Origin of the sequence: Actinacidiphila paucisporea (assembly GCF_900142575.1) — a bacterium.
GTDB lineage: Bacteria > Actinomycetota > Actinomycetes > Streptomycetales > Streptomycetaceae > Actinacidiphila > Actinacidiphila paucisporea.
In genome coordinates this window covers 1-50,513 of record NZ_FRBI01000040.1, presented here as the reverse complement: position 1 = coordinate 50,513, position 50,513 = coordinate 1, and the positions used below count along the sequence as shown (strand labels likewise).

Here is a 50,513-nt window from a genome sequence, read left to right as displayed (position 1 = left end):
AGGAGGCGCCGGCCTGGGTCAGGCACACCAGTGTGACCCGCTTGTCGGACGCGTCGCCCCGCCGTTCGACCAGGCCGGATTCTTCCAGCACCCGGACCAGGGTCGTCATCGCGGGCTGGGTGACGCCCTCGACCGCGGCCAGATCGGTGATGCGCCGCGGGCCGGTCCGGTCCAGGGTGGCCAGGGTCGCGGCGGACGTCAGGCTCATGTCCCGGGGCAGGCGTCTCGCGGTCCTGGTGGCCAGGCGGTAGAGGGCTGCCCCGATGGCGGCGGACGCGCCAGGAGCGGTGTCGTGACGACTCATGCTCAAAGCATAACAGTTTTATATTTAGAATCTATGGAAATTGCCGACTGGCCCGGCTCCACGGGCTGGTCCCTGCGAGAGCGGGGCCGTCGTCTCACAGGTCCAGGACGACGTCTCCGGCAGGTTTGGAGCAGCAGATGAGGATGTTGCCGTCGGCGGGGGGTTCGACGGGGTCGGGTGAGTAGTCGACGCTGCCCGATATCAGGGCGAGTTCGCAGGTGTGGCAGACGCCGGTGCGGCAGGACCACTGGACGGGTACGTCGCAGGCTTCGGCGAGTTCGAGCAGGGAATCCTGTGCGTCGTCGTTCCAGGGGACGTTGAGGCCGCTGCGGGCGAAGGAGATCTCGGGCCCGGTGCCGGGCGGGCCCGCGGGCTGGTGGGGGGCGGCCGTGGTCGTCGTGCTCTTGATTCCGGGGGTGATCGCGGCGCCCGCGCCGAAGGCCTCTGTGTGGACGCGGGAGGCGTCGAGACCGCATTCCACGAGAGTGGCGGTGAGGCTGTCCATGAAGGCGGCCGGCCCGCACAGGTAGGCGTCGGCGTCGGTCGGCAGGCCGAGCCGGCGGACGGGCTCTGACGACAGGCGGCCTGCTTCGGTGTAGTCGACGCCCAGGCGGTCCGCGTCGGTGGGTCGGCTGTAGTAGACGGTCGACTGTGCGTTGGGGAGGGCGTCGATCAGGTCGCGGCACTCCTGGGCGAAGGGGTGCTCGGTGCCGTCGCGTGCTCCGTGCAGCCACCGCACCTGGCGGTTGGAGTGGTGGCGGGCGAGGGTGTGCAGCATGGCCAGAACAGGGGTCACGCCGACGCCGACCGACATCAGCACCACCGGGTTGTCGCCGTCGGCCAGGCAGAAGGTACCGCGGGGTGCGGCGGCCTCCAGGCGGTCACCGACCCGGATGTGCGCGTGCAGCTCGTTACTGGCGGCGCCGTGCGGCTCGACCTTCACACTGATCCGGTACGTGCCGGTGCCCGGCTCGCCGGACAGTGAATAGCTGCGGATCAGAGGTGGCACATCGCCTTCGGGCTGGACCTTGACGGTGAGGAACTGTCCCGGCAGCGCATCCGGGAGGGCGGAGCCGTCCGCGGCGGCCAGGCTCAGGGAGAACACGCTGCGGCTCTCCTGTTGGACGCGCGTGACGGTCAGGGGGCGGAAGCCCGGCCAGCCGGGTGGCGGTGCGGTGGCCGCGGTGTTCAGCCCCGCGCTGCCCGACGAACCGCCGCCCTCGCCGTCGGGCTGGTCCAGAAGGGCCTTCATGGAGCCCTGCCAGCCGGGGCTGAGCGCCGGGATGCGAAGCGCCCGTTCGACCTGGTCCCGGGTGTGCCCGGGCAGGTAGAGCACTCGGTCGATCTCCTCGACGGTCATCGCCTCCGGGCCGGTGGAGACCTTGATGATCTCCTCCCCGGCCTCGACCTCGCCCTCCTCGATCACGCGGAGGTAGAAGCCGGGGCGGTGGTGGGCCACCAGCAGTGCCGCCATCCGCGGCTCGCCCATGCGCAGACCCACCCGGTAGCAGGTCACCCTGGGCTGGGTGACCTCGAACAAGGCACCGCCGACGCGGTAGCGGTCCCCGATGCAGACCTCGTCGTCGGGCAGCCCGTCCACGGTGAAGTTCTCGCCGAACTGTCCGGGCGCGAGGTCGTTGCGCCCCAGCTCGTTCGCCCAGAAGCGGTACGAGTCGAGCTGGTACGCCAGCACGGCCCGCTGCTCACCGCCGTGCCCGCTCAGGTCCCCCTGGCCATCGCCGTCGATGTTCAGCCGCCTGACGAGCCGAGGCCCGGCGACGGTCTGCTTGTAGACGCCGGTGTGCACGGTCTTCCCGTGCCAGGGAACGTCTACCGGCATCCCCACGTTCACTGCCGTCAACGTAGCCATCATGCCTCCTTGCCTGCGGCGCCTTCCCGATCCGCTCCGGCTGGGAAGGACGTCGCATCAGGTTCTGGCCCTGGCTGCCGTGACGGCTGAACCGTGGCGTGATCCGTATGCGCATCTCCGTCACGCGCACATCACATCCAGCGGAAGGTGCGGCACGCGCCGCCGCGCATTAGGTGAGGACGCGGCCGAGGAAACCGTGGATGTAGCCGCTTATGGCGTCCAGGTGGGTTTCCAGGGCGAAGTGCCCGGCGGGCAGCAGATGGACCTCGGCGTCCGGCAGGTCGCGGGAGAAGGCCCGTGCGCCGTCCGGCCCGAAGATCTCGTCCCGCTCGCCCCACACCGCGAGCAGCGGCACCTGGCTGGTGCGGAAGTATTCCTGCAGCTTCGGGTATCCGTCGATGTTCGTCGGATAGTCGCGGAAGAGCGCGAGCTGGACCTCGTCATTGCCGGGCCGCTCCAGCAGGAGCTGGTCGAGGGTCCAGGTGTCGGGGCTGACCAGGCTGGTGTCGCTCGCGCCGTTCTCGTACTGCCAGCGTGTCGTGCCGGGGCTGAACTTGGCCCGTGCGCCCGGCTCGGTGTCGCGGCTCGGGCCGGTGGCGTAGGCGAACAGGTCGTCCCAGTCGTCCGCCAGCGCGGGGACGAGGTGGCGGAACATATGCGAGCTGCTGGGGAATCCGTGCAGCAGCACCACGACGGGTGCGTCGCTGGGCCCGGCCTCGCGGTAGAAGACTTCCTGGCCGTTCACGGTCGCGGTCTTGTGTCGCGTGGGTAGCATATAGACCTCCGGGCGCCCTGGGCGCGGAACAGCGTGCAATCCGCCCGCATACAGCCCGGTTCGATGCGACCGGGCTTGAGGCGGGCGCCGCGGAGGCGGGGCCATTTTCCCCTGAGCCGCCTGATGGCCCGCGGCAGGTGGCGCCGCCAAATGCCACAGCCTCTACGCTAGACGCGGACCGCAGCGAGGGCAACGCAGGTGAACCGGTTCTTCATCGCCTCCGCCTCCACGACAGACGAGGCCGATGTCTCCCATCGCGGCGGCAACCCCGGATTCACCGGCACTCCCCCGCAGTACTCACGGTTCAACCCTCCAGCAGCCCCGGCACCACCAGGAGGTCCTCAGCGGTTCCGATGGTCACCTGACACGGTGTGCGATGCTGTCGATCGCGGCGTCGGCGATCCGGTTCCTGGTCTTCGCGTCGACCCCTGCCTTGCCGAGCGCTTCCAGCCCGCGATGCGTGGTGAGGATCAGTCCGCCGAGCGCCTCGGCGTCGGCGGCCGGATCAAGGTGCCCGGCGCGCTGCGCCTGCTCGACAAGCCGGCGGCAGCTGTCGAGCAGCGTTTCGTACGCCGCGAGTGACCTGGTCGCGATGGCGTCGTTCTCCGACGCCAGTTCGGCCGTGGCCTTGGCCAGCAGGCAGCCAGGCTGACCGGTGTGGTCGTCCGGCGCTGTGAGCCATTTGCGGAGGCGGTCGAGGGCCTGGTCCTCCGGGCCTTCGAGCATGGCGGCGACGCCCTCTTCGGAGTCTGCGCAGTAGTCCTCGAATATTCGCCGGAACAGGGCCTCCTTGTCGCCGAACGCGCCGTAGAGGCTTCCCTTGCTGAGTCCTGTCGCGCGGGAGAGATCGTCGACCGAGGTGCCGTGGTAGCCGGTTTCAGTGAACTGCCGGCGCGCGGTGGCCAGGACGTCTTGCTCGCTGAATTTCCGTGGTCGCCCCATGCCACCACTGTATGCCGTTCTGAACCATCGGTCCAAATCTTCTGGACGTTCGGTCCAGAACTCACTATAGTGGACCGTATGTTCAGAACCGGCACTTCGCCCGACGCCACCGAGTTCGCAGGAAAGCGCGCGATCGTCACGGGAGGCAGTCGGGGGATCGGCGCGGCCATCGTGCAGCGGCTGCTCGACGGCGGCGCGACCGTCGTCACCACGGCGCGTAACGCCACCGACGAGACGCCGAAGGCCGCCACCTTCATTCGCGGCGACATCCGCACGCTCGCGGGCGTGCAGGCATTCACCGCGGCAGCGCTCGACGAACTCGGCGGCGTCGACATCGTGGTCAACAACGCGGCGGCGGCACGCGCCCACATCGGGGGCATCTCGTCCATCCCCGACGAGGAATGGCTCGACGCACTCGACCTCAACTACCTGTCCGCCGTGAGGGTCAACAACGCGCTGCTGCCGGCGCTGCGCGAGGCCGGGCCGGGCGGCGTCATCGTCAACATCTCGTCGGGAGCGGCCCTCACGCCGGCGCCGCCACTGGCTCACTACGGTGCCGCCAAGGCCGCCCTCAACGCCTACAGCAAAGCGCTCGCCTCCGAGCTCGCGCCTGCCGGAATCCGCGTCACCACGATCATCCCCGGCAATGTGCTCACCCCGGGCGCCGACGCGATCCGCCAGGACTTCGCCGACGCGATGGACGTCCCGCTTGCCGCCACCACAGCAGGCGTCCCCCTGGGGCGTCCCGGAGACCCGCGCGACATCGCCGAGGCCGTCGCCTATCTCGCCTCGGACCGGGCTCAGTGGGTCACCGGAGTAAGCCTGACAGTCGACGGCGGTGAACTCCCCGTCGTCTAGCTCCCGGTTCGGTCAGCCTCTCGTACGGCCGCAACGCCCGGCTACTGTCTGCTGGGCGCGCTCGGCCAAGGCGGCTTCAGCACGTCTCCCTCAGTTGTCCGGCGTGCGCACGGTGAGGATGGCGATGTCGTCGTCGTTCCTCGTGCCGGCGGGGCGGGTGCGTTCCAGCAGCAGGTCGGTGAAGGCGGCCAGTGGGCGGTGGGCCAGGGATGCCGCGTGCTTGCGGAGTTGTTCCAGGCCGTCGTCGATGGGGCGATCCCGGCTTTCGACCAGGCCGTCGGTGTAGAGGACCAGGGTCGAGCGGGGCGGCAGCAGAAGGGTGGCGTCGGTGCGGGCGGCCGCCAGGCCGGTGCTCAGGAGCAGGCCGTGTCCGTCGGTGAGGTAGTGGGCCTGCCCGTCGTGGGTGACCAGCAGCGGCGGCGGGTGGCCGGCGTTCGTCCAGGTGAGTTGCCACGCGCTGTCAGCGGTCTGGGCCAGGCTGCCGAAGACCAGCGTGGCCATCGATACACCCGTGAGGTGGGCCATCGAGCCGTCCAGCCGGTGCACGATGGCGCTGGGCGGCTCGTGGTGCGTCCACGCGTAAGCGCGGAGCATGCTGCGCACCTGCGCCATCCCCGCGGCGGCGTCCAGGTCGTGGCCGACCACGTCTCCGATGACCAGCGCGGTCGTATCGTTGGCCACGGTGAACGCGTCGTACCAGTCGCCGCCGACCTGCGAGTCGTCCGGCGCGGGCAGGTACCGCGCGGCCATCTGCAGCCCCGGCACCGAGGGCAGCTGCGGCAGCAGGTGGCGCTGCATGGTCTCGGCGACCTTGCGCTGGCGCTGGTAGAGCCGGGCGTTGTCCAGGGCCAGCCCGGTGCGGCGGGTGATGTCCCCCAGCAACGACAGCTCCGCCCCGGTCAGCGGCTCACGGTCCGCCGACCGGCCCAGGGTCAACGCACCGAGCACATCCCGCAGTCCCCGTATCGGCGCGATCGCCGCCGACACCATGCCGGTCGCTTCGAACAGCCGTTTCTGCTCGATGGCTATACCGGAGTCCGGTGCCCCCTGATAGGTCTGCGGTGTCACCAGCGTGGAGGCCGCGCCGCGCAGCGCCCGCGACAGGGGCATCGGAGACTCCTCAGGCACCGGTGGCATCGGCCCCTGCAGATCCTCCCGGGCGACGAGCGCGCCCTCCTCGTAGTGCACGACGATGGCGCGCTCCACCTCGTCGGCCTCGGTGATCAGGTCGATCACCGCCCAGTCCGCGATCCGGGGAACCACCAGGCGAACCAGGCGGCGCAGAGCCTCGTCGCTGTCGAGCGTCGACGTCAGCTGCGTGGTGGTCTCGGCCAGCAGCGCCAACCGCTCCAGCTCCGGCAGAACCGAGCCGGGCGCACCCGGCAGATCGGCTCGGCCCGACCCGCGGTCCGGGTCGGTGAAGACGACCACCGTTCCGGCATGCCCGCCCGCGGAGGCGTACGGTGCCACGAGCCAGGAAAGCTTGACCAGCGACCCGTCACCCCGCTCGAACCAGCCACCGCCGATCTGCGTGCGCCGGGCCAGGAACGCCTCGAGCATCCCGCACTGGGCCCTGGCCAGCGGCTGGCCGTACCGGTCGCGGTGCAGCAGCTCGTGGGCGTCCTGGCCGAGGAGTTCGGTCGCGCCTCTGCCCAGGAGACGCTCCGCATGCGTGTTGACCTGGGTGAACGTCCCACGTTCGTCCACCAGGCATACCGCTGCGTCCAGCATGTCGGGAAGACCCGCCGGACGGGTCGAACCGGACGCAGGCGCGTTGTCAGCCTCGAAGTCGGACACGACCTTCCGCGCCTCCTCCAGCGCTCCAGAGATTTGCCGGGACGAGTCTCCCACGTTCCGCCACGAACAGCAGTACGACTCGAAGTCATGATCAGCCCAGACCCTCAGCCGCCTGGCACCCTCGCTAGCAGCGTACGAACCGGCCGGCCCTTCGCGCCACCGCGTCAGCGGACCCGCACTCCCCCGGTCACTCCTCCAGCACGACCTCCAGCTCGGTGTCGGTGCCGCGCCAGAACAGCTCGGCGTCCCGCAGGACGTCCTTCACGATCCGCCACTCGCGCGGCAGGGTCGCCGCGTATTCGCGCCACCCCCTGACGTACAGATGGCGGCGCCCGCCGGACTCCACCGGCCACCACGACAGGTCGGTGAGACAGTCGGCGAGGGCGTCCCAGTTGCGGCCGAACCACTCCGGCAGGCCCAGGTCGGCGGTGCACCGATCCATGAACGCCTGCCGGTCGCCGACGCCGGTCAGGTCGAGCACGAGCATGGGCCGATGCTGCCACAGCAGGTCACCGGCGGCGCGGCAGCGCGGCCGGGGCTCGCGGAGCGCTCTCAGGACCCGTCGGGGTCGGCGCGGTCCAGCGCGGGACGGCGGGCGGCCGCGGTGGAGCGCAGCAACTGCTCGGCGGCCGCGGTGTCGGTGACCAGGCTGGTAACCAGCCCGGAGCGCAGCACCGCGTCGATCGCGGCGGCCTTGCGCGTACCGCCGGCGATGGCCAGCACCTCGGGGATGCGGCGCAGCCGGTCCGCGTCGATGGTGATGCACCGCTCGCCCAGGTCGCGGCCGACCCTGCGGCCCTGCGAGTCGAACAGGTGCGAGGACATCTCGGCGGCCACCCCGAGCCCCGCGTAGTGCTCGCGCTCGGCGTCGGTGAGCGCGTCGTGGACGGTGGAGACGCCCGGCTCCCACGAGCCGACCGACACCACCGCGACGGTCACCTTGTCGTAGTAGCCCATCGCCGCCGCGATACCGCTCTGGGCGCGCAGCGCCGCCGCGGTCGCCGGGTCGGCGAGCACCATCGGGGCGTACAGCGGGTGGGCCTCACCGCCGGAGACGGCGGCCGCGGTGCGCACCGCCTCCACCGAGCCGCGCTCCGCGGTGCCGACGTCGTAGACGCCGGTGAGCTGGACGACCGTGCAGGGGGCGAGCCGGTCCAGGGCGTTGGCCATGGTGATGATGGAGCGGCCCCATGCAAGGCCCAGCACGTCGCCGTCGCTGACCAGCTCGCCGAGCAGGCCGGCGGCGACCCCGCCAAGATTCTCCGGGTCGGGGGCGTCGGCCTGGTCAGCCGGGGTCTGCACGACGACCGCGTGCCGCAGACCGTAGTGCGCGCGCAGGGCGTCGGAGCGCTCGGCGTCCAGCTCCGCGGGGACCCGGATCTCGATCCTGACCAGTTCGCGCTCCAGCGCCGTCTCCAGCACCCGGGCCACCTTGAAACGGCTGACCCCGAACTCCTCCGCGATCTGGATCTTGGACTTGCCCTCCAGGTAGAAGCGACGTGCCATCGCCGCTGCCTGGACCATCTCTCCGGGGCCCATGCGCACGTGCGTGCGACCTGTGCTCACGTCGGTTCTCCCCAGTTGCCCAGCTGTTCGGCTCCGCGGTCATCCTCGCAGACGCCGGGGGTTACGGGCGCGTAGCCTGACTGAGCGGTCAGTGCCGGTGGACCGCGGCGGCCTGCTCGCGCAGCGCCCGGACCGCCGCCGCCGGGTCCTCGGCGCCGTAGACCGCGGTGCCCGCGACGAAGTTGTCGGCGCCCGCCTCCGCGCAGCGCTCGATCGTCTCGCTGGAGACCCCGCCGTCCACCTGCAGCCACAGGTCCAGGCCGTGCTTGTCGATCAGCGCCCGGGTGCGGCGGATCTTGGGCAGCATGATGTCCAGGAACGCCTGGCCGCCGAAGCCCGGCTCGATCGTCATGATGAGCAGCATGTCCAGTTCCGGCAGCAGGTCCTCGTACGGCTCGATCGCCGTCGCCGGCCTGAGCGCCATCGAGGCGCGGGCGCCCTTGGCGCGGATCTCCCTGGCGACCCGCACCGGGGCGGCGGCCGCCTCGGCGTGGAAGGTCACCGACGACGCGCCCGCCTCGACGTAGGCCGGCGCCCAGCGGTCGGCGTTCTCGATCATCAGATGGCAGTCGAGCGGCGTGTCCGTCGCCTTGCGCAGCGACTCCACCACCGGCAGGCCCAGCGTCAGGTTGGGCACGAAGTGGTTGTCCATGACGTCGACATGGAGCCAGTCGGCGCCCTCGACGGCCCGCGCCTCCTCGGCGAGCCGGGCGAAGTCCGCGGACAGGATGCTGGGGCTGATCTGCACGCTCATGAGCCCAGCAAACCAGATCCGCCGCCCCCGGGGAAAACCCGCTCCCGGCCCCGCCGGCGTGCTGCCCGGCCGGCGTCAGGCGGTGCGGCGCAGGAGGGCCAGATACATGGCGTCCGTGCCGTGCAGATGGGGCCAGAGCTGGACGTCGGGGCCGGGCCCAAGGGCGGGGACACCGGGGAAGAAGGGGCGGGCGTCCAGCAGCTCGACGCCCAGGTGCTGGGCGAGGACGTCGTCGACGACCGCACGGGTCTCGGCCGGGTGCGGCGAGCAGGTGGCGTACCCGACGACGCCGCCCACGCGCACCGCGCGCACCGCCTCGGTGAGCAGCCCGCGCTGCAGGGGCCCAAAACCCTTGACGTCCTCCTCCCGGCGGCGCCACCGCGCCTCGGGCCGGCGGCGCAGGGCGCCGAGCCCGGTGCAGGGCACGTCCACGAGGACCCGGTCGAAGGACCCTGGCGTCCAGGCCGGGTGCGTACCGTCGGCCACGACGACCTGGTAGGGCCCGGGATTGCCGGCGAGCGAGCGGGCCACCAGACGCGCCCGGTGCGGCTGCTTCTCCGCGGCGACCAGCGTGGCGCCGCGCCCGGCCGCGAGGCCGGCCAGCAGCGCGGCCTTGCCGCCGGGCCCGGCGCACCCGTCGAGCCACCGCTCGTCGCGGCCCTCGACGGGCACGGCGGCCAGCGCGGCGGCGACCAGCTGGCTGCCCTCGTCCTGGACGCCCGCCCGGCCTTCCTTCACCGCCTCGACCGCGGCGGGGTCGCCGCCCTCGGCGAGGCGCACGGCGTACGGCGACCAGCGGCCCGGCTCGGTGGTGCCCTCCGGCAGCGACGCGGCGACCTCCGCGGCGGTGGCGCGGCCGGGCCTGGCCACCAGCGTGACCTCGGGCCGCTCGTTGTCGGCCGCCAGCAGGTCCTCGATGCCGGCCCGCCCGCCGCCGAGCGCGTCCCACAGCGCGGAGACGACCCACCGCGGGTGCGAGTGCACGACGGCGAGGTGCCGCTCGGCGTCCTCCTCGTACGGCGGCGCGACCTGCTCCAGCCAGCCGGCCAGGTCCTGCGCGGCGACCCGGCGCAGCACGGCGTTGACGAAGCGGGCCCGGCCCTCCCCGAGCACCACCCGTGCCAGGTCGACGGTCGCGGATACCGCCGCGTGCGGCGGGATACGGGTCGCGAGCAGCTGGTGCGCGCCCAGCGCCAGCACGTCCAGCACCGGCGGGTCGACCTCGCGCAGCGGCCGGTCCACGCACGCGGCGAGCACCGCGTCGTACGTCCCCTGGTGCCGCAGCGTGCCGTAGACCAGCTCGGTGGCGAGCGCCGCGTCCCGCCGGTCGAATTCCCGGCCCTTGCCCGCCGCCTCGCGCTCCGCGGCCCGCAGCAGCCCCGGCAGCACGAGGTTCGCGTACGCGTCCCGCTCGTCGACGGCCCGCAGCGCCTCGAACGCGAGCACGCGCACCGGGTCCCGCTGCGGCCGCCGGTACGGTGTGCCCTGCGGGCGGCGCTGCTGGTCTTTCGCGTTCAATGTGCTCCGCATCCTCGTCCTCGACTCCCCGCCAGCCTACGTCCCGCGGCCCGCGTCACCGGGCAGCGGGCGACGCCGGGCTCAACGGCCCAGGACCGTACCGGCGGGCAGGTGGGTGCCGCGCGACCAGTCGGCGGCGGGCATCCGCTTCTTGCCCTGCGGCTGGACCTCGCCCAGCAGCACCGCGTGGCTCCCGGTGCCGACGTGCACGGCGTTCTTGCCGACCGCCAGCTCCCCCGGCCCCAGATCCGTACGCTCCGGCACCAGAGTGACCGGGCCCAGCTTGAGCCGCTCACCGCCGACGAGGGTCCAGGCACCGGGGGCCGGGGTGCAGCCCCTGACCAGCCGGTCGACCCGCAGCGCGGGGGCCGACCAGTCGACCGCGGCGTCCTCGACGGTGATCTTGGGCGCGAGGGTGACCCCCTCGGTGGGCTGCGGCCTGGCCGACAGCCGGCCGTCCTCGATGCCGTCCATCGTCGCGACCAGCAGCCCGGCCCCGCTGACCGCGAGCCGCCCCAGCAGGTCACCGCTGGTGTCGGTGCCGCGGATCTCCTCCGTCACGACCCCGTAGACCGGCCCCGAGTCGAGCCCCTGCTCGATCAGGAAGGTCGACGCCCCGGTGACCTCGTCGCCGGCCATCACCGAGTGCTGCACGGGCGCGGCACCGCGCCAGGCCGGCAGCAGCGAGAAATGCAGGTTGACCCACCCGCGCGCGGGCACGTCCAGCGCGACCTTCGGCAGCAGCGCGCCGTACGCGACGACCGGGCAGCAGTCGGGGGCGATCTCCCGCAGCCGGTCGAGGAAGTCCTCGTCCCGCGGCCTGGCGGGCTTGAGCACCTCGATCCCGGCGGCGGCCGCCCGCTCGGCGACGGGACTGGCGACGAGCTTGCGCCCGCGGCCCGCCGTCGCGTCCGGCCGGGTCACGACGGCGGCCACCTCGTGCCGCCCGGAGGCGATCAGGGCGTCGAGCGCGGGAACGGCGACCTCGGGGGTGCCGGCGAAGACGAGCTTCATCGTGCGGGGTGTGCCTCTCGGTTCGACGGTGTCACAGAGCACGGCCCGACGTGCCGTGCGGGGAGATCCTGACCTGCGGCGCGGGCTCCCCCGCCCACTCGGCCTCGCGGATCGCCAGCATCGCCGCCGCCCGCTGCTCGGGGTCGAGCCGGTCGACGAAGATGATGCCGTCCAGGTGGTCGGTCTCGTGCTGGATGCAGCGGGCGAGCCGCTGCGTACCCTCCACGACGACCGGCTCACCCCACATGTCGACCCCCCGGGCGACCACGCCGAACGCCCGCCGGCAGTCGTACGTCAGCCCCGGCAGCGACAGGCAGCCCTCGGGGCCGTCCTGCTCCTCCTCGGTCAACGTGAGGTCCGGGTTGATCAGGTGCCCCAGCTCGCCGTCCACGAAATACGTGAACACCCGCAGCGACACCCCCAGTTGCGGCGCGGCCAGCCCCGCACCCGGTGCGGCCTGCATCGTCTCGGTCAAGTCCTTGACCAGGGTGCGCAATTCCGCGTCGAACGTCGTCACCGGCTGCGCCGTCGCGCGCAGCACCGGGTCGCCGAACAGGCGGATGGGCTTGACGGTCACGGGCGCTTCTCCTGCCGGACGGGGACGAATGCCGATTCTAGTTCGGCCCGCGTCAGGGGGTGCACACCGGCCGCACGCCCCAGGAGCGTGACTCCGAGGGCCGGTGGCGCGTTGGTCAAGAGAGTTTGACCCATGTACCCGTCGGTTGGAGAGGCCTGTTGATGCCCGACCACGCAACCCCTGACGCCCAGGCGCGGGCAAGTCTGCACCTGCTGGTGCGGGACATCGAAAGGGTCCGCCGGCAGGTGGATGCGCTGCGGACCCTCACCGCCCAGCTGGGCAACGTCTACCGGCCGCGGCGCAGCGGCCCCACGGCCGGCTTCGTGGTCTACGGCCGCGCACCCGCCCCCACGGTGCGGCTCGCGCAGGAGCTCCGGGACAGTGTGGAGACCCTGGTCACCGCCGCGGTCGAGTTCGACCGCTCACTCGGCTTCTCCTGGGACGCGGTGGGCTCCGCCCTCGGCGTGACCAAGCAGGCGGTCCACCGCCGCTACGGGGGCCGCCGGCCTGCCGCGCCCCCCTCCTCCTCGGGGGAGGAGCAGCCCCTCCCCACCGTGCCGGCGGCCCGCTCCATGCCGTCGGACCCCCTCCTCCCCAGCCCCCGCAACGGCTGAACACCCGACTCCACGCCGACCCGCGCCACCGTCGGCGAGTGCACGCCCGTGCGGGGTTTGCCCGCGCCTGGCGGCGCGGGAGCGATGAGCGGTGCCCCCGAACGGCCTCCCTCACCCCCCACGGAGGTGCGGACGCCGGCGGTGGGAAGGGGACGGTTCGGGGGTGTCCCCGCAGGACTGCGCACCAAAACCCGCTGGAACGTTCGGAAAGAGCCGAGGTGCGCAGTCCGAGGAGATACCCCCGAAGCGGCACCGGCCCACCCACCACCGGCACCCGCACCCGCACCCGCACCCGCACCCGACCAACCACCCGCACGGGTGGGCGGGCGGGCAAAAACACCCCGGACAGGCCCGGAGCAAACGGACTACCCGATGTCCGTCGGGTCCAACCGGACGGACACCGGCTCGCCACCCCCCCGCGCAGCCCGAGCCACCTGCCCCACCTTGAGGGCAACGGCAAGAGCCGCCCCATTCCCCGGCGGCACCCGCAGCAGCAGCCGCTCCCCCCCACCCGGCGCAGGCACCGGCCCGAGCTGGTCCGTCCCCGGCGGCAACCGCACGAGCGCCAGCAGCTCGGCCACCGCACCGGCAGGACCGCTCACCGACGCCATCCGCGACACCGGCGGGAACCGCAGCTCCGCCCGCTCGGCCAGCTCCCGCACGGCGTGCCCGGCCGGATCCCACCGTACGAGCGCCTGCACGGGCCGCAGTGTCGGCTCGGCGAGCACCAGCACGGTGCCGCCTTCCCCCGCAGGCCGCACGAGCGCCGCCGCCGCCGCCCAGCGCCGCAGCGCCTCCTCCCCGGCCCGCAGGTCGGGCCGGTTCAGCAGGGCCCAGCCGTCGAGCAGCAGAGCGGCGGCGTAACCGGCGCCGTCGGCGACGGGCTCGGCGCCGGGCGTGGCGATGACGAGCGCGGGCGCGGCGCCGACCGAGGCGAGGACGGTGTCGCGTCCTGAGGTGCGCACCGGCACCCGGGGGAAGGCGCGGCCCAGCTCCTCCGCGGTGCGCCGCGCCCCGACCACCTGGGCCCGCAGCCGGAACCCTCCGCACTCCTGGCAGTGCCAGTCGGCCGCGGGCCGCCCGCACCAGCCGCAGGAGGGCGTGCCGCCCTGTTCGCGCAGCTCCAGCGGACCCGCGCAGGCCGCGCATCTGGCGGCTGTACGGCAGGAGTCGCAGGCGAGCTTGGGGACGTAGCCGCGTCTGGGCACCTGGACGAGGACCGGGCCGATGGCGAGGGCGTCGCGGGTGACCTGCCAGGCCAGCGAGGGCAGCCGGGCGGCGCGGGCGGCGGCGTCGCGGGCCTGGTCGGCGTCGCCGACGGTACGGATCAGCGGCGCGGCGGCGCGCACCTCGTCGCGGGTGGCGGCGAGCGGCAGCGCCCACCCGCTGTCGACGAGCTGCGCGCCCTCGACGGTGCTGGTGAGGCCGCCGAGCAGGAAGGCCGTGCGCTCTTCCGCGGCCCGCAGCAGCAGGACGTCCCTGGCGTGCGGCTGTGGTGCGTGGGGTTCGGCGTGGCTGGAGTCGCCGTCGTCCCACAGGGCGACGAGGCCGAGGTCGGCGACGGGTGCGAACATCGCGGCCCGGGTGCCGACGACGGCGCGGACCGCTCCCCGGCTGACCGCGAGCCAGCGGCGGTAGCGCTCCTCGGGTCCCGCGTCGGCGGTGAGCATCACGTGGTGGCCGGCGCCGAGCAGCTCGGTGAGTGCGGCGTCGGCGCGGGCGACGGAGCGCCCGTCGGGCAGTACGGCCAGGGCGCCGCGCCCCGAGGCGAGCGTGGCGGCGATGGCGCGGGCCAGCTCGGCGGGCCAGTGCGGGCCGGGCAGGGCGAGCCAGACCGCCCGGGGGATGTCGCCCCGGGCGAGGGCCTGCAGGTAGGCGGGGCCGGTGGCGTAGCGCGCCCAGCTGCCGGGCTCCGGCGGTGCCGGGGCGGGCAGCGGCTCGGGTGAGGGGTCCCGCTCGGCGCGAGCCATCCGCGGGGGTACGGCGAGCTGGACGACGTCGGCGAGCGCGCCGGCGTAGCGGTCGGCGACCTGCCGGCACAGGGCGAGCAGCGAAGGGGTGAGCACGACCTCGTCGGACAGCACCTGGGCCAGCGGGGCCAGCGGCCCGGCGTAGTCGCTGTCGGCCCGGCGCTCGACGACGAAGCCGTCGTGGAGGGTGCCGCCCTCCCGGCGCCCCTTGACGACCCGGGCGCCGAACCGCACCCGCACGCGCACGCCGGGCCGGGCGTCGGCGTCCATCGCGGCCGGCACGGCGTAGTCGAAGAACTGGTCCAGGTGCAGCAGCCCCTTGTCCACCAGGACGCGGGCCACCGGCAGGCCCTCGGCCAGCTGCGCTCCGCGCCAGGTCCGCGGCTTGGCTTTTCGCGCGGTGGCGCGGATCAGAGCGAGCTGCTCGGCCGCAGGGGGTTCTTCGTCGGTCACCGTCCGATTCTCCCAGAGGGGTCGGACACGGCTCTCCGCCCGCGGCGGAACGCACGATCCCCGCGCCCCTGGCGAACGCTCCCCCTCCGTGCGGAGGGCGAGCCGTCAGGGCGCGGGGATTCGCGCGATCGGTCACGACGGTGCGGCAGGCGACGTGCCCGCCGCGAGGGGCGGTCCTACGTCCCTACAGGCCCGCGGCCGAGCGAAGCGCGTCGACGCGGTCCTTGCGCTCCCAGGTGAAGTCGGGAAGCTCGCGGCCGAAGTGGCCGTAGGCCGCCGTCTGGCCGTAGATCGGCCGCAGGAGGTCGAGGTCGCGGATGATCGCGGCCGGGCGCAGGTCGAAGACCTGGGAGATGGCCTGCTCGATCTTCTCGACGTCGACACTCTCGGTGCCGAAGGTCTCCACGAAGAGGCCCACGGGCTCGGCCTTGCCGATGGCGTAGGCGACCTGGACCTCGCAGCGGGCGGCGAGGCCGGCCGCCACCACGTTCTTCGCGACCCAGCGCATCGCGTAGGCGGCGGAGCGGTCGACCTTGGACGGGTCCTTGCCGGAGAAGGCACCGCCGCCGTGGCGGGCCATGCCGCCGTAGGTGTCGATGATGATCTTCCGCCCGGTGAGGCCCGCGTCACCCATCGGGCCGCCGATCTCGAACCGCCCGGTCGGGTTGACCAGCAGCTTGTAGCCCTCGGTGTCGAGCTTGATGCCGTCGTCCAGGAGGGCCTTCAGCTCGACCTCGACCACGAACTCGCGGATGTCGGGGGCGAGCAGCGACTCCAGATCGATGTCGGAGGCGTGCTGCGAGGAGACCACGACGGTGTCGAGGCGGACGGCCTTGTCGCCGTCGTACTCGATGGTGACCTGGGTCTTGCCGTCGGGGCGCAGGTACGGGATGGTGCCGTTCTTGCGGACCTCGGTGAGGCGCCTGGAGAGCCGGTGCGCCAGGGTGATCGGCAGCGGCATCAGCTCGGGCGTCTCGTCGGACGCGTAGCCGAACATCAGGCCCTGGTCGCCGGCGCCCTGCTTGTCCAGGTCGTCGCCGGCGCTGTCGCCCGCGGCGCCCTCGACCCGCTTCTCGTACGCGGTGTCGACGCCCTGCGCGATGTCGGGGGACTGCGCGCCGATGGACACCGAGACGCCGCAGGAGGCGCCGTCGAAGCCCTTCTTGGACGAGTCGTACCCGATGTCGAGGATCTTGTTGCGTACCAGGGTGGCGATGTCCGCGTAGGCGGTCGTCGTCACCTCGCCCGCGATATGCACCTGGCCGGTTGTGATCATCGTCTCCACGGCGACCCGGGATGCCGGGTCGGCCGTCAGGAGTGCGTCGAGGATCGTGTCACTGATCTGGTCAGCGATCTTGTCTGGGTGGCCCTCGGTGACGGACTCCGAGGTGAAGAGGCGGCGGGACACATCGCTCCCTGGGGTTGCAGCGGCTGCTGGCTAGATCTTTGGCGGAGTGCGCACAGGGCTGCGCCCGGCACTCCGCCGCCAGTTTATCGGTCGCGCCGCTCGTACGGGCACGGCATCTCGTTCTTTGGATATGCCGGCACTCGCGTCGCCGCCTCCGACGGTACGACGATCAGTCCCGTACCGACACCATATCGAGTGAATTGCCCGCTTTACTACACCCGGTCGGAGGAATTCCGTTCGGTACCCGTCGGCAGCCTGGCGGCGACCAGGTCCCAGACCGTGTCGGCGAGGGCTTCCTTGGGGCCGAAGGGCACCGCGGTCCGGCTGCCGTCGGCGCCGAGGACCACCGCCTCGTTGTCCTCGCTGCCGAAGGCCCGCTGCTCCCCCACCTCGTTGACGACCAGCAGGTCGCAGCCCTTGCGGGCGAGCTTGGCGCGGCCGTTGGCGAGGACGTCGTCGGTCTCGGCGGCGAAGCCGACGACCAGCTGCCCCGCACGCGGCCGGCCGGTGGACAGCTCGGCGAGGATGTCGGCGTTGCGGGTCAGCGCGATCGGCGCGGGCTCCTCGCCGTCCTTCTTCTTGATCTTGGCGGTGGCGTAGGCGGCCGGCCGGAAATCGGCGACGGCGGCGGCCATCACGACCACGTCGGCGTCACCCGCGGCCTTGAGCACGGCCTCGCGCAGCTGCGCCGCGGTGCCGACCGTCACGACCTCGGCGCCCGCCGGGTCGGGCAGCGCGGCGTTGGCGGCGACGAGCGTCACCCGGGCGCCGCGGGCGACCGCGGTACGGGCCAGCGCGTAGCCCTGCTTGCCCGAGGAGCGGTTGCCGAGGAAGCGCACCGGGTCCAGCGGCTCCCTGGTGCCGCCGGCGCTGATCACCACATGGCGTCCGGCCAGGTCGCGCGGCAGGGTGCCGCGGGCCATCACCTGGCGGCAGACCTCGTAGATCTCGGCGGGGTCGGGCAGCCTGCCCTTGCCGGTGTCGACGCCGGTGAGCCGGCCGACCGCGGGCTCGATCACCACGGCGCCGCGGCGGCGCAGGGTCGCGACGTTCTCCCGGGTGGCGGGGTGCTCCCACATCTCGGTGTGCATGGCGGGCGCGAAGACGACCGGGCAGCGGGCGGTGAGCAGGGTGTTGGTGAGCAGGTCGTCGGCCAGGCCGTGGGCGGCCCTGGCGAGCAGGTCCGCGGTGGCGGGGGCGACCACCACCAGGTCCGCGTGCTGGCCGATCCTCACGTGCGGCACCTCGTGGACGCCGTCCCAGACCCGGGTGGAGACGGGGTTGCCGGACAGCGCGGACCAGGTGGCCTCGCCGACGAAGTGCAGGGCGGAAGCGGTCGGCACCACCGTGACGTCGTGCCCGGACTCGCTGAGCCGGCGCAGCAGCTCGCAGGCCTTGTAGGCGGCGATGCCGCCGCTCACCCCGAGCACCACCCGTGGCCTGCCGTCCGCCCTGCGCCCGTCGTCGGCCTCGCGCGTCATCGTCTCTCCCGCCGGTGTCGAAGGAACCGCTCGTCCCATGACACACCACAGGCCCGGCGGTCGCGCCGCCGGGCCTGTGCAATGTCGTACGAGCGCTCAGTGCGCGGGGGCGTCCACGGCCTCCGAGGTCAGCAGACCCGCGTTGATCTCGCGCAGCGCGATCGAGAGCGGCTTCTCGTGGACGTGGGTGTCCACCAGGGGACCGACGTACTCCAGCAGGCCTTCGCCGAGCTGGGAGTAATACGCGTTGATCTGGCGGGCGCGCTTGGCCGCGTAGATCACCAGGCTGTACTTGGAGTCGGTGGCTTCGAGCAGCTCGTCGATCGGCGGGTTGATGATGCCCTCGGGCGTGCTGATGGAAGAGGACACGCGCTACCTACCCCTACTGATTGATGGTGCCTGCCGGCGAAGGCCGGCGGGGACGAACACATAGACCGTTCAGACAATCTCCATCAAGGCTAGCAGCTCACGTGCTACATCCTCGACGGAGGTGTTGACAAGGGTCCGGTCGAACTCGGACTCGGCGGCCAGTTCGACGCGGGCGGCGGCCAGCCGGCGCTCGATCACCTCGGGCGACTCGGTACCGCGCCCGGTGAGCCGGCGGACCAGCTCGTCCCAGCTGGGCGGGGCGAGGAAGACCAGGTGGGCGTCGGGCATCGACTCGCGCACGAGCCGGGCGCCCTGGAGGTCGATCTCCAGCAGCACCGGCTCGCCCGCGCCGAGCTTGTCGAGCACCGCCCGGCGGGGTGTGCCGTAGCGGTGACCGGCGAATTCGGCCCACTCCAGGAGTTCGCCGTTCGCGACGAGTTTGTCGAACTCGTCGTCGTCGACGAAGAAATACTGCACACCGTGCTGTTCGCCGGGGCGCGGTTTGCGGGTGGTCGCCGACACCGAGAGCCAGACCTCGGGATGCACCGTGCGCAGATGTGCGACGACCGTGCTCTTGCCGACCCCTGAGGGGCCGGAGAGCACGGTCAGCCGCGGACGTCTGACCGGGGGGGTCGGGGCGACCCCCTGCGAAGCGAGGGGGCGCGTTGCCCCCCGGGAGACTGCATAGCTCATGGAGCGATTATCCCTGGTTCCCGGAGGTACCGGGACCTCAGGCGGGGGTACCGCCGAACTCGCGCTCCAGGGACGCGATCTGGTTCGAGCCAAGACCGCGCACTCGGCGGCTCTCGGAGATGCCGAGCCGTTCCATGATCTGCTTGGCGCGCACTTTCCCGACACCGGGGAGGGATTCGAGCAGGGCGGAGACCTTCATCTTGCCGATGACGTCGTTCTCCTGGCCTTGCTTGATGACCTCGTGAAGGGAGGCGCCGGAGTGCTTGAGCCGGTTCTTGACCTCGGCGCGCTCCCGGCGAGCCGCGGCGGCCTTTTCGAGCGCGGCAGCGCGCTGTTCAGGGGTAAGGGGCGGAAGAGCCACGCCTACGTCACCTCGGATGTAGAGCATCGGATATGGACCGTGTGAAACACACTCACCCCGCACCTGCGGGATGAAGAGCCGCGCGGGTGAACTGCGCGCTCCTGTCGGAGACTAGCGGTCCGGACGGCTCAAGTCAGCGAGAACAGTCGAAAAGTCCTGGTCAGCCTTGATCCGAGGGGATATTTGGGACATAGCGGAACAGGTCGCGAGCCCAATGCCGCAGGTGGTTGAAAGCGGCCCTTTTTCGGTTCGATATTCGACCGTATTACCGGAGGGTATTACCGCACTATTGCCCCGCCCTTCGGGCCTTGCGGAGATCGTCTTCAGGCCCCTTCGACGGCCGCGCGCACCTCGTCGGCATAGCGCAGCGCCGCGGCACGCAGCGCGGCCGCGTCGGGACCGTGCCTGAGCACGCCGCGGCTCACACTCGGCAGGACGTCGCCCAGCGCCGCGCCGAAGACCCCGGGCAGGTCCGCGGGCGTCGCGCCCTGGGCGCCGACGCCGGGGGCCAGCAGCGGGCCGTTGACCGCCAGGTCCACGCCCGCCTCGCCCAGCGTCGCGCCGACCACCGCGCCGACCGAGCCCAACGGGGCCGCGCCGGCGTTCTCCGCCCTGATGTCGTCCAGCACCAGCTGCGCGACCGTCCGGCCGTCCGCCGCCGTCGCCCGCTGGACCTGCGCGCCCTCCGGGTTCGAGGTCAGCGCGAGCACGAAGACGCCGGAACCGGAGATCCGCGCCGCGTCCAGCGCCGGCCGCAGCGAGCCGAAGCCGAGGTAGGGGCTGACGGTGAGCGCGTCGCTGAACAGCGGAGAGTCCTTGTCCAGGTACGTGGCGGCGTACGCGGCCATGGTCGAGCCGATGTCGCCGCGCTTGGCGTCCATCAGCACCAGCGCGCCCGCCTGCCGTGCGGCCGCCACCGCCCGCTCCAGGACGGCGACACCGCGCGAGCCGAAGCGCTCGAAGAACGCGGACTGCGGTTTGAGGACCGCGACCTGCTCCCCCAGCGCCTCCACCACGGTCATGGTGAAGCGCTCCAGGCCCCCGACACCGTCGCCCAGACCCCAGTCGGCCAGCAGCGAGGCGTGCGGGTCGATGCCGACGCACAGCTGTCCGCGGGTGTCAATGGCGCGGCGCAGCCGCGCGCCGAAGTCTTCCTGCCGCTCGGTCGTCACGGGGTGACCTTCCTGGTGTCGGCGCCGACCGCGTCGGCGAGGGTGGCGTAGGGGCTCGCGGCCAGCCGGGCCGCCAGGCCCTTGTGGACCGCCCGCATCCACAGCGGTCCCTGGTAGATGAAGGCGCTGTATCCCTGGACCAGGGTGGCACCGGCGAGGATGCGTTGCCAGGCGTCCTCGGCGGTCGTGACACCGCCGACGCCGACCAGGGTGATCCGGTCGCCGACCCGGGCGTACAGCCGCCGCAGCACCTCCAGCGAGCGGTCCGCCAGCGGCGCCCCCGACAGCCCGCCGCCCTGCGCGACCACCGCCGGGTCCGAGGTGAGGCCGAGGCCTTCGCGGGCGATCGTGGTGTTCGTGGCGATGATGCCGTCGAGCCCCAGCTCCACGGCGAGGTCGGCGACCGCGTCCACGTCCGCGTCGGCGAGGTCGGGCGCGATCTTCACCAGCAGCGGCACGCGACGGCCGTCGGCGCAGTGGTCGGCGGCCTCGCGTACGGCCGCGAGCAGCGGCCGCAGCGCCTCGGTGGCCTGCAGATCGCGCAGGCCCGGGGTGTTCGGCGACGACACGTTCACGACCAGGTAGTCGGCATGGCGCGCCAGCCGCTCGGCGGAGGTGACGTAGTCCTGTACGGCCTCACCCTCGGGGACGACCTTCGTCTTGCCGATGTTGACGCCCACGGTCGTCGGGAAGACGGTGCGCCGCGCGGCGAGCCGGGCGGCGACCGCGGCGGAGCCGTCGTTGTTGAAGCCCATCCGGTTGATCAGCGCCCGATCCCCCACCAGCCGGAACAGCCGCGGGGTCGGGTTGCCCGACTGCTGCCGCGCGGTCACGGTGCCGATCTCGACGTGGTCGAACCCGAGCATCGCCATGCCGTCGATCGCGACGGCGTTCTTGTCGAAGCCGGCCGCCAGGCCGAACGGGCCCGGCATCTCGCGCCCGAACGCCACCGTGCGCAGGCCGGGCCTGCGCGGGGCCAGCACGGCACGCACGAGTGCCCGCAGTCCAGGGATCCGCGCGACGGCGCGGATCCACCTGAACGCCAGGTGATGCGCCTTCTCGGCGTCCATCCGCCGGAAGACCAGCCGAAAGAACAGGTGGTACATGCCTCGCCTTGTCTCGTTGTGCGGTGCCCCTTCCGCAAGGGGGTGCCGTACCCCCTAGGGGCGCGGGGGACTGGGCGAGCAACCCAGCACCGGGGCGCGGGTCGCCACCGGTCCGAAGGAGGTGTTCGGCCCGATCCGGACCACCGGCCGGTGGCCGGCTGAGCGCGCAGTTCCCCGCGCCCCTGGGGGGCGCCCACCTGGGTAAGGGCGCCCCCCTGCGTAGGGGGGCGCCCGGGGCCGTTATTCGCCTCGGCTCGCCGTGAGGCGACTGGCGTGCTCCTGCAAGGAGCAGACCCCGATCTCGCCGCTGGTCAGGGCGTCGATGCCCTGCACGGCGGCGGCCAGGGCCTGGACCGTGGTGAGGCAGGGGATACCGCGGGCCACCGCGGCCGTGCGGATGTCATAGCCGTCCAGGCGGCCCCCCGTGCCGAACGGGGTGTTGACGATGAGGTCGACCTCGCCCTCGTGGATGAGGGTCACGATCGTCGGCTCGCCGGCGGGTCCGACGCCCTCGGACTGCTTGCGCACGACCCTCGCCGGGATGCCGTTGCGCCGCAGGACCTCCGCGGTGCCGGAGGTGGCCAGCAGTTCGAAGCCGTGCTCGATCAGCGCGCGGGCGGGGAAGATCAGCGCGCGCTTGTCGCGGTTGGCGACCGAGATGAAGGCGCGGCCCTTGGTGGGCAGCGCGCCGTACGCGCCGGCCTGGGACTTGGCGTAGGCGGTGCCGAAGACCGCGTCGATGCCCATGACCTCGCCGGTGGAGCGCATCTCCGGTCCGAGGATGGTGTCGACGCCGCGGCCCTGGACGTCGCGGAAGCGGCTCCAGGGCAGGACGGCCTCCTTGACCGAGATCGGCGCGTCCAGCGGCAGGGTGCCGCCGTCGCCGGTGGCGGGCAGCATGCCCTCGGCGCGCAGTTCCGCCACGGTGGCGCCGAGCGAGATGCGGGCGGCGGCCTTGGCGAGCGGCACCGCGGTCGCCTTGGAGGTGAAGGGGACGGTACGGGACGCGCGCGGGTTGGCCTCCAGCACGTAGAGGATGTCCCCGGCCAGCGCGAACTGGATGTTGATCAGGCCCTGGACGCCGACGCCCTTGGCGATGGCCTCGGTGGAGGTGCGCAGCCGCTTGATGTCATGGCCGCCGAGGGTGATCGGGGGGAGGGCGCAGGCGGAGTCGCCGGAGTGGATGCCGGCTTCCTCGATGTGCTCCATGACGCCGCCGAGGTAGAGCTCGTGGCCGTCGTAGAGGGCGTCGACGTCGATCTCGATGGCGTCGTCGAGGAAGCGGTCGACCAGGACCGGCCGGTCGGCGCTGATCTCGGTGGACTCCGCGATGTACGAGGCCAGGCGGGTCTCGTCGTAGACGATCTCCATGCCGCGGCCGCCGAGCACGTACGAGGGCCGGACCAGGACGGGGTAGCCGATCTCGTCGGCGATGGCCTTGGCGCCGGGGAAGGACGTGGCGGTGCCGTGCTTGGGCGCGGGCAGGCCCGCCTCGGCGAGCACCCGGCCGAAGGCGCCGCGGTCCTCGGCGAGGTGGATGGCCTCGGGCGAGGTGCCGACGACGGGCACGCCGTTGTCCTTGAGTGCCTGCGCGAGGCCCAGCGGGGTCTGGCCGCCGAGCTGCACGATGACGCCGGCGACGGGTCCTGCCTGGGTCTCGGCGTGCACGATCTCCAGGACGTCCTCCAGGGTGAGCGGCTCGAAGTAGAGCCGGTCGGAGGTGTCGTAGTCGGTGGAGACGGTCTCGGGGTTGCAGTTGACCATCACCGTCTCGTACCCGGCGTCGTGCAGCGCGAAGGAGGCGTGCACGCACGAGTAGTCGAACTCGATGCCCTGGCCGATCCGGTTGGGTCCGGAGCCGAGGATGATCACGGCCGGTTTCGTCCGCGGTGCGACCTCGCTCTCCTCGTCGTAGGACGAGTAGAAGTACGGGGTGTCGGCGGCGAACTCGGCGGCGCAGGTGTCGACGGTCTTGTAGACCGGGCGGATGCCCAGCGCGTGCCGCACCTCGCGGACGACGTCTTCGCGCAGGCCCCGGATCGCGGCGATCTGGGCGTCGGAGAAGCCGTGCCGCTTGGCGTCGGCGAGCAGTTCGGGGTCGAGCCGGTCGGCGGCGGCGAGCGCCTCGGCGTGCTCGTGGATGAGGAAGAGCTGGTCCACGAACCAGGGGTCGATCCTGGTGGCGGTGAAGACCTCGTCGGGGGTGGCGCCCGCCCTGATCGCGGCCATCACGGTGTTGATCCGGCCGTCGGTGGGCACGCCGGCCAGCGCCAGCAGCTCGTCCTTGTCGCCGGGCTCGCCGGTGAAGTCGAACTGCGAGCCCTTCTTCTCCAGCGAGCGCAGCGCCTTGTTGAGCGCCTCGGTGAAGTTGCGGCCGATGGCCATGGCCTCGCCGACGGACTTCATGGTGGTGGTCAGCGTGGCGTCGGCGGCCGGGAACTTCTCGAAGGCGAACCGCGGCACCTTCACGACCACGTAGTCCAGGGTCGGCTCGAAGGACGCCGGGGTCTTCTGGGTGATGTCGTTGGGGATCTCGTCCAGGGTGTAGCCGACGGCGAGCCTCGCGGCGATCTTGGCGATCGGGAAGCCGGTGGCCTTGGAGGCCAGCGCCGAGGAGCGGGAGACCCGGGGGTTCATCTCGATGACGATGACCCGGCCGTCTTCGGGGTTGACGGCGAACTGGATGTTGCAGCCGCCGGTGTCGACGCCGACCTCGCGGATCACGGCGATGCCGATGTCGCGCAGCGTCTGGTACTCGCGGTCGGTGAGCGTCATCGCCGGGGCGACGGTGATGGAGTCGCCGGTGTGGACGCCCATCGGGTCGAAGTTCTCGATGGAGCAGACGACCACGACGTTGTCGTGCTTGTCGCGCATCAGCTCCAGCTCGTACTCCTTCCAGCCGAGGATGGACTCCTCCAGGAGCACCTCGGTGGTCGGCGAGAGGGTCAGGCCCTGGCCGGCGATGCGGCGCAGTTCCTCCTCGTCGTGGGCGAAGCCGGAGCCGGCGCCGCCCATGGTGAAGGAGGGGCGGACCACGACGGGGTAGCCGCCGAGGGTGTCGACGCCGGCGAGCACGTCCTCCATGGAGTGGCAGATCACCGAGCGGGCGGACTCGCCGTGGCCGATCTTCGCGCGGACCGCCTCGACCACGCCCTTGAACAGCTCGCGGTCCTCGCCCTTGTTGATGGCCTCGACGTTGGCGCCGATCAGCTCGACGCCGTATTCGGCCAGGGTGCCGTCCTCGTGCAGCGAGATCGCGGTGTTCAGCGCGGTCTGGCCGCCGAGGGTGGGCAGCAGGGCGTCGGGGCGCTCCTTGGCGATGATCTTGGCGACGTACTCCGGGGTGATGGGCTCGACGTAGGTGGCGTCGGCGATCTCCGGGTCGGTCATGATCGTGGCCGGGTTGGAGTTGACCAGGATCACCCGCAGGCCCTCGGACTTCAGGACCCGGCAGGCCTGGGTGCCGGAGTAGTCGAACTCGGCGGCCTGGCCGATGACGATCGGACCCGAGCCGATGACCAGAACGGACCGGATGTCGGTGCGCTTAGGCACGCTGGGCCTCCATGAGCTGAGTGAAGCGGTCGAACAGATACGCGGCGTCGTGCGGGCCCGCGGCGGCCTCGGGGTGGTACTGGACGCTGAAGGCCGGCCGGTCGAGCAGCCGCAGCCCCTCGACCACCTGGTCGTTGAGGCAGACGTGGCTGACCTCGGCGCGCCCGTAGGGGGTGTCGCTGACCCGGTCGAGCGGGGCGTCCACGGCGAAGCCGTGGTTGTGCGCGGTGACCTCGACCTTGCCGGTGGCGCGGTCCTGCACGGGCTGGTTGATGCCGCGGTGGCCGTACTTGAGCTTGTACGTGCCGAAGCCGAGCGCCCGGCCGAGCAGCTGGTTGCCGAAGCAGATGCCGAACAGCGGGGTCCTGCGCTCCAGCACCTCCCGGATGACGGTCAGGTCGGCGGTGGCGGGGTCGCCGGGGCCGTTGGACAGGAAGACGCCGTCGGGGGCGGTGGCGTAGACCTCCTCGGCGGTCGCGGTGGCCGGCAGCACGTGCACCTCGATGCCGCGTTCGGCCATCCGGTGCGGGGTCATGCCCTTGATGCCCAGGTCGAGCGCGGCGACGGTGAAGCGCTTCTCGCCGACGGCGGGGACGACGTAGGGCCGCTCGGTGGCGACCTCGCCGGCCAGGTCGGCGCCGGTCATCTCGGGGGCCTGCCTGACCCGGGCGAGCAGGGTCTCCTCGTCGGCGAGCGCCTCGCCGGAGAAGATGCCGACCCGCATCGCGCCGCGTTCGCGCAGGTGCCGGGTCAGGGCGCGGGTGTCGATGCCGCTGATGCCGACGACGCCCTGCGCGGCCAGCTCGTCGTCCAGCGAGCGCCGGGAGCGCCAGTTGGACGGCACGCGCGCGGGGTCGCGTACGACGTAGCCGGCCACCCAGATGCGCGACGACTCGGGGTCCTCGTCGTTGACGCCGGTGTTGCCGACGTGCGGGGCGGTCATGACGACCACCTGGCGGTGGTACGAGGGGTCGGTCAGCGTCTCCTGGTAGCCGGTCATGCCGGTGGAGAAGACCGCCTCGCCGAAGGTCTCCCCCACCGCTCCGTAGGCGCGGCCGCGGAAGGAGCGGCCGTCCTCCAGTACGAGTACGGCGGGTGCGGTGGCCGCCCGGGTGGAGGTCGTCATTGTGCGCCTTCCTTCTCGTGTTGCCTGGTGCCCGGCCTGGTGTCGGTGAAGGCGACGACGCTGTCGCCACTGAGCCGGTTGATCTGCTCGACCCATGCCGGGTGCTCCGCGGCACGGTCGGAGCGGAAGCCGGAGTCGATGAGGATGCCGCCGTGCTCCCAGGTGACGACCAGCAGGCCGCCCTCGGTGAGCACCTTGCCCGCGATGCCCTTGTCGAGCCGGGCGCCGCGCAGTGCGGCGGTGGGGACGAAGAAGCCGGGGGCGCCGGTGCGGTCCACGTCCAGGCCCTCTGCGGTGAGGGTGAGCGCGGCCCGGCTGCGTACGCCCAGGCCGTGGGCGACGATCCGGTCCAGCCACTGACCGGCGGTGGTGCTGCCGTGGTAGCGGCCGTCCATCGTCAGCAGGGCCTCGCCGGCGGCCTGCGGTGCCTGCGGGAGGGCGGGCAGGCCGCCCTGGAGGGTGCGGCGCCACTGCCAGCCCTGCCGCATCAGCCAGTAGACCAGGCCGATGACCAGGACCAGGCCGACGATCCAGCCGATCCTGTCGGTCCAGTCGGTGACCTTCGCCGAGTGCTTCCCGCCGTCGGTCGCGGCGGCGAGTGCCGCGGCGAGCTGCGTAACAGGTGTCATGTGAGCTTCCCGTCCATGACCGTGGCGCGGCCCCGCAGGAAGGTGGCGACGACGCGGCCCGGCAGCTCGCGCCCCTCGTAGGGGGTGTTGCGGCTGCGGGAGGCGAAGCCCGCGGGGTTGACCACTCCACGGTATGCGGGATCGAGCAGCACCAGGTTCGCGGGCTCGCCGGGGGCGACCGGGCGGCCGTGTCCGGCGAGCCGGCCGATTGCGGCGGGGCGGGCCGACATGCGGTCGGCGACGCCCGCCCAGTCCAGCAGGCCGGTGTCGACCATGGTGTGCTGGACCACCGACAGCGCGGTCTCCAGGCCGACCATGCCCATGGCGGCCGCGGCCCACTCGCAGTCCTTGTCCTCGTGCGGGTGCGGGGCGTGGTCGGTGGCGACGCAGTCGATGGTGCCGTCGGCGAGCGCCTCACGCAGCGCCACGACGTCGGCCTCGGTGCGCAGCGGCGGGTTGACCTTGTAGACCGGGTTGTAGGAGCGGACCAGCTCGTCGGTCAGCAGCAGGTGGTGCGGGGTGACCTCGGCGGTGACGTCCCAGCCCTTGGACTTGGCCCAGCGGACGATCTCGACGGAGCCCGCGGTGGACAGGTGGCAGATGTGCACCCGGGAGCCGACGTGGGCGGCCAGCAGGACGTCGCGGGCGATGACCGACTCCTCGGCGACCGCGGGCCAGCCGGTCAGGCCCAGCTCGCCGGATACGGTGCCCTCGTTCATCTGGGCGCCCTCGGTGAGCCGCGGCTCCTGGGCGTGCTGGGCGACGACGCCGTCGAAGGCCTTCACGTACTCCAGCGCCCTGCGCATGATGACGGCGTCGTCCACGCACTTGCCGTCGTCGGAGAAGACCCGCACCTGGGCGGCGGAGTCGGCCATCGCGCCCAGTTCCGCCAGCTGCTTGCCCTCCAGGCCGACGGTGACCGCGCCGACCGGCTGCACGTCGCAGTAGCCGGACTCCTTGCCGAGCCGCCAGACCTGCTCGACCACGCCGGCGGTGTCGGCGACCGGGAAGGTGTTGGCCATGGCGTGCACGGCGGTGTAGCCGCCGGCGGCGGCGGCACGGGTGCCGGTCAGCACGGTCTCGGAGTCCTCGCGGCCGGGCTCGCGCAGGTGGGTGTGCAGGTCGACCAGGCCGGGCAGCAGGATGTGCCCGGCGGCCTCGACGACGGTGGCGCCGGGCGCTTCGAGGGCCGCGCCCACCGCGGTGACGGTCTCGCCGCTGATCAGGACGTCCTGGACGGCGCCGCCGAGGACCTTCGCCCCGCGGATCAGGATCTCGCTCATGGTTACTTGCTCTCCTCGGTGCGGGCGCTGTCTGACCGGTCGGTGCCGATGGCCGGCTCGGAGCCGCCCAGCAGCAGGTAGAGCACCGCCATGCGGGTGCTGACGCCGTTGGCGACCTGCTCGACCGCGGTGCAGCGCGGCGAGTCGGCGACCTCGGCGGTGATCTCCATGCCCCGGTTCATCGGCCCGGGGTGCATGACGATGGCGTGCTCGGGCAGCGCCGCCATCCGCAGGCCGTCCAGGCCGTAGCGGCGGGCGTACTCGCGCTCGGTGGGGAAGTAGGCGGCGTTCATCCGCTCGCGCTGCACGCGCAGCATCATCACCGCGTCGGACTTCGCGAGCACCGCGTCGAGGTCGTAGGACACCTCGCACGGCCAGGTCTCGACGCCGATCGGCAGCAGCGTGGGCGGGGCCACCAGGGTGACCCTGGCGCCCAGCGTGGTCAGCAGCAGGACGTTGGAGCGGGCGACCCTGCTGTGCAGGATGTCGCCGACGACGGTGACCCGGCGGCCCTCCAGGCCGCGGCCGACGCCGGAGAGCCGGCGGCGCATGGTGAAGGCGTCGAGCAGCGCCTGGGTGGGGTGCTCGTGCGTACCGTCGCCGGCGTTGACGACCGAGGCGTTGATCCAGTCGGAGGTCGCCAGGCGGTGCGGGGCGCCGGAGGAGTGGTGCCGGATGACGACGGCGTCGGCGCCCATCGCCTCCAGGGTCAGCGCGGTGTCCTTGAGGGATTCGCCCTTGGACACCGAGGAGCCCTTGGCGGAGAAGTTGATCACGTCGGCCGACAGCCGCTTGGCGGCCGCCTCGAAGGAGATGCGGGTGCGCGTCGAGTCCTCGAAGAACAGGTTGACGACGGTACGGCCGCGCAGGGTCGGGAGTTTCTTGATCGGCCGGTCCGCGACGCGGGCCATCTCCTCCGCGGTGTCGAGGATCAGCAGGGCGTCGTCACGGGTGAGGTCGGCGGCCGAGATCAGGTGGCGCTTCATCGGGGTCTCCGGGGGTACGGGGGGCCTGGCGGGCGGCGAGCGGGCATGCGGACGCGCGGGACCCCTGGCCGGGGTCGTGGCGCGGCGGAGCTACTCGTCCGCGGCTGCGCCGGTGCGTGCGCCGGCGCCGGGCTCGCGCTGGCCGAGCAGGACGCTGTCGCGCCCGTCGTGCTCGGCGAGCAGGACCCTGACGGTCTCGCGCTGGGAGGTCGGGAGGTTCTTTCCGACGTAGTCGGCCCTGATCGGCAGCTCGCGGTGCCCGCGGTCGACCAGCACGGCGAGCTGCACCGCGCGGGGGCGGCCGATGTCGTTGAGGGCGTCCAGGGCGGCGCGGATGGTACGGCCGGAGAACAGGACGTCGTCCACCAGGACGACGAGCCGGCCGTCGATGCCGTCACCGGGGATGTCGGTGGTCGCCAGCGCCCTCGGCGGGTGCAGCCGCAGGTCGTCGCGGTACATGGTGGTGTCGAGCGAGCCGACGGCGGCCTCGCGGCCGGTGATCTCGGCGAGCTTGCCGGCGAGCCGGCGGGCCAGGAACACCCCTCGGGTGGGGACGCCCAGCAGCACCACGTCGTCGGCGCCCTTGGCGCGCTCGACGATCTCGTGGGCGATACGGGTCAGGACCCGGGCGATGTCGGGTGCTTCCAGCACCGGGCGGTCCTGCGGTCCTGCTGTCATGCGGTCGTCGACCATCGGTCGGGGACCTCCTTCCCCGCCTCACGGGACGGTGTTAAAGGACGTCGGGGGTACCGCTTCACGGTATCAGGTGGCACAGACCGCGCAGGTCAGGGACCGGTCGGACCCTTTCGGCTTGACGAGCACGGATTACGCTGCGTAACCTCACAGTGAGTCACCGAGTTTCCGTCCGGGGAGCCATATGTCCAGCGATTACGCCAAACAGCTCGGAGCCAAGCTCCGCGCCATCCGCACGCAGCAGGGCCTTTCTCTGCACGGTGTCGAGGAGAAGTCCCAGGGCCGCTGGAAGGCAGTGGTCGTGGGGTCGTACGAGCGCGGCGACCGTGCCGTGACCGTGCAGCGCCTCGCCGAGCTAGCCGACTTCTACGGCGTGCCCGTCCAGGAACTGCTGCCGGGCACGACTCCCGGCGGGGCCGCCGAGCCGCCGCCGAAGCTCGTGCTCGACCTCGAGCGCCTCTCCCAGGTCCCGCCGGAGAAGGCCGGGCCGCTGCAGCGCTACGCGGCCACGATCCAGAGCCAGCGCGGCGACTACAACGGGAAGGTGCTCTCGATCCGGCAGGACGACCTTCGCACGCTGGCCGTGATCTACGACCAGTCGCCCTCGGTCCTGACCGAGCAGCTCATCGGGTGGGGCGTCCTCGACGCCGACGCCAGGCGGGCCGTCCAGCACGAAGAGAACTAGCGCCCGGCTTTTCCCACAAGTTGCAGAAACGTCCCGCCGCCCGGGGCGGGCGGCCCCCTCGCGGGGGTCCCCGCTCCGGGCGCCGCTTTTTCCGGGGCGTCCCTGGCCGGCTGCCCGTCGGAAAGCCGTGCCGGCGGGCCGCCGCGCTCAGCCGGCGTACAGCCGGGAGACCACCTCGGGCAGCAGCCGCTCCGTCAGGGGCGCGGGCAGCGCCTGGAGTACGGCGAGGACCGGCGCCATCCGCTGCGGGAGGCTGCCGTCGGCGCCGACCCCGGCGACCTCCAGCGCGAGGGCGACCTCGGCCGGCCCGAGGGTGGCGGGGTCGAGGGCGGCGGCGATCCCGGCGATGCCCGGGTCCACGGTGGCCGGGCCGACAGCGCGGGCCCGGTCCGCCGCGGCGGCGAGTTCGGCCAGCAGGTCGGCGATACGGGCCGGGTCCGCGACGGCCGCGGTCACCGTCAGGTGCAGGTTCGGCGGCGAGCCGGCGTAGGCGGGCTGCGGCTGGAGGTACCAGCCGCGCAGCCGCATCTCGTCGGCGACCACGAAGGGGTCGAGCGCCGGGTCGTCGGCGGCGACCGCGACCAGCGAGGCGTCGGGGTCCCCGAGCACCCGGAGCCCGTCGATGCGCGCGATGCCCTCCACCAGCTGCCTGGTGGCCTCGTGCACCCGCCGGGCCAGCTCGACGTACCCGGCGGTGCCGACCTTGTGCAGCACCGCCCAGGCCGCGGCGAGCGGCCCGGCGGACTTGGTGCCCTGCAGGGTGGCGTTGACCACCGGGTAGCCCGGCCAGGAGGCGTGCGCGAACCAGCCGTGCCGGCGCAGTTCGGCGTCCCGGAAGAGCAGCACGGAGGCGCCCTTGGGGGTGTAGCCGTACTTGTGCAGGTCGACGGAGAGCGAGCTCACGCCGGGCACCGCCAGGTCGAAGGGCGGCGGCGGTGCGATGCCGCCGGCGAGCCTGCGGTGCCCGAGGTACCAGCCGCCGATGCAGGCGTCGACGTGGCACAGCACGCCCCGCTCGGCGGCGGCCGCGGCGACCTCCGCCACCGGGTCGATCACGCCGTGCGCGTACGAGGGCGCGGAGGCCACGACGAGGGCGGTGCGCGGGGTGAGGGCGGCGGCGACGTCCTGCGGCCGTACCCGGAAGGTGCCGGGGTCGACGGGGACGGTGACCGCGGTGAGGCCGAAGAGGGCGGCGGCCTTGTGGAAGGCGGCGTGCGCGGTCTGCGGCAGCACGATCTCGGGCGCCGCGACCCCGCGGGTCCTGGCGGCGTGCTCGCGGGCGGTCAGTACGGCCAGCAGGCAGCTCTCGGTGCCGCCGCTGGTGAAGGTCCCCGCGGTGGCGGGGCCGCCGCCGAGCAGCCGGGCGGCCTGCCCGACGATGTCGTTCTCCAGGGTGACGACGCTGGGGAAGGCGGTCATGTCCAGGCCGTTGACGCCTGCGAAGGCGGCCTGCGCGCGGGCGGCCAGCTCGTCGAGCCCGGCGAGCCCGGAGTCGTAGACGTACGCCATGGTGCGGCCGCCGCGCACCGGCAGGTCGGCGGCCCGCAGCCGGTCGAGCCGGGCCAGTATCGCCTCGTCGCCGCCGGGTCCCGCCACGTGGTCCATGCGGCAGGAATCTAGGCCAGGACCCGCGGCAGACACCAGGCCCGAAGCAGAATATTGTTCACCTTCTGCTGTCGGGCCTGGTCAAGGGAAGATGCGCGGGTCGTTACCGCGGCAGTGTCGGCTTCAGCTCCATCAGCTTGCCGAGCAGGCCGTTGACGAACGAGGGCGACTCGTCGGTGGAGAACTCCTTGGCGAGCTGCACCGCCTCGTCCAGCACGACCGCGTCCGGGACGTCGTCCTCCCAGATCAGCTCGTAGGCACCGAGCCGCAGCAGGTTGCGGTCCACCACCGGCATGCGGTCCAGCGTCCAGCCCACCGCGTGTGCGGACAGCAGGTCGTCGATCGGCGCGGCATGTGCCGTGTACCCCTCGACCAGCTGCATCGTGTACTCGGTGACCGGCGGCTGCCGGTCGTCGGTCCGGGCGAGCCGGATCCAGTCCGCCATGACGGTCACCGGGTCTGCACCCCGCTGATCCGCCTCGAAGAGGATCTGGAAGGCACGCTTGCGGGCCTTGTTCCGGGCAGCCACGGTTAGCTGTTCACCCGGCCGAGGTAGTCGCCCGTACGGGTGTCGACCTTCACCTTTTCACCGGTGGTGATGAACAGCGGGACGCCGATCTCGTAACCGGTCTCCAGCCGCGCCGGCTTGGAGCCGCCGGTGGAGCGGTCGCCCTGCACGCCGGGCTCGGTGTACTCGATGACCAGCTCGACGGAGGCGGGCAGCTCGATGTACAGCGGCGCGCCCTCGTACATCGCGACGACGGCCTCGAAGCCCTCGAGCAGGTAGTTGGCGGCGTCGCCGACGACCTCGGGGCTGACCGTGATCTGGTCGTAGGTCTCGGTGTCCATGAAGACGAAGTCGGTGCCGTCCTTGTAGGAGAACTGCATGCCGCGCTTGTCGACGTTGGCGGTCTCGACCTTCACACCCGCGTTGAAGGTCTTGTCGACGACCTTCCCGGAGAGCACGTGCTTCAGCTTGGTGCGCACGAAGGCGGGGCCCTTGCCGGGCTTGACGTGCTGGAACTCGACTACGGTCCAGAGCTGGCCGCTGTCGAGCTTGAGCACGAGGCCGTTCTTGAGGTCGTTCGTGGTGGCCACGGTTGCGGAATCTCCTGAAAGTGCTGCTTCGGGGACCGAGGAGACCCGCGCCCGTCACAGGGCGAGGAGTTCCTTGGTCGTGATGGTGAGTAGCTCGGGCCCGCCGTCCGCCAGGGGACGTACGACGAGTGTGTCGTCGATGCGGACACCGCCGCGGCCCGGAAGGTGGACCCCCGGTTCGACGGTGACCGGCACGCAAGCGTCCAGTTTACCCATGGCCGCAGGTGACAACTGAGGGTCCTCGTCGATTTCCAGGCCCACACCGTGCCCCGACCACTGCGCCACCCCGTCCCCGTGGCCCGCCGCGACCAGCGGCTGGCGGGTCGCCCGATCGACGTCCCGGCAGGCCACACCGGGTGCCAGGGCCTCGCGGCCGGCCCGCTGGGCGTGGAAGACGAGGTCGTACAGATCGATCTGCCAGCCGGCCGGAGCCGTACCGATCACGAAGGTCCTGCCCACCTCGCAGCGGTAGCCGCGGTAGCAGGCGCCGAGGCGGACCGTGAGGAAGTCGCCCTCCTCGACCCGCCGGTCGGTCGGGACGTGCCGGGCGGTCCCGGAGTGCGGGCCGGTGCCCACGGAGGTGGGGAAGGCGGCGCTGTCGGCGCCGTGGTCGACCAGCCGCCGCTCCAGCTCCAGCGCCAGGTGCCGCTCGGTGCGGCCGACCAGAATCGACTCCAGCAGCTCGCCGAGCGCCTGGTCGGCGATCTCCGCGGCTATCCGCAGGGCGGCGATCTCGTGCTCGTCCTTGACCAGCCGCAGCTGCTCGACGGCTCCGCCGAGGTCGGACAGCGGCAGGGCGTCGGCCACCGAGCCGATGGCGCGGTGGCGCGCCACGGTGAGGTGGTGCTCCTCGACGGCGAGGGAGTCCGCGTGACGCTCCCGGGCCATCGTCGCCGCGGCCACGGCCGCGTCGCCGTCCGGGGACGCGAGCACCGTCGAGCGCAGGTCGTCCGGGTCGGCCTCGCCCTGGTCGTCCGGCGGTGGCCGCAGATGCACCAGGGTGTCCTCCGGACCCGGCCCGACGAGCAGCGCCGATCCGGGCGGCGCACATCCGGCCAGATACCGTACGTTCGCCGGCCGCGTCACCAGCGCGGCACCCAGCCCTGCCGCCGCGCACCGCTCGCGCAGCCGGTCCCTGCGGGTCGCATGCACCTCGGCCATGCCGTGAGCTTATGGCGCCCACCCTCCCTTCGCCCCTTTTCGGCGCCCGAAGGAGGCCGACCCCCGGCCGTCGTGCAGGAGGCCGACCCCCGGCCGTGGTGCGGCCGAAGGACCGCGGGCTACCAGACCGGGGGGCCCTGGATGCTGCGGGCCACGACCCGGTCGAGGGCCGCGGCGGCCGCGGTGACGTCGAGCTGGGAGTTGTCGATGATGGGGAGGCCGGAGCCGTACCAGCCGGCCATGCGCCCGTGGATACGGGCGACCTCCTCGTCGGAGAGCCGCCGGTTGCCGGTGCGCTCGGCATTGCGGGTCAGGACGATGTCCAGGCCCGGCAGCAGGACCACCGGGAGCAGGCCGGGGCCGACGTGGCGCTTCCAGCCGCCGAGGCCGACGGCGGGGCGGTCGGGGAAGACGGCGTCGTCGATGATGCAGGACACGCCGTTGGCCAGGAAGCTGCGGGCGGCGAAGCCGCAGGTGCGGCGGGCGAGGCGGTACTGCGCCTCGGAGTGCTCGTTCCACCCGGCCTGCGGATCGGCGAAGCCGGCCCTCACCCACTCGCGTACGTCGTCGAGGCTGATGTGCGCGGTCGGGGCGCCGCGGTTGTCCGCCCAGTGCCGGGCGATCGTCGTCTTGCCAGCGCCCGCCGCGCCGATCAGCAGGACGGCCACCGGGCCGTGCGCGCCGCCGGACAGCGAGCCGTTGCCCTCCGGGGCGGGCATCTGCACGGGGGCCGCCGCGGGCAGCGGGAAGTGCCCGGTGAGGCTGACGACGGGCGGCGTCGGCCCCCCGCCGGGCTGCGGCGCCCCCACAGCGTGCTGCATGTCGGCCGACTCCCTCTCGTGCGGGGTGCGCTGCCGCGCGGGTTGACATGGAACGGTACCGTCCCCGTGCGTCCTTTGGTGAACGCCCGGGGATCCTCCCAGGTGCCCCTGCCCTCCGCGCGGCAGGGTCCGCCCTCCCCGGACCCGGCGGTTCCGCGGTTCCCCCTCTGGGCAGGGGATGCCCCCTCAGGGGCGCCGGGGAACTGCGCGGGCAACCACCCACCGGGCGGTGGGCCGGGGCGGACCGAACAGCCCCTTCGAGACGGTGACGCCCCGCGCCCCGGCGGGGGCTTGTCGCGCAGTTCCCCGCGCCCCTGGGGGGCACCCCCCCGGGGCGTTGGCTAGGGAGCGGTGGGGGTGGCCAGGGACTGGAGGGCCAGGCGGTAGGAGGCCAGGCCGAAGCCTGCGATCGTGCCGGAGGCCACCGCCGCGATGACTGAGGTGTGGCGGAAGGCCTCGCGGGCGTAGGGGTTGGAGATGTGGACCTCGATGAGCGGCGCCGTGCGCTGGGCCGCGGCGTCGCGCAGGCCGTAGGAGTAGTGGGTGAAGGCACCCGGGTTGAGGACGACGGGGATGCGCCCGTCGGCCGCCTCGTGGAGCCAGCCGATCAGTTCGGCCTCGTCGTTGGTCTCCCGGACCTCGACGTCGAAGCCGAGGTCGGCGCCGACCTTGCGGCACTCGTCGACGAGGCCGGCGTAGGACGTGGAGCCGTAGACGTCGGGCTCCCGGGAGCCGAGGCGGCCGAGGTTGGGGCCGTTGAGCACCAGGACCGGGCGGGTCACGCGGACACCTCCCCGTAGGCGGCGAGCAGGATCGCCGGGTCGGGGCCCTCCAGGACCCTGGGCTTGCCGAGGCCGTCGAGGACGATGAAGCGCAGCAGGTCGCCGCGGGACTTCTTGTCGACCCGCATGGTCTCCAGCAGCCGGGGCCACTGGTCGCCGCGGTAGGTCAGCGGCAGGCCGACCGCGCCGAGGACGGCGCGGTGGCGGTCGGCGGTGGCGTCGTCGAGGCGGCCGGCGAGCCGGCCCAGCTCCGCGGCGAAGACCATGCCGACGGAGACGGCGGCGCCGTGCCGCCAGTTGTAGCGCTCGTTCTTCTCGATGGCGTGCGCCAGCGTGTGGCCGTAGTTGAGGATCTCGCGGAGCCCGGACTCCTTGAGGTCGCTGGAGACGACCTCGGCCTTGACGCGGATCGCGCGTTCGATCAGCTCGGCGGTGTGCGCGTACCGCGGGCTGCGGGCGGCCTGCGGGTCAGCCTCGATGAGGTCGAGGATCGCCGGGTCGGCGATGAAGCCGGCCTTGATGATCTCGGCGAGGCCGCTGACGTAGTCGTGCTCGCCGAGCGAGTCGAGTGCGGCCAGGTCGCAGAGCACTCCGGCGGGCGGGTGGAAGGCGCCGACCAGGTTCTTGCCCTCGGCGGTGTTGATGCCGGTCTTGCCGCCGACGGCCGCGTCGACCATGCCGAGCACGGTGGTGGGGACGGCGATCCAGCGCACTCCGCGCAGCCAGGTCGCGGCGACGAAGCCGGCCAGGTCGGTGGTCGCGCCGCCGCCGACGCCGACGACGGTGTCGGTGCGGGTGAAGCCGCTCTGGCCGAGGGCCTTCCAGCAGTAGGCGGCGACCTCGGCGGTCTTGGCCTCCTCGGCGTTGGGCAGCTGGATGGCGATGGCCTCGTAGCCCTGCTCCGCGAGGTCCTCGCGGACCGCCTCGCCGGTGCCGGCCAGCGCCTCGGGGTGCAGTACGGCCACCCGCCCCTTCCCCGCGGCGGAGGGGCCCCCGGCCGCGGGGCCGATCAACCCGGGCAGCTCGCCGAGCAGTTGGTGGCCGATCAGTACGTCGTAGCCCTCGGTGCCCGCGCTGCCCGCGACGGAGATGCGGACGGGGGGCGCGGTCTGGGGACTGTTCTCGCTCATGCGTCCTTCAGCTGGAGTGCGTCGAGGACGGCTTCGGCCACGTCCTCGGGGGTGCCCTCGTCGGTGGCGACGACGGCCCTGGCGACCTCGGTGTAGAGGGGGCGGCGCTTTTCCATCAGGTCGCGCCAGCTCTGCCGCGGGTTGACCGCGAGCAGCGGGCGGGGGGCGTCGAGGCCGACCCGGCGGACGGCCGCGTGCAGGCCGACGTCGAGGAAGACCACCGGCAGCCCGCGCAGCAGCGCCCGGGTGGCCTCGTCCATGATCGCGCCGCCGCCGAGCGAGAGGACCCCGTCGTGCCCGGCGAGCGCGTCGCGTACGGCGGCGCGCTCCAGCTCGCGGAAGTGCGGTTCGCCCTGGTCGATGAAGATGTCGGGGATGGGCTTGCCCGCGGTCGCCTCGATGTCGGCGTCGGTGTCGCGGTAGGCGACGCCGAGCCGGTCGGCGACGAGACGGCCGACGGTGGTCTTGCCCGCTCCGGGCGGGCCGACCAGGACGACCGCCGGGGGGCCCGCGGGGGCGGTCACCGGACGACCAGGTGGTCGAGGTAGCCGCGGACGCTGCGCCGGGTCTGCGCGACGGAGTCGCCGCCGAACTTCTCGGCGACCGCGTCGGCGAGCACCAGGGCGACCATGGCCTCGGCGACGATGCCGGCGGCGGGCACCGCGCAGACGTCGGAGCGCTGGTGGTGGGCCTGGGCGGCCTCGCCGGTGGCGGTGTCGATGGTGGCCAGCGCGCGCGGGACGGTCGCGATGGGCTTCATCGCGGCGCGCACCCTGAGCAGTTCGCCGGTGCTCATGCCGCCCTCGGTGCCGCCGGAGCGGCCGGAGGCGCGGCGGACGCCGTCGGGCCCCGGCAGGATCTCGTCGTGCGCCTGGGAGCCGGGGACGCGGGCGAGGCCGAAGCCGTCGCCGACCTCGACGCCCTTGATCGCCTGGATGCCCATCAGGGCGCCGGCGAGCCGGGAGTCGAGCCTGCGGTCCCAGTGGACGTGCGAGCCGAGGCCGACGGGCACGCCGTAGGCGAGGACCTCGACGACACCGCCGAGGGTGTCGCCGTCCTTGTGGGCCTGGTCGATCTCGGCGACCATCGCCTCGCTGGCGTCCGGGTCGAGGCAGCGCACCGGGTCGGCGTCGAGCCTGGCCTCGTCGCCGGGCACCGGCAGGACGCCGTAGGGGGCCTTGGCGCCGGCCAGTTCCACCACGTGCGAGACGATCTCGATGCCCGCGGTCTCCCTGAGGTAGGAGCGGGCGACCGCGCCGAGCGCGACCCTCGCCGCGGTCTCGCGGGCGCTGGCGCGCTCCAGCACCGGACGGGCCTCGTCCAGGTCGTACTTCTGCATGCCGGCCAGGTCGGCGTGGCCGGGGCGGGGCCGGGTCAGCGGCGCGTTGCGGGCCAGGCCGGCGAGGATCTCGGGGTCCACCGGGTCGGCGGCCATCACCTGCTCCCACTTGGGCCACTCGGTGTTGCCGACCATGACCGCCACCGGGCTGCCCATGGTCAGGCCGTGCCGCACCCCGCCGAGGAAGGTGACCTCGTCGCGCTCGAACTTCATCCGCGCGCCGCGACCGTAGCCGAGCCTGCGCCGGGCGAGCGCGTCGGCCACCAGCTCGGTGGTCACGGGCACCCCGGAGGGCAGCCCCTCCAGCGTCGCGACGAGTGCGGGTCCGTGCGACTCCCCCGCGGTCAGCCAGCGCAACCTGCTCAACGGTGCTCCCTCGAAAACGCCCTGCCGTCTGCCGCTTCGATCCTCCCACGTTTGCCCCGCCCGCCAGGACCGGCGTCCATGGTGCGGGACGCGGCCCGGGCGGGGGGCGTCAGTGCCCGCCGAGGGCCGCCTCACCGGCCGCGCGCATCGCCGCCAGCGGTACGCCGCCGCGGCCGGTGTGCTGTTCGACCTGGAGTACGGCCTGGTGGACCAGCAGGTCGAGGCCGCTGACGACCGGGGCGGCGCGGTCCGTCCAGGCGGTGGCCAGCGGGGTCGGCCAGGGGTGGTAGAGCACGTCGAAGAGGGTGCCGGGGTGGTCGGGGACGGCCGTGGCAAGGTGGTCGGCGGCGCCGGCCGGGGTGGTCGCGACGACCAGCGGCTCGTCCAGCGCCTTCGCCGCGTCGGCCCAGTCGGCGGTGCGTACGGTGACGCCGAGGCGGGTCCCCCACTCCCGCATCTCGGCGGCGCGGGCCGGGCCGCGCACGTACGCCGTCACCTCGCCGGTGCAGATGCGGGCGAGTGCGGCCAGGGCGGAGGAAGCGGTGGCGCCCGCGCCCAGGATCGCGGCGGAGGCCACCGTGGTGACGCCGCGTTCGCGCAGGGCGGCCAGCATGCCGGGGATGTCGGTGTTGTCGCCGCTGCGGCGCCCGTCAGGGCCGAGGACGACGGTGTTGACGGCTTCCACCGAGGCGGCGGTGTCGCTGACGCCGTCCAGCAGCGGGATCACCGCGCGCTTCAGCGGCATGGTCAGAGACAGGCCTGCCCACTCGGCCGGGTCGAGGCCGTCGAGGAAGCGGGGCAGGGCCTCCTCGTCGACCTCGAAGCGGTCGTAGCGCCAGTCCGCCAAGCCCATCGCGGCGTACGCGGCCCGGTGCAGGACCGGGGACAGCGAGTGGGCGATGGGCGAGCCGAGCACGGCGGCCCGGCGGACCGCGGTCACCCGCCGTGCTTCTTCTGGTAGTCGTTGAAGTCCTGCACGTTCTTCTGGTGCGTCGAATAGCTGGCGGTGAAGCGGGTGTCACCGGGCTTGACCGTCACGAAGTACAGCCAGTTGCCGCTCGTCGGGTTGAGGGCGGCCTCGATGGCGTCGTGGCCGGGGCTGTCGATCGGGCCGGGCGGCAGCCCGTTGTGGTCGTACGTGTTGTACGGCGACTTGTAGGAGATGTCCTTGTTGCTGGTGTTGAGGGTCGACCGGCCCATGGCGTAGTTGATGGTCGAGTCGAACTGGAGCTTCATGTCCTGGTCGAGCCGGTTGTAGATGACCCGGGAGACCTTGCCGAAGTCCTCCGGCTCCTGCGCCTCGGCCTGGATGAGGCTGGCGATCTCAATGATCTCCAGCGGCGTCTTGCCCACCTTCGAGGCCGCGGTCTCGATGCCGTCCGCGGTGTATTCCGCCTTGGCCTGGTTGACCATCGACTTGACGACGTCAACCGGCTTCATCCCCTTCCCGGCGCCATATTTGGCGGGGAAGAGGAAGCCCTCCAGGTTGCCCTTCGCCCACGCGGGCAGGCCGAGGTCGACGCCCTTGACCTGGGCGGCGGTGGTGCCCGTCTTCAGGCCGAGCTTGGTGTCGATCGCGGCGTATATCCGGGTCGCCCGCCACCCCTCGGGGATGATCATGGCGTTCTGCGACTTGGGGTCGAGCATCATCGTGACGGCTGCCGCGGCGGACATGTTCTTGTTGAGCTGGTAGTAGCCGGCCTGGATGGTCTGGCCCTTGGGGTTCTTGCGGGCCGCCGCCGTGAAGGCGTCGACGCTCTTGACCACGCCGGCCTTCTTGAGCACGTTGCCGATCGTGGTCAGGGTCGCGCCCTTGGGGACCTCGACCTGGACCGAGCCGGTGCCGTTGCCCGAGTAGTCGGGGGCCGGGCCGAAGTGGCTCTGGTAGACGCCGTAGCCGTAGTAGACGCCGCCGGCCAGGCCGCCGCCGAGCACCACCAGGACCGTCAGGCAGGCGCAGCCGCTGCGGCGCTTCTTGCCGCCCTTGGGCTGGCTCCTGCCGGCCCGCCGGCCGCCGGCCTCGTTGCCGGTCGGGGTGTCGTCGTGGTCGTCGGGATCGTCGCGGTCGGCGAAGAAGGCGTGCTCGCGCGGGTCGGAGTCCTCCTCCGGATTCCACTCGCCGGTATTGCCGGGGGCGGTACGCAGCGGCCTGGCGCCCGGCTCCTGCGGGCGGCCGCCGGGTCCCGGCTGCTGCAGCCGCGCCTGCCCCGGCTGTCCGGCCTGCGGCCCCTGCGGCTGCTGCGGTTGCTGGGGGTGCTGCGGCGGCTGCATGCCGGGGCCCGGCTGCTGGGGGTGCTGCGGCGGCTGCATGCCGGGGCCCGGCTGGTACTGCTGCTGGGGTTGCTGCTGGTAGCCGCCGCCCTGGCCGTAGTAGTCGGGCTGCGGGCCGCCGTAGGGGTCCTGGGCGGGGTAGCCGCCGGTGGCGTGCGAACCGCTGTCGTACGTCCCGTGCGAACCGGTGTCGTAGCCGTAGCCGCCCTGCTGCGGATACTGCTGCTGCGGCTGCTGGTGCGGGTGCTGGCCCGTGTCGTACTGCTGCGGCTGCTGCATCGGGTACTGCTGCTGATGCTGCGGGTATCCCTGCTGCGGGTATTCCTGCTGGGGGTATTCCTGCTGGGGGTATTCCTGCTGGGGGTAATCCTGCTGCGGCTGCTGGGGGTACTGCCCGCCGCCCTGCTGCGGGTACTGCTGGTGCTGCTGATGCTGACCTGTGGCGTACGGGTCCTGCCACTCGCCGTCCTGGGGCGGCGGCTGCTGCTGGGGGTAGCCCTGGCCCCGGTCGTAGGCATCGCCGAACAGCGGGTCGTCCGGGTGCCACGGTTCGGAGCCGGAGCCCCGGCCATAGTCAGTCATCGGTCCCCTTGGTACGCGGTCGGCATCGGGTCTGCCGACCTTGCGAAACGGGCGGCGCCAGAAGGCGCCGCCGTGTCGCGCGGAACGTTACCGTATCGCGATCAGATAAAGGATTGGACGCTCTCTCCCGGCGCTCTGCCCGACACCCGCTCGGTTTCCAGCGCACTCTGCAGAATGATGACGGCCGCGGCCTGGTCGACCACGGAGCGTCCCTTCTTCGCCTTCACACCGGAGGCCCGCAGGCCCTGGGTGGCCGTCACGGTGGTCATCCGCTCGTCCACCAGGCGCACCGGCACCGGATCGATGATTTTCGCCACACCTCGCGCGAAGGTCCGCACCTTGGCCGCGGCCGGGCCTTCGGTGCCGTTGAGTGACCGCGGCAGACCGACGACGACCTCGATCGGCTCGTACTCGGTGACGATCTCGGCGAGCCTGCGCAGGGCCGCGGGCACGTCGCGGCCGGGCACCGTCTCCACCGGGGTGGCGAGGATGCCGTCGGGGTCGCAGGAGGCGACCCCGATCCTGGCGTCCCCGACGTCGACGCCGAGCCGGCGGCCGCGCCGCATGGCGGGCCTGCCGGGCTCGGTGCCGTCGCCGTCCGCCGTGTCGCCCACCGTCAGGCCTTCTCGCCGACGAGCCGCTGCACGGCCTCGACGGCGTCCTGGACGGCGGCCGGGTTCTGCCCGCCGCCCTGGGCGACGTCGTCCTTGCCGCCACCGCCGCCGCCGAGTGCCTTGGCGGCGGTGCGGACCACCTCGCCGGCCTTGATGCCGCGGTCGCGGGCGGCCTCGTTGGTGGCGACCACCGTCAGCGGGCGGCCGCCCGCGACGGTGAACAGCGCCACGACGGCCGGCCGGCCGCCGGTGATGCGCTGCCGTACGTCGAGCACCAGCCGGCGCAGGTCGTCGGCGCCGGTGCCGTCCGGCACCGAACCGGTGACCAGGGCGACGCCCTTGACGTCCTGTGCGGTCTCGGCGAGCCCCGCGGCGGCCTGCAGCACCTTCTCGGCGCGGAAGCGCTCGATCTCCTTCTCGGCGTCCTTGAGCTTGGCGAGCATGCCGGAGATCTTGTCCGGCAGCTCCTCGGGGCGGCCCTTGACCAGTTCGGTCAGCTGGGCGACGACGGTGTGCTCGCGGGCCAGGAAGTTGTACGCGTCCACGCCGACCAGGGCCTCGACCCGGCGCACGCCGGAGCCGATCGAGGACTCGCCGAGCAGCTTGACCAGGCCGAGCTGGGCGGTGTTGCCCACATGGGTGCCGCCGCACAGCTCCTTGGAGAAGTCGCCGATGGTGACGACCCGGACGTGCTCTCCGTACTTCTCGCCGAACTCGGCGATGGCGCCCTGCCGTTTGGCCTCGGCGATGGGCAGCACCTCGGCGGTGACGTCCAGCTCGCGGGCCAGCACCTCGTTGATCTTCTGCTCGACGTCGGTCAGCACGCCGCCGGGGACGGCGGTCGGCGAGCCGAAGTCGAAGCGGAAGCGGCCGGGGGAATTCTCCGACCCGGCCTGGGCGGCGGTGGGTCCGAGGGCGTCGCGCAGCGCCTGGTGGGTGAGGTGGGTGGCGCTGTGGGCGCGGGCGATGGCGCGGCGGCGCACCAGGTCGATCTGGGCCAGGGCGGCGGCGCCCACGGTGACCTCGCCGACCTGGACGACGCCCTTGTGCACGCTGACGCCGGGTACCGGCTGCTGGACGTCCCTGACCTCGACGACGGCGCCGCCCTCGACCCGGATGCGGCCGGTGTCCGCGAGCTGGCCGCCGCCCTCGGCGTAGAAGGGGGTGCGGTCGAGGACGACCTCGACCTCGTCGCCCTCGGTGGCGGCCGGGGAGGGCAGGCCGTCGACCAGCAGGCCGACGACGGTGGCCTCGCTGTGGTCGTGGGTGTAGCCGGTGAATTCGGTGCCGCCCGAGCGGTCGGCGACCTCGCGGTAGGCGGACAGGTCGGCGTGGCCGGTCTTCTTGGCGCGGGCGTCGGCCTTGGCGCGGTCGCGCTGCTCCTTCATCAGCCGCCGGAAGCCGTCCTCGTCCACGGACAGGCCCTGCTCGGAGGCCATCTCCAGGGTGAGGTCGATCGGGAAGCCCCACGTGTCGTGCAGCAGGAAGGCCTGGTCGCCGGACAGCACGGTGCCGCCGGCCTGCTTGGTCTCGGTGACGGCGGTGTCGAGGATGTTGGTGCCGGCCCTGAGCGTCTTGAGGAAGGCGGCCTCCTCGGCGAGCGCGACGGTCTCGATCCGCTTGCGGTCGGTGAGCAGCTCCGGATACTGCTCGCCCATCGTGGTGAGGACCACGTCGATCAGCTCGGCGGCGACCGGGTCGTGGGCGCCGAGCAGCCGCATGTTGCGGATGGCGCGGCGCATGATGCGGCGCAGCACGTAGCCGCGGCCCTCGTTGCCGGGGGTGACGCCGTCGCCGATCAGCATCATCGAGGTGCGCATGTGGTCGGCGACGACCCGCAGGGCCACGTCGGTGTCGTGCCCCTGCCCGTAGCGGACGCCGGTCAGCTCGGTGGCCTTGTCGATCACCACGCGCAGGGTGTCGGTCTCGTACATGTTCCGCACGCCCTGCAGGATCATCGCGAGGCGTTCCAGGCCGAGGCCGGTGTCGATGTTCTTGGCGGGCAGCTCGCCGAGGATCGGGAAGTCGTCCTTGCCCTCACCCGGGCCGCGCTCGTACTGCATGAAGACCAGGTTCCAGATCTCCACGTAGCGCTCGTCGTTGACGGCGGGGCCGCCCTCGACGCCGAAGTCCGGGCCGCGGTCGTAGTTGATCTCCGAGCAGGGGCCGCAGGGTCCCGGCACGCCCATGGACCAGAAGTTGGGGCCCATGCCGAGCCGCTGGATGCGCTCGGCGGGCACGCCGATCTCGTCGCGCCAGATCCGCTCGGCCTCGTCGTCCTGCTCGTAGACGGTGATCCAGAGCTTCTCCGGCTCCAGGCCGAAACCGCCCTTGTCCTGGGGCGTGGTGAGCAGCTCCCAGGCGTAGCGGATGGCACCTTCCTTGAAGTAGTCGCCGAAGGAGAAGTTGCCGCACATCTGGAAGAACGTGCCGTGCCTGGTGGTCTTGCCGACCTCTTCGATGTCCGGGGTGCGCACGCACTTCTGGACGCTGGTGGCCCGTTTGAAGGGCGGCTTGACCTCGCCGAGGAAGTACGGCTTGAAGGGGACCATGCCCGCCGGGACCAGCAGCAGCGTCGGGTCGTCGGCGATGAGGGACGCCGACGGCACAACGGTGTGCCCGCGCTCCTCGAAGAAGCGCAGCCAGCGGCGGCGGATTTCTGCCGACTCCATCAGTGATCGTCCTTCCGGTCGTACGCGTCGTACGCAATGCCCCGGCGCGGTGCCGGGAGGTCGGTGTCCAGTTCCCGCGGTGCGGGGCGGCGGGTGTCGTCCGCGCCGGTCAGCCCGAGGGCGTCCTGCAGTTCCCCCTCGCGCTGCGCCATGCCCGCCCTGACGTCGTGGGCGAACGTGCGCAGCCGGGCGCCGGTCTCCAGCGCGCGGTCGGCCGCGGTCGCGGCCAGGCTCTCCGGGCTGAGCCGGCGCAGCGCGCGGTTGACCTTGGTGGTGGCCCACACTCCGGTGGCGGCACCGGTCAGGAACCAGAACAGACGGCGGAACATGGGGCCTCAGTCCTTCGAGCGGTTGCGGCGGCGGGCGCGTCGGGCGGCGGGCAGCACCTTGCCGGCGCCGCCGGCCTGCAGTCCGACCGCGCGCCGCACCCCGTAGCCGAAGGCCGCGACCTTCACCAGGGGGCCGCCGAAGGTGCTGGCGACGGTGGAGGACAGCGCGGAGGCGTTCGCGGTCACCTCGGCGACGTCCGCGGTGATGGTGTCCACCCGGTCGAGCTGGGTGTGCGCGGAGCGCAGCGCGTCCGAGGCCTCGCCGAGCAGCGGTACGGCCTGCTCGGTGATGCCGGCGACCAGCTCCGTGGTACGCCGCAGCGTCCCGGCCAGGCGCGCGAGCACGACGGCGAGGAACGATACGAGGATCGCCCAGAACACCGCGACGACGAGGCCGGCCACGCCGGCCACTTCTCCACCGGACACCTTGCCGCGCTCCCTCTCGTCACCAGGTCGGTTGGCTCCCGAGCCTATCGCGCCGCGAGGTTCGGCCCGTACCGCATTCCCGGCGGAGCCCAGGCCGTCCCCGCGTGGGCGCCCGGGACGCGCCGCGGCCGGTGGCGCCCGCTGCCGCGCGGGGTGGCGGGGCCCGACGCGCGCTGTACGTAGCGTTGGCGGTCAAGTACGCTCCGTGCACCATGGAGACTGCGGGTAACCTCCCGTCCGAGCTGACCGGCTTTGTCGGCAGGGCGTCGGAAGTCGATCGGTTGAGGGCGTTGGTGGCCGGATCGCGACTGGTGACGGTCACGGGGGCGGGCGGGGTCGGGAAGTCGAGGGTGGCGCTGCGTGCCGCCCGGCTGGTGCAGGACCGTTTCCGCGACGGCGTCTGGCTCGCCGAGCTGATCGGTCTGCGCGGCGCGGACCTGGTGGACCACACCCTCGCCGAGGCGCTGCGGCTGCCCGACCACACCAGCAGGGCGCCGCGGAAGGCGCTGGCCGAGCACCTCGCCGACCGCGAACTGCTGCTGGTGCTCGACGGGTTCGACCGGCTGGCCGAGCCGTGCGCGGAGCTGGTCGCCGATCTGCTGCGGCGGGCGCCGGGACTGCGGGTGCTCGCGGTGGGGCGGCGGCCGCTGGGGATCACCGGCGAGCAGCTGCTGCCGCTCCAGCCGCTGCCCGTCGGCTCGGACGCGGTGCGGCTGTTCGCCGAGCGGGCGTCCGCGGTGCTGCCGGATTTCGCCGTGACGGCACACAACTCCGCCGCGGTGGCCGAGTTGTGTGCCCGGCTCGACGGGCTGCCGCTGGCGCTGGAGCTGGCCGCGGTGCGGTTGCGCGCGCTGTCGGTGGAGCAGGTGCTCGAACGCCTCGACGACCGTTTCCGGCTGCTGACCGGCGGCGACCCGAGCGCGCCGGCGCGGCACCGGGCGCTGCGTACCGCGATCGGCTGGAGCCACGAGCTGTGCGGCCCGGCCGAGCGGCTGCTGTGGGCGCGGCTGTCGGTCTTCGCGGGCTATTTCGACCTGGAGGCGGTGGAGTACGTGTGCGCGGGCGGCGGCATCGCCGAGGACGAGGTCGTGGAGGCCGTCGCCGCGCTGGTCGACCAGTCGGTGCTGAGCCGGCAGGAGGGCGCCGGCGGCGGCCCCGCCCGCTACCGGATGCTGGACAGCGTCCGCGAGTACGGCGCCGGGTGGCTGGCCGCGCTGGGCGACGAGGCCAGGGTGCGGCGCCGGCACCGGGACTGGTATCTGGGACTGGCCACCTGGTGCGAGCTGGACTGGTTCAGCCCGCGGCAGGCGGAGGTCGCGGAACGGGTCGCGGCGGACCTGCCGAATCTGCGGCTGGCGCTGGAGTTCAGCCTGGACGGTGTCGCGGGCGAGCCGTCGGAGGACCCGGCGGTGGGCCAGTACCTGGCGGGCACCCTGTGGTTCTGCTGGGTGGGCTGCGGGCGGCTCGCGGAAGGCAGGCACTGGCTGGGCCGGGCGCTGGAGCTGCCGGCGGAGCGGTCGGAGGCCCGCGCGAAGGTGATGTGGGTGTACGGCTACGTGGCGCTGCTCCAGGGCGATTCGGCGGCGGCGCTGGCAGTGCTCCAGGAGTGCCGCGACGAGGCGCGGGCGGCGGGCAACGCGGTGGCGGAGGCGTACGCGCTGCACCGGCTCGGCTGCCTGGCGCTGGTCTCCGACGACATGCCGCGCGCGGAGCGGTTCATCGACGACGCGCTGCTGCGTTACCGCTCGATCGGCGAGCTGAACAGCAACGTGCTGATGGCGCAGGTCGAGCTTGCGATGTCGGTGGCCTTCCAGGGCGATGTGGAGCAGGCGGTGCGGCTGGCCGAGGAGGTCAGGGACATCTGCCGGGACCACGGCGAGCGCTGGACGCTGGCGTACGCGCTGTACGTGCTGGGCTACGCCGCCTGGCTGGGCGGCGAGCCGGAGCGGGCCAGGCGGCTGGCCGAGGAGGCGCTGGCCATCGACCACGCCTTCGACGACCTGGTGGGCGCGGTGCTGGCGCTGGAGCTGCTGGCGCTGATCACCGAGGGCGAGGGGGCGCCGCACGAGGCGGCGGTGCTGCAGGGCGCGGCCGGCCGGCTGTGGGAGTCGGTGGGCCTGCGGCTGTTCGGCTCGCGGTACTTCAACGCTCCGCACGCGGTGTGCGAGCAGCGGGTGCGGGCGGCGCTGGGCGAGGCGGCCTACGCGGCGGCGCTGGGCGAGGGGGGCAGGCTGGGCCTGGACGCGGCGGCGCACCGGGCGCTGAACCGGCCGCGCGGCGCGGGGCGCGGCGAGCAGCACGGCGCGGTGCGGGCGCCGGTACCGCGCGAGCCCGCCGCCTCTCCTGAGGCGGCGGGCTGAGGGTGCTGCGGGGTGCGGCGGTCAGCGGGCGTAGTACTCCACGACCAGCTGCTCGTCGCAGATCACCGGGATCTCCTTGCGGTTGGGGTCGCGGTCCAGCCGGAACGCCAGCGCCTGGAGGTTGATCTGCAGGTAGCGCGGGGCCTCGCCGTCGCCGGCCCAGCCGCCCTCGCGGGCGACGAGGAAGGGGGTCTTCTCGCGGGACCGCTCGCGGACCTGGACGACGTCGTCGGGACGGACCCGGTAGGAGGGCTTGTCGACCTTGCGGCCGTTGACCTCGATGTGGCCGTGCACGACCATCTGCCGGGACTGGTAGATGGTGCGGGCCAGCCCGGAGCGCAGCACGAGGGCGTCGAGGCGGCGCTCCAGCTCGATGATCAGCGCCTCGCCCGTACGCAGCCCGGAGGCCTTCTTGGCCCGGTCGTAGGCGCGCTGCATCTGCCGCTCGCTGATGTCGTACTGCGCACGCAGCCGCTGCTTCTCCAGCAGGCGGGTCTTGTAGTCGCTGTTCTGCTTGCGACCACGGCCGTGCTCACCCGGCGGGTACGGGCGGGCCTCGAAGTACTTGACCGCCTTCGGGGTGAGCGCGATGCCCAGCGCCCTGGACTTCTTGACCTTGGGACGCGACTGATTCACGTGCGTCGAACCTCCGTGTAAATTAGGTAAGGCTTACCTTAACTGAGGAGTGCGCATGATTCGACCCGGGAACCCCGTACCCGACGTGTCCGGCCCGCACGAGCAGGCGGAACGGTCGCCGCACGGTCAGCCGCGTCCCGAAGTGGAGGATGCGCCCCGGCAGCCCACGGCCGCGGAGCGCGCACGCACTCTGGTCGAGGGTAACTCGTCCCCCGCGCTGGTCATTCCCGGTCTGGCCCCCGCGCCCACCACCCCGCTGGTGCCGCTGCGGCACTCGGTGGGGCCCGCCGGAGACGTCTTCCTGCTGTTCCCGCGCGAGTCGCCCGCCGTCCGCGCGGTGCGCGCGGCCGCCGACGACGAGGCGGCGGCTGTGCTGGAGATCACTGACGTGGCCCCGGTCGCGGTGCCGTACCGCATCCGCGGCCGGGCATGGGTCGCCGGCTGGCTGACCGCGGTGCCGGGCGGGTCGTTCGAGACGGGCGCGGAGCTGCTGCGCCTGGAGGTCGGCGACATCTCGCTCGACGACCTGTGGGGCGCGGCCCAGGTGGACCCCGACGAGTTCGCCGACGCCGCCGCCGATCCGCTCGCGGCGCACGAGGCCGAGGCCCTGCAGCACCTGGCGGCCGCGCACGCCGGCGAGGTCGGCTCGCTGTGCTCGCTGGTGTCCGGCGCGGGCCGCTGCACGACGGGCGCGGTGCCGGTGGCGCTGGACCGCTTCGGCCTGCGGGTGCGCTTCCGCGCCGAGGGCGGCGGCTTCGACGCGCGCTTCGACTTCCCCGAGCCCGTGGACGGGCTGCCGGGCGCGCAGCGGGCGCTGCGCGAGCTGTTCGCGGCGGCGCGCGCGGACTGACCGCCGGCCGTACGGGGTCGGGGTCGGGGCCGCTATTCGCCCCGGCCCGCGAGACGCTCGCGCACCCACTCCAGGACGTCGGCGTAGCGCCCCTCGGCTCCGTAGCGCGTCGGCTCGTAGTAGCGGCGGCCGGCCAGCTCCTGCGGGAGATACTGCTGGGCCGCGACCGCGCCCGGCACGTCGTGCGGGTAGACGTAGCCCTGCGCGTGGCCGAGCTTGGCCGCGCCCTTGTAGTGCCCGTCGCGCAGGTGCGCCGGCACCGGCCCCGCCTTGCCGGCCTTGACGTCGGCGAGCGCGGCGCCGATCGCGGTGGTGGCGGCGTTGGACTTCGGGGCCAGCGCCAGCGCGATGGTGGCGTGCGAGAGGATCAGCGACGCCTCGGGGAAGCCGATCATCGCCACCGCCTGCGCGGCGGCGACCGCGGTCGGCAGGGCCGTGGAGTCGGCCAGGCCGATGTCCTCGCTGGCCGAGATCATCAGCCGGCGGGCGATGAAGCGGGGGTCCTCGCCGGCCTCGATCATCCGGGCCAGGTAGTGCAGCGCCGCGTCCACGTCGGAGCCGCGGATGGACTTGATCAGGGCGCTCGCCACGTCGTAGTGCTGGTCGCCGTCCCGGTCGTAGTTGACCGCGGCCCGGTCGACGGCCTCCTCCAGGGTGGCCAGCGTGACGGTGCCCTCGCCCTTGGCCAGCGCCGAGCCCGCGCCGGCCTCCAGCGCGGTCAGCGCGCGGCGGGCGTCGCCGCCGGCGATCCGCAGCAGGTGCTCCTCGGCGTCCCCGGGCAGGCTCACCGCTCCCGCCAGGCCCCGCTCGTCACCCAGGGCGCGGCGCAGCACCCCGCGCACGTCGTCGTCGGTGAGGGGTTCGAGGGTCAGCAGCAGGGAGCGGGACAGCAGCGGGGAGATCACCGAGAAGTAC

Annotated in this window: 47 protein-coding genes; 5 read left to right on the top strand and 42 right to left on the bottom strand. The window is 72.9% G+C overall.

Translation table 11 applies throughout. From position 1 onward, the window contains the following. From BUE44_RS33490 to BUE44_RS33475, 4 genes are all read right to left on the bottom strand, one after another. The coding region (locus tag BUE44_RS33490) for a MarR family winged helix-turn-helix transcriptional regulator (protein WP_143172635.1) at positions 1–208 on the bottom strand (208 nt) is incomplete at its 3' end. A 190-nt stretch (positions 209–398) separates the two neighbouring features. Continuing rightward, positions 399–2,144: an MOSC and FAD-binding oxidoreductase domain-containing protein gene (locus BUE44_RS33485; protein WP_322940988.1), complete on the bottom strand. Its 1,746-nt coding sequence runs from the start codon at positions 2,142–2,144 to the stop codon at positions 399–401. A 199-nt stretch (positions 2,145–2,343) separates the two neighbouring features. Next, a complete protein-coding gene (locus tag BUE44_RS33480; protein ID WP_073502795.1) occupies positions 2,344–2,949 on the bottom strand; it encodes an alpha/beta fold hydrolase in 606 nt (201 codons plus the stop codon). Positions 2,950–3,306: 357 nt separating this feature from the next. Further along, on the bottom strand, positions 3,307–3,891 hold the full coding sequence (locus BUE44_RS33475; protein WP_073502794.1) for a TetR/AcrR family transcriptional regulator: 585 nt from the start codon (positions 3,889–3,891) through the stop codon (positions 3,307–3,309). Positions 3,892–3,969: 78 nt separating this feature from the next. Here BUE44_RS33475 and BUE44_RS33470 point away from each other — a divergent pair, with 78 nt between their 5' ends. Continuing rightward, positions 3,970–4,749, top strand: coding sequence for an SDR family oxidoreductase (locus tag BUE44_RS33470; RefSeq protein ID WP_073502793.1), 780 nt, complete (start codon positions 3,970–3,972; stop codon positions 4,747–4,749). 90 nt (positions 4,750–4,839) lie between these two features. Here BUE44_RS33470 and BUE44_RS33465 read toward each other — a convergent pair whose 3' ends face one another. The 7 genes from BUE44_RS33465 to def form a co-directional block, all read right to left on the bottom strand. Further along, positions 4,840–6,480 carry a SpoIIE family protein phosphatase gene (locus tag BUE44_RS33465; RefSeq protein ID WP_079190313.1) on the bottom strand — a complete coding sequence of 547 codons (1,641 nt, stop codon included), beginning with the start codon at positions 6,478–6,480 and terminating at the stop codon, positions 4,840–4,842. A gap of 253 nt (positions 6,481–6,733) precedes the next feature. Beyond that, positions 6,734–7,033 carry a barstar family protein gene (locus BUE44_RS33460; protein WP_073502791.1) on the bottom strand — a complete coding sequence of 100 codons (300 nt, stop codon included), beginning with the start codon at positions 7,031–7,033 and terminating at the stop codon, positions 6,734–6,736. Positions 7,034–7,098: 65 nt separating this feature from the next. Further along, on the bottom strand, positions 7,099–8,085 hold the full coding sequence (locus BUE44_RS33455) for a sugar-binding transcriptional regulator (RefSeq protein ID WP_200804603.1): 987 nt from the start codon (positions 8,083–8,085) through the stop codon (positions 7,099–7,101). A 115-nt stretch (positions 8,086–8,200) separates the two neighbouring features. Beyond that, the gene (gene rpe, locus BUE44_RS33450; RefSeq protein ID WP_073502789.1) at positions 8,201–8,866 is read right to left on the bottom strand and encodes a ribulose-phosphate 3-epimerase; all 666 of its coding nucleotides are present in this window, start codon (positions 8,864–8,866) and stop codon (positions 8,201–8,203) included. A 75-nt stretch (positions 8,867–8,941) separates the two neighbouring features. Beyond that, the gene (locus tag BUE44_RS33445; RefSeq protein WP_407640088.1) at positions 8,942–10,384 is read right to left on the bottom strand and encodes an RsmB/NOP family class I SAM-dependent RNA methyltransferase; all 1,443 of its coding nucleotides are present in this window, start codon (positions 10,382–10,384) and stop codon (positions 8,942–8,944) included. A gap of 81 nt (positions 10,385–10,465) precedes the next feature. After that, positions 10,466–11,398: a methionyl-tRNA formyltransferase gene (gene fmt, locus BUE44_RS33440; RefSeq protein WP_073502787.1), complete on the bottom strand. Its 933-nt coding sequence runs from the start codon at positions 11,396–11,398 to the stop codon at positions 10,466–10,468. Positions 11,399–11,429: 31 nt separating this feature from the next. Beyond that, positions 11,430–11,975, bottom strand: a complete 546-nt coding sequence (gene def, locus BUE44_RS33435; RefSeq protein ID WP_073502786.1) for a peptide deformylase — start codon at positions 11,973–11,975, stop codon at positions 11,430–11,432. Between the two features lie 161 nt (positions 11,976–12,136). On the opposite strand from def, the gene BUE44_RS33430 reads away from it, so the two are divergent. Beyond that, complete coding sequence (locus tag BUE44_RS33430; protein WP_073502785.1) at positions 12,137–12,589, top strand: hypothetical protein; 453 nt, start codon at positions 12,137–12,139, stop codon at positions 12,587–12,589. Positions 12,590–12,954: 365 nt separating this feature from the next. Here the strand turns inward: BUE44_RS33430 and BUE44_RS33425 are convergent, their stop codons facing one another. The 14 genes from BUE44_RS33425 to pyrR form a co-directional block, all read right to left on the bottom strand. Beyond that, positions 12,955–15,012 (bottom strand): primosomal protein N', encoded by a 2,058-nt coding sequence (locus tag BUE44_RS33425; protein WP_073502784.1) that lies wholly within the window; start codon positions 15,010–15,012, stop codon positions 12,955–12,957. 184 nt (positions 15,013–15,196) lie between these two features. Then, on the bottom strand, positions 15,197–16,420 hold the full coding sequence (gene metK, locus BUE44_RS33420; RefSeq protein WP_073502783.1) for a methionine adenosyltransferase: 1,224 nt from the start codon (positions 16,418–16,420) through the stop codon (positions 15,197–15,199). A 212-nt stretch (positions 16,421–16,632) separates the two neighbouring features. Then, positions 16,633–17,901, bottom strand: coding sequence for a bifunctional phosphopantothenoylcysteine decarboxylase/phosphopantothenate--cysteine ligase CoaBC (gene coaBC / locus BUE44_RS33415; protein ID WP_073502782.1), 1,269 nt, complete (start codon positions 17,899–17,901; stop codon positions 16,633–16,635). A gap of 96 nt (positions 17,902–17,997) precedes the next feature. Then, positions 17,998–18,270, bottom strand: a complete 273-nt coding sequence (gene rpoZ, locus BUE44_RS33410) for a DNA-directed RNA polymerase subunit omega (protein WP_073502781.1) — start codon at positions 18,268–18,270, stop codon at positions 17,998–18,000. Positions 18,271–18,339: 69 nt separating this feature from the next. Beyond that, positions 18,340–18,963: a guanylate kinase gene (gene gmk / locus BUE44_RS33405; protein WP_073502780.1), complete on the bottom strand. Its 624-nt coding sequence runs from the start codon at positions 18,961–18,963 to the stop codon at positions 18,340–18,342. A 37-nt stretch (positions 18,964–19,000) separates the two neighbouring features. Continuing rightward, positions 19,001–19,324: an integration host factor gene (locus BUE44_RS33400; protein WP_073502779.1), complete on the bottom strand. Its 324-nt coding sequence runs from the start codon at positions 19,322–19,324 to the stop codon at positions 19,001–19,003. Between the two features lie 323 nt (positions 19,325–19,647). Beyond that, positions 19,648–20,496, bottom strand: coding sequence for an orotidine-5'-phosphate decarboxylase (pyrF, locus tag BUE44_RS33395; protein WP_073502778.1), 849 nt, complete (start codon positions 20,494–20,496; stop codon positions 19,648–19,650). Continuing rightward, on the bottom strand, positions 20,493–21,602 hold the full coding sequence (locus tag BUE44_RS33390) for a quinone-dependent dihydroorotate dehydrogenase (protein WP_073502777.1): 1,110 nt from the start codon (positions 21,600–21,602) through the stop codon (positions 20,493–20,495). The genes pyrF and BUE44_RS33390 overlap by 4 nt, the downstream gene beginning before the upstream one ends. 240 nt (positions 21,603–21,842) lie before the next feature. Next, positions 21,843–25,154 (bottom strand): carbamoyl-phosphate synthase large subunit, encoded by a 3,312-nt coding sequence (gene carB, locus BUE44_RS33385; RefSeq protein ID WP_073502776.1) that lies wholly within the window; start codon positions 25,152–25,154, stop codon positions 21,843–21,845. Further along, entirely contained in the window at positions 25,147–26,280 is a 1,134-nt protein-coding gene (gene carA, locus BUE44_RS33380; protein ID WP_073502775.1) for a glutamine-hydrolyzing carbamoyl-phosphate synthase small subunit, read from the bottom strand. The genes carB and carA overlap by 8 nt, the downstream gene beginning before the upstream one ends. Beyond that, positions 26,277–26,909 carry a PH-like domain-containing protein gene (locus tag BUE44_RS33375; protein ID WP_073502774.1) on the bottom strand — a complete coding sequence of 211 codons (633 nt, stop codon included), beginning with the start codon at positions 26,907–26,909 and terminating at the stop codon, positions 26,277–26,279. The genes carA and BUE44_RS33375 overlap by 4 nt, the downstream gene beginning before the upstream one ends. Then, positions 26,906–28,192, bottom strand: coding sequence for a dihydroorotase (locus BUE44_RS33370; protein WP_073502773.1), 1,287 nt, complete (start codon positions 28,190–28,192; stop codon positions 26,906–26,908). The genes BUE44_RS33375 and BUE44_RS33370 overlap by 4 nt, the downstream gene beginning before the upstream one ends. A 2-nt stretch (positions 28,193–28,194) precedes the next feature. Beyond that, positions 28,195–29,178 carry an aspartate carbamoyltransferase catalytic subunit gene (locus BUE44_RS33365; protein WP_073502772.1) on the bottom strand — a complete coding sequence of 328 codons (984 nt, stop codon included), beginning with the start codon at positions 29,176–29,178 and terminating at the stop codon, positions 28,195–28,197. A gap of 90 nt (positions 29,179–29,268) precedes the next feature. Then, the gene (pyrR, locus tag BUE44_RS33360) at positions 29,269–29,856 is read right to left on the bottom strand and encodes a bifunctional pyr operon transcriptional regulator/uracil phosphoribosyltransferase PyrR (protein WP_073502798.1); all 588 of its coding nucleotides are present in this window, start codon (positions 29,854–29,856) and stop codon (positions 29,269–29,271) included. A gap of 199 nt (positions 29,857–30,055) precedes the next feature. On the opposite strand from pyrR, the gene bldD reads away from it, so the two are divergent. Then, complete coding sequence (gene bldD, locus BUE44_RS33355) at positions 30,056–30,556, top strand: transcriptional regulator BldD (RefSeq protein ID WP_073502771.1); 501 nt, start codon at positions 30,056–30,058, stop codon at positions 30,554–30,556. Between the two features lie 147 nt (positions 30,557–30,703). Here the strand turns inward: bldD and BUE44_RS33350 are convergent, their stop codons facing one another. The 15 genes from BUE44_RS33350 to BUE44_RS33280 form a co-directional block, all read right to left on the bottom strand. Next, positions 30,704–32,161, bottom strand: coding sequence for a pyridoxal phosphate-dependent decarboxylase family protein (locus BUE44_RS33350; RefSeq protein ID WP_073502770.1), 1,458 nt, complete (start codon positions 32,159–32,161; stop codon positions 30,704–30,706). Between the two features lie 103 nt (positions 32,162–32,264). Then, on the bottom strand, positions 32,265–32,690 hold the full coding sequence (gene nusB, locus BUE44_RS33345; RefSeq protein ID WP_073502769.1) for a transcription antitermination factor NusB: 426 nt from the start codon (positions 32,688–32,690) through the stop codon (positions 32,265–32,267). Between the two features lie 2 nt (positions 32,691–32,692). Further along, positions 32,693–33,259: an elongation factor P gene (gene efp, locus BUE44_RS33340; protein ID WP_073502768.1), complete on the bottom strand. Its 567-nt coding sequence runs from the start codon at positions 33,257–33,259 to the stop codon at positions 32,693–32,695. Between the two features lie 54 nt (positions 33,260–33,313). Next, a complete protein-coding gene (locus tag BUE44_RS33335) occupies positions 33,314–34,420 on the bottom strand; it encodes a M24 family metallopeptidase (RefSeq protein ID WP_073502767.1) in 1,107 nt (368 codons plus the stop codon). A 119-nt stretch (positions 34,421–34,539) separates the two neighbouring features. Further along, positions 34,540–35,241, bottom strand: coding sequence for an AAA family ATPase (locus BUE44_RS33330; protein WP_073502766.1), 702 nt, complete (start codon positions 35,239–35,241; stop codon positions 34,540–34,542). A 341-nt stretch (positions 35,242–35,582) separates the two neighbouring features. Further along, entirely contained in the window at positions 35,583–36,023 is a 441-nt protein-coding gene (locus BUE44_RS33325; RefSeq protein WP_073502765.1) for a type II 3-dehydroquinate dehydratase, read from the bottom strand. Further along, positions 36,020–37,153: a 3-dehydroquinate synthase gene (aroB, locus tag BUE44_RS33320; protein WP_073502764.1), complete on the bottom strand. Its 1,134-nt coding sequence runs from the start codon at positions 37,151–37,153 to the stop codon at positions 36,020–36,022. Before aroB ends, BUE44_RS33325 begins: the two co-directional genes overlap by 4 nt. Beyond that, the gene (locus BUE44_RS33315) at positions 37,150–37,677 is read right to left on the bottom strand and encodes a shikimate kinase (protein WP_073502763.1); all 528 of its coding nucleotides are present in this window, start codon (positions 37,675–37,677) and stop codon (positions 37,150–37,152) included. The genes aroB and BUE44_RS33315 overlap by 4 nt, the downstream gene beginning before the upstream one ends. Further along, entirely contained in the window at positions 37,674–38,858 is a 1,185-nt protein-coding gene (gene aroC, locus BUE44_RS33310) for a chorismate synthase (protein ID WP_073502762.1), read from the bottom strand. Before aroC ends, BUE44_RS33315 begins: the two co-directional genes overlap by 4 nt. Before the next feature lie 109 nt (positions 38,859–38,967). Continuing rightward, a complete protein-coding gene (locus BUE44_RS33305; protein WP_073502761.1) occupies positions 38,968–39,798 on the bottom strand; it encodes a shikimate dehydrogenase in 831 nt (276 codons plus the stop codon). After that, positions 39,795–41,711: an endolytic transglycosylase MltG gene (mltG, locus tag BUE44_RS33300; protein ID WP_073502760.1), complete on the bottom strand. Its 1,917-nt coding sequence runs from the start codon at positions 41,709–41,711 to the stop codon at positions 39,795–39,797. The genes BUE44_RS33305 and mltG overlap by 4 nt, the downstream gene beginning before the upstream one ends. Positions 41,712–41,812: 101 nt before the next feature. Continuing rightward, complete coding sequence (ruvX, locus tag BUE44_RS33295) at positions 41,813–42,277, bottom strand: Holliday junction resolvase RuvX (RefSeq protein ID WP_073502797.1); 465 nt, start codon at positions 42,275–42,277, stop codon at positions 41,813–41,815. 50 nt (positions 42,278–42,327) lie between these two features. After that, complete coding sequence (gene alaS / locus BUE44_RS33290; protein ID WP_073502759.1) at positions 42,328–44,997, bottom strand: alanine--tRNA ligase; 2,670 nt, start codon at positions 44,995–44,997, stop codon at positions 42,328–42,330. Continuing rightward, entirely contained in the window at positions 44,997–45,326 is a 330-nt protein-coding gene (locus tag BUE44_RS33285) for a DUF6167 family protein (protein WP_073502758.1), read from the bottom strand. The genes alaS and BUE44_RS33285 overlap by 1 nt, the downstream gene beginning before the upstream one ends. A 6-nt stretch (positions 45,327–45,332) precedes the next feature. Next, positions 45,333–45,752: a DUF948 domain-containing protein gene (locus BUE44_RS33280; protein WP_073502757.1), complete on the bottom strand. Its 420-nt coding sequence runs from the start codon at positions 45,750–45,752 to the stop codon at positions 45,333–45,335. A 212-nt stretch (positions 45,753–45,964) separates the two neighbouring features. Between BUE44_RS33280 and BUE44_RS33275 the strand changes: the two genes are divergently transcribed. Beyond that, entirely contained in the window at positions 45,965–48,112 is a 2,148-nt protein-coding gene (locus BUE44_RS33275) for an ATP-binding protein (protein WP_073502796.1), read from the top strand. Between the two features lie 21 nt (positions 48,113–48,133). Here the strand turns inward: BUE44_RS33275 and rpsD are convergent, their stop codons facing one another. After that, entirely contained in the window at positions 48,134–48,748 is a 615-nt protein-coding gene (gene rpsD / locus BUE44_RS33270) for a 30S ribosomal protein S4 (protein WP_073502756.1), read from the bottom strand. Between the two features lie 55 nt (positions 48,749–48,803). Between rpsD and BUE44_RS33265 the strand changes: the two genes are divergently transcribed. After that, positions 48,804–49,598, top strand: a complete 795-nt coding sequence (locus BUE44_RS33265) for a DUF2470 domain-containing protein (RefSeq protein ID WP_235002715.1) — start codon at positions 48,804–48,806, stop codon at positions 49,596–49,598. A 32-nt stretch (positions 49,599–49,630) separates the two neighbouring features. Here the strand turns inward: BUE44_RS33265 and BUE44_RS33260 are convergent. Continuing rightward, positions 49,631–50,513: AAA family ATPase (locus tag BUE44_RS33260; protein ID WP_456049219.1), on the bottom strand; the 883-nt coding region annotated here is incomplete at its 5' end.

Excerpts from the sequence above, each read along its gene's own strand:
- BUE44_RS33275 (WP_073502796.1), top strand. The coding sequence starts at position 45,965 with ATGGAGACTGCGGGTAACCTCCCGTCCGAGCTGACCGGCTTTGTCGGC.
- gmk (WP_073502780.1), bottom strand. The coding sequence starts at position 18,963 with ATGAGCTATGCAGTCTCCCGGGGGGCAACGCGCCCCCTCGCTTCGCAG.
- BUE44_RS33475 (WP_073502794.1), bottom strand. The coding sequence starts at position 3,891 with ATGGGGCGACCACGGAAATTCAGCGAGCAAGACGTCCTGGCCACCGCG.
- BUE44_RS33335 (WP_073502767.1), bottom strand. The coding sequence starts at position 34,420 with ATGGCCGAGGTGCATGCGACCCGCAGGGACCGGCTGCGCGAGCGGTGC.
- BUE44_RS33455 (WP_200804603.1), bottom strand. The coding sequence starts at position 8,085 with ATGGGCCCCGGAGAGATGGTCCAGGCAGCGGCGATGGCACGTCGCTTC.
- BUE44_RS33350 (WP_073502770.1), bottom strand. The coding sequence starts at position 32,161 with ATGGACCACGTGGCGGGACCCGGCGGCGACGAGGCGATACTGGCCCGG.
- aroB (WP_073502764.1), bottom strand. The coding sequence starts at position 37,153 with ATGAGCGAGAACAGTCCCCAGACCGCGCCCCCCGTCCGCATCTCCGTC.
- BUE44_RS33485 (WP_322940988.1), bottom strand. The coding sequence starts at position 2,144 with ATGCCGGTAGACGTTCCCTGGCACGGGAAGACCGTGCACACCGGCGTC.
- carA (WP_073502775.1), bottom strand. The coding sequence starts at position 26,280 with ATGACGACCTCCACCCGGGCGGCCACCGCACCCGCCGTACTCGTACTG.
- mltG (WP_073502760.1), bottom strand. The coding sequence starts at position 41,711 with ATGACTGACTATGGCCGGGGCTCCGGCTCCGAACCGTGGCACCCGGAC.
- BUE44_RS33430 (WP_073502785.1), top strand. The coding sequence starts at position 12,137 with ATGCCCGACCACGCAACCCCTGACGCCCAGGCGCGGGCAAGTCTGCAC.
- BUE44_RS33365 (WP_073502772.1), bottom strand. The coding sequence starts at position 29,178 with ATGAAGCGCCACCTGATCTCGGCCGCCGACCTCACCCGTGACGACGCC.
- rpe (WP_073502789.1), bottom strand. The coding sequence starts at position 8,866 with ATGAGCGTGCAGATCAGCCCCAGCATCCTGTCCGCGGACTTCGCCCGG.
- BUE44_RS33265 (WP_235002715.1), top strand. The coding sequence starts at position 48,804 with ATGATTCGACCCGGGAACCCCGTACCCGACGTGTCCGGCCCGCACGAG.
- BUE44_RS33285 (WP_073502758.1), bottom strand. The coding sequence starts at position 45,326 with ATGTTCCGCCGTCTGTTCTGGTTCCTGACCGGTGCCGCCACCGGAGTG.
- ruvX (WP_073502797.1), bottom strand. The coding sequence starts at position 42,277 with ATGCGGCGCGGCCGCCGGCTCGGCGTCGACGTCGGGGACGCCAGGATC.
- alaS (WP_073502759.1), bottom strand. The coding sequence starts at position 44,997 with ATGGAGTCGGCAGAAATCCGCCGCCGCTGGCTGCGCTTCTTCGAGGAG.
- BUE44_RS33330 (WP_073502766.1), bottom strand. The coding sequence starts at position 35,241 with ATGCAGCACGCTGTGGGGGCGCCGCAGCCCGGCGGGGGGCCGACGCCG.
- BUE44_RS33480 (WP_073502795.1), bottom strand. The coding sequence starts at position 2,949 with ATGCTACCCACGCGACACAAGACCGCGACCGTGAACGGCCAGGAAGTC.
- BUE44_RS33375 (WP_073502774.1), bottom strand. The coding sequence starts at position 26,909 with ATGACACCTGTTACGCAGCTCGCCGCGGCACTCGCCGCCGCGACCGAC.
- fmt (WP_073502787.1), bottom strand. The coding sequence starts at position 11,398 with ATGAAGCTCGTCTTCGCCGGCACCCCCGAGGTCGCCGTTCCCGCGCTC.
- BUE44_RS33390 (WP_073502777.1), bottom strand. The coding sequence starts at position 21,602 with ATGTACCACCTGTTCTTTCGGCTGGTCTTCCGGCGGATGGACGCCGAG.
- pyrR (WP_073502798.1), bottom strand. The coding sequence starts at position 29,856 with ATGACAGCAGGACCGCAGGACCGCCCGGTGCTGGAAGCACCCGACATC.
- BUE44_RS33460 (WP_073502791.1), bottom strand. The coding sequence starts at position 7,033 with ATGCTCGTGCTCGACCTGACCGGCGTCGGCGACCGGCAGGCGTTCATG.
- BUE44_RS33470 (WP_073502793.1), top strand. The coding sequence starts at position 3,970 with ATGTTCAGAACCGGCACTTCGCCCGACGCCACCGAGTTCGCAGGAAAG.
- BUE44_RS33370 (WP_073502773.1), bottom strand. The coding sequence starts at position 28,192 with ATGAGCGAGATCCTGATCCGCGGGGCGAAGGTCCTCGGCGGCGCCGTC.
- coaBC (WP_073502782.1), bottom strand. The coding sequence starts at position 17,901 with ATGACGCGCGAGGCCGACGACGGGCGCAGGGCGGACGGCAGGCCACGG.
- bldD (WP_073502771.1), top strand. The coding sequence starts at position 30,056 with ATGTCCAGCGATTACGCCAAACAGCTCGGAGCCAAGCTCCGCGCCATC.
- BUE44_RS33465 (WP_079190313.1), bottom strand. The coding sequence starts at position 6,480 with ATGCTGGACGCAGCGGTATGCCTGGTGGACGAACGTGGGACGTTCACC.